Here is a 54,561-nt window from a genome sequence, read left to right as displayed (position 1 = left end):
CACGATAGACGAAGCAATAGGGTTAAATACCTATTTTACCAACAATCCCCCGAGAGAGTCGCAAACTGGAGATAGCGACTCGGTCGCGGTTTGTCTTCAGCTGAAATCGTGCTGTCGCTTTTGACCTATCGAGAGTATCATTTCTCGGCGCACAAGCAGTGTCTTTCGTGGTATCGGCGTCCGTCCCTGTCGAATCGGTGTGGATTTTCGGTCAAACCGACCCCCCGAAACCCCTCCTTTCCCCTCCACCACACACCCCCACACTTACAACGGCAACGTGGGGTCCCCGACAAACGAATCAAACAATCGATGGCAACGCGCGTTTACAACGGCACTCCAGGGTTAAGAGAAAGATAGCCCACAACAAAAATCCAATATTCACGGGAAAGAGCTCGTCTACGCCCCATTTACAACGGCAACGCGGTGTCCGTGCAACTACCATTCAATCGATTTCCCTCCCTCGCATCAGAAACCTCGTGGCACTCGAAGAACAGTCCGATAACTAGACCACCGATGTCGTTCCGATCATCGACCATTCCGACTCCCGATGTCGGTCCGATTCCGGCGTCGTTCTCCCGATGGCATTCTGATCCCGGCGTCGTTCCGAGTCTCGATATCTTTCCGACCACGGAAGCCGCTCCGAAGCATTTCGCTGAATTTATCACGAAAGCTCGCCGAACTTACAGCGGCAACCCGGTCCGATACGGTGACGATCCGTTCCTTTTACCACGACAATCCGTCCTGTTACAGCGGCAATCCGGTCCGTTACAACGGCAATGAGGGGTGTAAAACAGCTTCGATACACCGTCTACCATCCTATCTCGATGATTACAGCGGCAGTATGGAGGTATGTTTAAATACCCTCACTCGACATAGGGTTCATAGATGTCCGAGTCAGTGGACTACTTTGGAGACGACACAGTTATTTTCAACGACAAGGAACTCCTTCAGGTCTCTCATCTCCCCGACGGCGACCGAATTATCGGCCGTGAAGACGAATTGCGACGACTTGGTACCGCGCTCCGGCCCGCACTCACCGGAAACACCCCGAACAACATCTTCCTCTACGGAAAGACCGGCACCGGAAAATCCCTCTGCACGAAGTTCATCAGCCGACAGATGATGCAACGTGCATCGCAAAACGGGGTGAACGCTGGCTTCGCGTACATCGACTGTCTACAGGACTCGACTGAAACCCAAGTCGTCCAATCCGTCGCGGACCAACTCAACGACGAGGACCTCACCGGGACGGCCATCCCCGAGCAGGGAATCAGCACCTCGATGTACTACAACCGGCTGTGGACCGTCCTCGAAAGCATGTACGACGTCGCCATCATCATCCTCGACGAGGTGGATAAACTCGAAGGAATCGGAGACACGAGCGGCGACACCGCCGGTGACAACCTCCTCATGAACCTCTCGCGTGCGAGCGAAGCCGGAAAGATCGACGCGTGCAATCTCGGCGTTATCGGCATCTCGAACAAGATCCGATACAAGGACGAACTGAACGAGCGCGTCAAAAGCAGCCTCTGTGAACGCGATTACGTCTTCCCACCCTACGACGCCACACAGCTGCGAGAAATCCTCGAATCGCGCCGCGACGCGTTCGTGGACGGCGTGCTCGAAACCGACGTCATCCCGAAAGTAGCCGCACTGGCCGCCCGGGAACACGGCGACGCCCGCAAGGCGATCGACGTGCTCCGCTTTGCTGGCGAAGTCGCGGAGGAAGAACGCGAGTCGTTCGTTCGGGACGCCCACGTCGACGTCGCACAGGAACGGGAAGGCGCGAATCGCATCTCGGAACTCATCTCCAAACAGCCGCCCCACGCGCGATACGTCCTGCTCGCGCTCGCATCGCAAGTCCAACAGTCGAACGACGACGAGCCGAAGATTCCGAACAAGGTGGTCCAACACTCCTACCGACAGATCTGTGAACAGATGGATTCGGAGCCCCTGAAGGAGCGACGCGTCAGGGATTTGCTGACCGAACTGGAGTTCCTCGACCTCATCAAACAGGACCAGCGCGGACGCGGACGAGGGAAGGGCAAACACACGGTCAACAGCCTGTACGACGAACCCAAGCTGGTCATTCAAGCGTGCCAAAACGATTTCTGAAACGTCCTCGTCGGCCTCGATACGAGTACCTCCAAAATTCACCACCTCCAAAGCGTCGAGAGAAATCCGGCCTATCGATCCGATTCAGGCATCTCGTCCCCCGAGCGTTCGTGGACCGTCATCAGAACGTCCTCTTTCGGTCGTGACGTGACCGTCGGGATCACCTCCAGGTTCCGATCCGAGGCGAGTTCGAGGTGATGGTTCTGATACAACATCGCCAGGATGAGCCGTGCTTCGAGCATGGCAAATCGGTCGCCGATGCAGCGCCGCGGTCCCGCCGCGAACGGGAAGTACGCGAGCGGCGGAAGGGACCGTTGGAACTCCTTCGTCCAGCGTTCGGGTTGGAACGCGAGCGGGTCGTCGTACCACCGCGAGTCGCGGTGAACGACCCATTGGCTCATGAACACTCTCGCGCCCGCCGGAATCCGGTAGTCGCCGATTTCGTCGGTTGTCTTCGCCTCGCGAGTGATAAACGGCACCGGCGGGAGCAGTCGCATCGACTCCTTGACCACCTGTTCCGTGTACGTGAGTTCGGCGAGGTCGGCCATCGTCGGCCGCTCGCCACCGAGCACCTCGTCGAGTTCCGCGACGAGTTTCTCCTCGACCTCCGGGTGCTGTGCGAGAAGATACGTCGTGTACGTCAACGAGACTGCCGTCGTTTCGTGGCCTGCAAAGAGGAGCGTAATCGCCTCGTCGTGGATCTGTTTCTTCGAGAGCCCACCACCGTCCTCGTCGTTCGCGTTGAGCAGCATCGAGATGACGTCGTGCTCACCGGGGTTGGTGCGTTTCTCCTGGATAATCTCGTCGACGACATCGTCGAGGGTCTCGCGAGCCCTGTCCATTCGCCACCTCGACGGCAGCGGAACGTTCTCCGGGAGCATGATGTTCGGAAGGCTGGAGGTCGCCGGAAGGAAGTCGTTGACCGCCGTCTCGATGTCCCTCACGTAGCGGTCGATATCGACGCCGAACAACGCTTGTGCGACGACGCGCAACGTCAACTCCATCATATCGTCGTGGATCGAACGTGTCTCGCCGTCCCGCCAGTTATCGATCGACGCATCGGTGAGGTCGGTTATCATGTCGGCGTAGACCTCGATGCGGTCGGGGTGGAACGCCGGTTGAATGACACGCCGGTTCCCCCGCCACTCCTCACCCTCACTGTTCAGGATACCGTTTCCGGTCAAGGGACCGAGTACGCGCTGGAACTGATTTCCCTTCACGTAGTTCGTGTTGTTGTAGACGAGGACCTGCTGGATATCGTCGGGGTGGTTGAGCTGATAAACGTGTCCGTGGTGATCCTCCCAATGAACGACGTCGCCGTACTCGCTCGCCATCCGCTCGCGGAAATCGAGACCGCCTAGAATCGCATGTGGTGCCGCGCCCACGACCGGGAGCCCCGACGGTCCTGGTGGGAACTTACCGACAGCTGGTTCGTTACTCATCTATTGAACGGAGGCCCGCGACTCTATTGAGGACTTATTCTAACATGCTAGAACCATTTATAACATCGATACCGTTTCACGCTATGGCCTCCGAAACGTTTCGATATGCCACACTCGTGCTCTCTCGTGAGATATCCATCCCGGTATTCGATCGATTCAACCGCTCATCGGCCATCTCGATCGATTCCATGCGGTACATGAGTCCGGTCGCGGACGGGGAATACTTCGGTCTAACAGACATCAGCGGCGATCTTTCGGTTGCTGAGGAACTGCTGGAGTCGAGCGACGAAGTACTCCAGTACGACATCGCGGGCACCGACGAACGCGGCGTCATCTACGCTCATTACCGGAGCGATGGGCCGATCGACGACCTGCTCAGCATCCTCTACCGCAACAAAATCGTCCTCGATTGGCCGGTCGAACACCGCTTGACGGACCGCGGACCCGAAATCAGGTTCACGGTCATCGGAACGAACGGCAACATTCAGCGTGCGATCGATGACGTCCCGGATTTGGTCGATGCTTCAGTCACTCGAATCGGACATCTCGAATCGAAAAGCGAATCGACAGCCGTGTTGACCGATACGCAAGCCGACTTACTCGATCTAGCAATCCGAGAAGGGTACTACGAGGTACCGAAAGAGACGACCCAGCGCGCCCTCGCGGACCGCCTCGGTGTCACTCCGGGAACGATCGGTGACCGTCTCCAACGTATCGAACGTCGCGTCATGACCGAGTACGCCCAGAACACCGATACGTGAGTTTTGACCGAGTACGCCCAGAACACGGAGATTTGAGATGACCTCCGCGTCCGGTCGTCCCCGCCCAACAAATTTTGTATCGTGATATGCAGTTTATTTCTCGTGAGCGTACCGGATTCCCAGCCACGGTTTGATACTGTCTCGCGTCGAACAGCTATCATGACCCGCGCCCAGGAGTTAGTCGAGTACCTCGCGGGGGTCGACTCGCTCGCGGTCGTCTGCCACGACAACCCCGACCCGGACTGCATCGCAAGCGCGCTCGCGCTTTCGGTCATCGCCGAGTCGAACGGTGTCGAGGACGTGGAACTCTTCTACGGAGGGGCGATTTCGCATCAGCAAAATCGGGCCTTCGTCAACCTGCTCCACGTTCAGTTGGACCACCTCGATACGTTCGACCCCGAGGAGTTCGAGCGCGTCGCATTCGTGGACCATTCCACACCGGCAGGACATACGGAACTCGATGCCGTGAAGCCGGACATCGTCATCGACCACCACGCCACGGAGAATCCGGAAGCCGAATTCGTGGACTTGCGGGAGGATTACGGCGCGACGGCGAGCATCCTCGTCGAATATCTGCGCGACCTCGACATCGAGGCGAACGTTCAACTGGGATCCGCGCTGTTGTTCGCCCTCCACCGCGAGCGAATCGACTTCATTCGCAACCCCACGCCGCACGAGTACGAGGCCGCGCTGTACGTCTGTCGGCACGCCGACCTCGAACTGCTCGAAGAGCTCTACGGTGCGGCGTTCTCTCCGGCAACCGTGGATGCCATCGGCGAAGCAATTCGCAACCGCGTCCAGCGCGGGGCGACCCTCGCCACGTCGGCCGGTCGGACCTCGGAACGGGATGCGCTCGCACAGGCCGCCGACTACCTGCTGAACGTCGAAGGCGTGGATACGGTACTCGTCTTCGGCGTCGTCAACGGATCGGTCGAGATGAGCGCGCGGTCCATCGACCCCCGCGTCCACGCGGGAAACGTCCTCCAACAGGCGTTCGGCGACGTCGGAAGCGCAGGTGGACACGCAGACATGGCCGGGGCACAGATTCCGCTCGGTCTGTTCGCCGACGCGGATGCCGACGACGACGATCTCGTGGAGTTCGCCTCGCGCCGCGTGCTGCATCGATTCTTCGACGCGCTGCATCTCGAACGGGGCGAAGCGTGAGGAGAAACCAGCATCTTAAACTTCGCCAATAACCGATACCGAGTATGAGCCTCGAAATCCAACACGAGTGTCCCGAGTGTGGAAGCGAACAGACGTTCTGGCGCTGTGCGAGCACGAACCTGCACCTCGGCGAGAAAACCAAGTGGCACTGCTCGGAGTGTGACTACGCGCTGGTGCGAATCGACGGCGACATCGATTCGGCGTCGGCGTAAGTAGAAATCTCGATTTTCGTATTTTACAGTGTTTGACGGCGAGTGACGACGTTTCTCTCGACTATCGTTCGATCGTCGATTCGGCTCGGTAAATCCGATATCGCTATAGCAAATATGGATCTCCGAGCGCGAACACCATCTACGACTTTCCGAGCGTGAACACCACCGCCACAATCGTCGTCTGTGGTGGGGGAATTCTGACCGTGGTCGTCTCCGTACGCGATGAGACGGTCTCGTTGCGGATACCGTCGTGGCAGCGGTCGCCTTCTCGCGAGGTGCTCTCGGTGGCACGTCCATCGCGTGACCGTAGTTCCAGCCGAAATACCCGATCCGATACTGGTGAACCTGCTATAGCCGGTCCTGTACTTAATCCACCGACGTGCCGTCCATTCGTATATGCGATTCGAGTTAACGGAAGACCAATGCTCGCTTCGGGCGGACGTTCGTGAGTTCGCGGAAAACGAGATCAAACCGACGGCAAAAGGGTTGGACAGACGTGGGGAATACCCGGCCGAAATACTCGACGAACTCGGTGCTCGACGATTGACCGGGTTGACGCTTCCCGAAGAATACGGAGGGCGTGGCGAAGGGTTCGTCGAACTCGCTTTGGTCGTCGAGGAGCTTTCGGCGGCGCTCATGTCGGTGGCCAGTACCCTCGGGCTTCATCTCGGCGTCGCAACGGTCATCGAGCGGTTCGGGACCGATGAGCAACGCGAAACGTTCCTTCCGGAAATGGCGACGTTCGAAACGGTCGGCGCGCTCGGGCTGAGCGAGGCGAACGCGGGCAGCAACAAGCTGGAGATGGAAACCACGGCCGAACGACGAGGGGACGAGTGGGTCCTCGACGGCCACAAACAGTGGGTGACGAACTTCCTCGACGCCGACTACGTGCTCACGTACGCCAAAACCGGGTCCGACGAGGACGCACCGCACGACATCAGCGCGTTCCTCGTTCCGACCGAGGAGTTCGAGATCGAGACGGTGTGGGAAACGCTCGGTGCGAACAGCGTCAAATCCCCGCGCGTCTCGCTCTCGGATGTCCGCGTTCCTGCCGACCGACTCGTCGGAGCGGAAGGTGACGGGTATGTTCAGCGCGGTCGAATCCGGACCGGCGTGAACGTTCCCGCCCGCGGTGTCGGTATCGCCCGTGCGGCCCTCGAAGACACGGTATCGTACACGAAGTCCAGGGAGCAGTACGGACAGCACATCGGTGATTTTCAGGGAGTACGGTGGGAGGTCGGAAGAATGGCCGAACGCGTCGATACCGCACGGTTGCTCACGCTCCGGGCGGCCGACCGTGCTGACCGCGGCCTCGACGTATCTCGGGAGTTCAGCATGGCGAAAATCAACGCGACACAGGCCGCGGTGGACAACGCGAACGATGCGATCCAACTCCACGGCGGCGTCGGATACACGACCGAACATCACGTCGAGCGGTATCTCCGCGACGCGAAACTCCTCACCATCGCAGGTGGCCCGAACGAAGGCCACAAGAACACGCTTGCCGATGCGGTGTTCGAACGACACGGTGACTGAGACGCTTCGACACGGAGGGATTATTCCGACCGGGGACTATCGATCACGGGAGGAAAACGACGGATGACCGTACCCGAGAACCCTGACGAAGCACTTCGTGTATCGATCGATCTCTGGTATCCCGACTGCTGGGAGATCCAAATCACGGATCGATTCGACGTGGGATTTCTCGGGTACGGAATCTATGCGACCGGGGACGAGGTTTCGACACTCTTTACGATTTACGCGGACGAACGGGAGACGATTACGGACGCACTCGAAGCCATTTCCGGGATGGACCAGATACATTCGATTTCCGAGATGGCCCCGATGTTCCAGCGAACGACTGTTCAACGGCCGGGAAACGCGATACGTGAACTCCTGGTCGTTCACGATGGGAGAAAACAGATCAGTCAACCGTTGACGTCGCGAGGGTTCGTGTGTAGCGGCCCGATAGACATCCGTGACGGGAGGGAGTACTGGACCCTCGTGACGAACCACGACCGACGGACGGTTCAGGTGAAGTTCGACGAAGTTCGTGAGGAGATGGATGCGGAAATCGATATCAGGGGAATGAAGCAGGCGAGTCGGCAGACGACCGTGAATAGCCTCCCGGTGGATCGACTCACGAAACGCCAACTGGAAGTGTTTCAACTCGCCCGCGAACGTGGATACTACGACTATCCGAGGAAAGCGTCGGCCGGAGAGTTAGCGGACGAGTTGGATATCTCCACATCGACGCTCCACGAGCATCTCCATAAAGTCGAAGCCATCCTGCTCGGGCAAAACAACGCCACATAGCTCTCTCGAAGCCGTCCCACGAAATCGAACGGATCAGTCCGCCCTATCGTTCACAGACTACGGACGCGTTGTATCGGCCGACTTGCGTTCCGTTGTCGTACAGTTCGACCCCGAGTTGTCCCGCGAACGGGACGGTCCCAACGTAGCGGCCCCATCCGGTCGCGTTCGGAGCGTCGCGTTCCGGATACGCCCGAAACAGCCGCTTTCCATCCAGCGTCGCATCGAGTTTCGTGACGGTGGCGCTCCTGTTCCACTGGGTCATGAGCATCACTTTGGTGCCGTCCATCGTCGGCTTGACGACCCACGCCGCACCGTCGCTCGATTCGTTCGTGACGGTACAGGGTTTCGTCGTGGGCGTCGTCGTTCGGTCCGTCGTCATCGAGGTCGTTTGGCCTGTCGCCGTCCGAACCGTGGATCCAGTGGCCACGGGGGACGTCGTCGAGGCGGTTTGCGTTCCCGTGGTCGACGTCGAACCGAACGTCGCACCGTTACAACCCGCGAGAAGCAAGAGGAGGACTAAACTGAGGGGTTTCAGGATTCGTTTCACTCATCAGTGAAGGAATAATGAAATCATATATCTTGTGATCTGATAGCAACCACAGTCGTCGGAAACCACGTCCCTCCTTGCGAAAACGGCAAACTACGTCCCGTCGAACCGACCTACTCGTCCAGCGCCTGCCACGAGAGCCGCAGGTTCCGCGCGGCGCTCGCTTGATCGATTCGCTTTGCAGTCGTCTTCCGGGGTGCCGCTGCGAGGACCTCGTCGTCCTCCCGGGCGACGGCGTTGAACGCCTCGGCGAGTTCGTCCAACGTTTCCCGGTTCTCGATTTCCGTCGGTTCGGTCATCAGCGCCTCGGAGACGATTTCGGGCCACTTCGTCGTCGGCGGGTGAACGCCGTAATCGAGCATGCGTTTCGCCACGTCGGCGGCGTCCTGATCGCCCGCACTGGCGACGAACTCGTGGTGGAACGGCGAGAACGGCACCTCGTACTCGATCTGCGACCCGAGATAGTTCGCGTTGAGGACGGCCTTCGCGCTCGCGTCGCTCAATCCTTCGTCGCCGAGTCGGGCGATGTAGGCGTAGGCTTTGACCAGCACGAGCCAGTTACCCGTGAAGCCGTGGACCTTGCCGATGGTGTGTTCGGGGTCGAACCGTTCGTATCCAGATTCAGTTGCTCGCGGCGTCTCGCCGCTCGCTCGTTCCGAGGCGCTTTGCGCCTCGCGCTCCCGCACCCGCGGGGCGGGCAGGAATTCGGCCAACTTCTCGCCGACGCCGATAGGACCGGCACCGGGACCGCCGCCGCCGTGCGGGGTAGCGAACGTCTTGTGGACGTTGTAGTGCATGATGTCGAAACCCATGTCGCCCGGACGGGCACGGCCGAGGAGCGCGTTCAGGTTCGCGCCGTCGTAGTAGAGCAGGCCGCCCGCGCCGTGGACGATTTCGGCGATTTGTTCGATGTCGCGCTCGAACAGGCCGAGCGTGTTCGGGTTGGTGAGCATGAACAGCGCGGTGCTGTCGCCGGTCGCGGCTTCGAGTGCCTCGATATCGACGCGGCCGTCGTCCGCGCTCGGGAGTTCGACCACGTCGTAGCCGCCGAGCGCCGCGCTCGCCGGGTTGGTACCGTGGGCGCTGTCCGGGACGATGATTTCCGTGCGCTGGTCGCCCTCGCCGTTCGCCTCGTGGAAGGCCTTCGCCACGAGAATGCCGGTGAATTCACCCGCCGCACCTGCGGGGGGTTGGAGGCTGACCGCGTCCATCCCACCGATCCGGGCGAGGTAGTCCTGGAGACCGTAGAGCAGTTCGAGGGTTCCCTGCACGCTGTCCTCGGAGCGGTCGGGGTGGACACTCGCGCCGGGGAGCGCCGCCACGTCCTCGGTGAACTTCGGGTTGTACTTCATCGTACAGGAACCGAGCGGGTACGGGCCGCTGTCGATGCCGTAGTTCATCTGGGACAGTCGGGTGTAGTGGCGGGCCAACTCGGGTTCGGACAGTTCGGGCAGGTCGAGGCTATCGCGGGTCAACTCGTCGGGGAGCGAGGATTCGATTTCGACCTCGTTGCCGTCCTTTTCGGACAGGAGCGGTTCGTACAGGTCCTCCTCGTCGTGTTCCCACTTCGCTTGCGTGTAGTTCATTAGTTTGCCACCTCCTCGAACAGCGTGACGAACTCACCGATGGCGTGTTCGTTCACGTCGGTCACACACACCTGAATCTCGTGTTCTCCCACTTCGTGGACCGCGAAGCCGCGTTCCTCCAAATCTGCGACGATCGGGGGTGCGGGTTGGTCGGTGCGGACGACGAACTCGCGGAAGTGGTGGCGGTCGTTGACCGGTGCTTGGACGCCGTTGATGTCGTCCAGTCGTCCGGCGAGGTCGTCGGCCAGCGTGACGCATTTCTCGGCCAGTTCGATCAGTCCGGACGAACCCAGATACGCGATGTGCATAGCGGTTCGCAGCGCGACCCACGCCTGGTTCGTGCAGATGTTGGAGGTCGCACGCTCCCGGCGGATGTGCTGTTCGCGCGTCTGGAGCGTGAGGGTGTAAGCGCGGTTATCATCGCCGTCTTCACTGATGCCGATGAGTCGGCCCGGCACCTGCCGGACGAACTCCTCGCGCGTGGCGAACAGTCCGAGACCCATCCCGTAACTCGTCGGCAGGCCGAGCGTCGCGGCGTCGCCGACGACGACGTCCGCACCGACGGCGGCGGGTTCCTGCAACAGCGCGAGCGCCACTGGGTCGGTGCCGAGACAGAACAGGGCATCGTTCTCGTGTGCGATGTCGCCGATTGCCGTGAGGTTCTCCTCGATGGTCCCGCGCGTCGTCGGGTTCTCCGCGTAGACGAGCACGGTGTCCTCGTCGACGGCCTCGGCGAGCGAATCCACGTCCACGTTCGCGTCGTCGGTCCCGTATTCGTCCACGACGAGGCCCGGCCCGTCGGTGTAGTTTTCGAGGACGCTCCTTCGCTCGGGGAGCAGGGAGTCGGGAACGAGGACGCGGTTGCCGCTCGTCTTCCGGAGACGAGCGGCGAGCAGTGCCGATTCGGCCAACGCCGTCGCGTGGTCGTACATCGAGGCGTTGACGATTCCGAGGCCGGTTAGCTCGACCAGCATCGACTGGTATTCGAACAACGCTTGCAGGAACCCCTGCGTGATTTCCGGTTGGTACTGCGTGTAGGAGGTCAGAAACTCCGACCGATCCGCGAGGTGATCGACCAACGAGGGAACGTAGTGGCTGTAGTGGCCGCGTCCCAAGAACTCCGTCAGGTTTCGGTTCTCGCCGAGGATTCGTTGTAGTTCCCGGCGTGTCGCCTGCTCTGTACGCTGTTGGATGCCGAACTCGCCGTCGAAGCGGACGGGGTCGGGGATGTCGAAAAGTTCCTCCTCGCTTTCGACCCCCACCGCGTCGAGCATCGCTGCGGTCTCCTCGGCCGTGTGCGGTGCGTACGGGCTGCCCGCACTCGCGTTGCCTCCGGTCATTGAGTCGGGCTAGGGAGTCCACCCTTTTAATATGAGAGGAAAGCCGACGCCCACATTGCACGAGCTTGTATACTCATCACGACTGGGAGCGGAAAGAAGCGGAAAAGTATGCACGACAGAGCAAATATCTGCGGTATACGTCCGCATTGCACACTGCAGCACTCATCAGTGCTACTCGTCGTGACCGGTGCCGTCGCTACTGTCGGACGAAAACGGTGAGAACGTGTGGTGCCGTCGTTACTCGATCTGCTCGCGGTACTCGTCCGCGGACAGCAGGTCGTCGAGTTCGCTCTCGTCGTCCAGTTCGACTTCGAGCATCCATCCGTCGCCGAACGGGTCGTCGTTGACGAGTTCGGGCGCGTTCTCCAACTCCTCGTTCACGTCGGTGACGGTACCCGAAACGGGCGAGTAGAGGTCGGAAACCGCTTTGATGCTCTCGACGACGCCGAGGTCGCCCTCCTGTTCGAGTTCGTCACCTTCGGACGGGAGTTCGACGAAGACGACGTCGCCCAGTTCGTCCTGTGCGAAGTCGGTGATGCCGATTCGGCCGGTTCCGTCGGTTGCTGCTACCCATTCGTGCGATTCGAGATATTTGCGGTCTTCTGGTACTTCGAAGCTCATTATTTGTCTTTCAGAAACGGTGTGCTCTCAATCTTTGCTTTCTTCGACTGTCCACGCACCATCACCCGGATGACGGTTCCGGGGTCGGCGTAGTCGGTCGGAACGTAACCCAATCCGATCGGTTCCCCGAGCGTCGGGCTCATCGTCCCGCTCGTGACCGTCCCGATGATGGTGTCCTCGGTGCTGGTGATGTCGTAACCGTGCCGGGGGACGCCTCTATCCACGAGTCGGAAGCCGACGAACGTCTCCTCGACCCCTTCCTCCTTCACTCGTTCGAGCGCGTCACGTCCCACGAACTCGGTATCGAGTTTCACCGTGAAACTTACTTTGGCTTCGTACGGGTTTCGGGGGTCGTTCTCGTAATCGAAGTCCTGCCCGGAGAGGAGGAATCCCATCTCGGTTCGGAGCGTGTCGCGCGCGCCGAGCCCACAGGGCTGACAGTCGAACGCGTCCCAGACCGTCTCGGCCTCGTCCGACGGAAGGATCAGTTCGAAGCCATCCTCGCCCGTGTAACCGGTGCGGGCTATCCAGCACCGAACGCCCTCGACGGTGGCGTAGGTCGCCTCGAACTTCGAGAGGTCGGCCACGGATTCGGCGGTGTCGTCGTCGACGGCACCGATGACCGCATCGGCCGCATCCGGCCCTTGGACCGCGTACATCGCGTAATCGTCGGTCGCGTTACGGATTTCCGCGTCGAAGTCCCACTCGTTGCGGAACCGTTTCCAGCGGTCGTGCATCTGCTCGTCGTGACCGGCGTTCGGGATGAACAGGAACTCCGCATCGTCGTCCTCCGGGAGGCGATAGACGACGGTGTCGTCCATGATGATACCGTCCTCGTCGGTTATCATCGCATACTGGGAGTCACCCGGCGACAACAGGGTCACGTCGTTGGTCGTCAAGCGTTGCATGAGGCGCTCGGCATCGGGTCCACTGACCTCTATCTCACCCATGTGAGAGACGTCGAAGATGCCGACGGATTGCCGGACGCTTTCATGTTCTTTCGTTATCGAATCGAACTCGACAGGCATGTCCCAGCCGCCAAATTCGGTAAACGTCGCGCCCCGCTCGTCGTGTCGGTCGCGCAACGGCGGTTTCCGAAGGGGCATACCCGAACCCTCGAAGCGAAGGAAGTAATGTTTTGGTTTCTCCCCCGGGGCTGCCGGTGGGTGTTAGAACAGTTCGGTGACGGTTTTCACGCTGGTTCGACGACAATCTGCCCGTCGCGTTTCTTGAACACGAGTCGGTCACCCTCCTCTACCTCCACACCTGCTTCCTCGAACTCCTCACGAACCGCCTTGATGAGACTGATTCGCCACCGCTGTGTCACCGTCGTCGTGCCGAGTATCTGCTCAGTCATCTACTCCCCCTAAGGCAATCGGTATTGTTATGGATTCTTAGCTATTTCGACTAGATAGTCACAAATGACTATTTCGACACTGGCGATGGTCCGCCGAGTACACGATTCCGATGCCGTGAGCGTTCTCGTCCGCGGTCGGCGCGCGCCGCTCGATGACTTCGATTCCGTCGCAACGTTCGATGCGGGCGCTATCGCCATGCACGAATGGAAACACACCTACCTGCCGTTGTACGTAACGACTCCGACGAGCAGCGGGCGAGTACGAACACGATTCGACACGCGAACCGTTCCGGACGCCATCGAACACGTGAAGCAGTTGCTCTCCAAGCGGGACTTCGAGGGGTTTTGGCTGCGCTATCACTCGGGGCTCGTCAACTGCTGGCACGAGCGTCGTGTCGCCCACCTCGAAGCTCGATTCGCGACCATCGCGGCGGAAACCGGCACGACGTTCGTCACGTGGACCGACGAGACGACGAGCGCAAACGAGGCTATTTACGACGAAATTTACGAGGGAGTCATCGAGTCCTAAAGCCGGGTGAACAGTCGCGTCGGATCACCCTCGACGTCCGTACTCCCGCATTCGGGACACTGGACACAGAACGACCAGTCGAGCGGCGTGTTTTCCGCGCCCGTTACGCGGGCGGCGAGGTCGAACAGCAAAACGAACGAATCGGAGTGTCCACAGTTCTGGCAATTCATGGTGGCAAGGCCGACGGGTACGTTCACGATGTCGGCCATCACGGAATGGGTCCGTTTCCGTATTTGAACGTTCGGGGGTCGGGGAGCCCTGTTCCGAGGACCTCACCGATCGCGTCTCGCCGCTCGTCCCAATTCGGTTTCGACGGCATCGACTTTTTCCTGTGCGCGTTGCTCCCGCGTCCGCTTGTCGTCGATTTTGAGGACTGTGCTGACACGGTCGCCGTCGACGGCCTCGTGAGCGGCCCGCGCCGCGTCGAAAAGCTCGGCGGCCGAATCGGCCTCGATGACGGTTCCCATGGGGTTCGTTTCGTAGGACACGTCGAAATCGTCCAAGGCTTCGACCGCCTTCGCGACTTCGCTCGCCATACTTCCCTCGATAACCGGTGCGACCGACAGCAGAGCAATCACTGTCATAGCTGGATCATCGGAAGCGAGTCCCCTGAACGTATGGGTCGACTGATCAGATTCGGAACGACCGCGAAAAACGAGAAAAAACGACGAGCGCGGCTATCGTGTCGGCGTCGAACCCTGTTCGTAACGGCGCGGTTCGTGATGCGGCGTTTCCGAGTTCGGCGCTTCGGGCCTTCGTGGTGGTGCGCTCTCTCGCTCTCCGTTCCCCGGCACGGACTGGATCGGTTCCCGTTGCAGGTGCGCTTCGAGGAACCAGAGGTACTGGTCCACTTCGCGGGACTGCTCGGTGAACAGGTCGGCCGTGTCCTTGTCGGAGAGGGATTCCGCGGTATCGATGCCGCTCCGGAGGTTCGAGGCGTGAAGCGCGAGGTTGTTCGCCAGCGCTTCGACGTACTCCAAGCCGGTGACGGCGTCCGTTCGTATCTCCGGGATATGGGAGTTCGTCGCCGCCATTCGAACCGTCCCTCGGGCCTCACCGCCGAGGGCGGTCGTCCGCTCCGCGATACCGTCCTCGTGTTCGAACAACACGTCGGCCAACTCGTCGAACAGCAGGTGTAGCTGATAGAAGTTCGGCCCCTTGACGTTCCAGTGGGCGTACTTCGTCTGGGTCAACAAGTCGGTCGTATTCGCGAGCGTCTCGTTCAGCAGTTCGACGAGCGCCTCGCGTTCGTCGTCCGGAATATCGTTCTGTGTGAAAAACATCCTCGCTGTCGGTTTGTCTTGTGTGTCACTCATACTCCCCACCTCGCTACTCAGAAGGACGGATTCGACCAAGAGTATTTCGGGCAGTTTCGTGACCGTTGGACCGTGTCACTCCTGCGAACCGACTTCCTTCCGCCCCGTCAACCGGTCGGGGTCGAGATGGAAGTGACGGAACGTCACATCGTCGGGCGGTTGTTCGAAGACGTCAACCAGCGGAATATCCACCTCCCACATGCGTTGGGCGACGGCCGAATCGTACGGCAGGTCGTCCACCTCCTCCAGATGGCCACTCGCGACGACGCTCCGATACCCCTCGTCCGTCTTCTCGTACGTGACGAACGAAATCGGGTCGTCGAGCAACGCCTCCTTGCCGCTGTCCGGCGGAAACGCGAATCGGAAGTAGAGACTCCCCGTGTCCGCGTAGTACCCGTACGAAATCGGCAACGAGAACGGCGGTTCAGAGGGGGATGTCGAAAACGAGATGACACCCGTTCCGCCGTTGCCGAGGAATTCGTTTCGCTCTTCGTCCGTCATCTGCACCCACCGTAGCCCCTGCATGCGAGTCCGTACAACTCGATGGTAGAAAACGGTTGGTGGGAGATGTGACCGGTTCGGATAAAGTGACGCTATCTACGATTTCATCGTTCGCACTGTGGCGAGCACACGCTACGCAGTGCTCGTCGTCGTGAGTTCGAAAAATGCGCTGGCTGGGATTTGAACCCAGGTTGTGACCATGGCAAGGTCACGTGATACCACTACACTACCAGCGCGTTTCGTTCGTCGCGTGTTGCGACATTATAACCTTGCCACGCGTGGGTATAAATGCATTACGCAAGCGAGGTGAGACGGTCAACATCACTACAGGATACACGACTGATCCGTACTGTGTGATGATCCGTACTGTGTGATGGCGCTTCGCGCGCCCACGCGCGAAACAAGACTAAAATCGTGAAGTCCGGAACTGAGACTGAAATCTGGAACGAGAACATGAACGACGACCGAACGCAGTCGCTCGCGGATTTGGGTTCGAAGAGAAGTGCGCTGGCTGGGATTTGAACCAGAGCAAGACGGTCCGGGATGCTCACTTCCCTTCGGTCGTTGCGCTTCCGGGCTTGCGACTCGCAGGATTCAAATCACCAGCTACGATTTCATCGCTCACGCCATGGCGAGCACGCGCTACACGCGGTGCTCGACGGTTTGCTCCCGATAGAAATGCGCTGGCTGGGATTTGAACCCAGGTTGTGACCATGGCAAGGTCACGTGATACCACTACACTACCAGCGCAGTGCTGCTTGCACTCTTTCGTATTCCCGACTACAGTATAAGACTTGCGAGTTCGGACTCTCCCCGTGAACTATTCACTCACTCTTTTTCTCGTAATTTCGAGGATACCGGGCGTGTGAATACGTCACGCGGCTGAATCCGAAGCGGCACTCTTTTAACCGTCAGTACGAAAACTTCGCTACAGTCTAGTGATGAGGCGTCGAAGCGTAACGGTATGAGCGTCAACCTACTCGTACCATCGTCCCTCGTCCGGGAAGCCGAAGACAAACGCGAGGCAACTCGTAAGATCGGCTACGTCGCCCGCGCGGCGACCGTATTCCGGGCGGACCGCTTGACCGTCTTCCACGACGTGGAAGGCGAGAACAAGTGGGGAGGTGGATTCGTCGAAACCGTGCTCAAGTACGCCGCCACACCGCCCTACCTCCGAAAGGAGGCATTCGGGAGGCGGGACGAATTGGAGTACGTGGGCGTCCTACCGCCGCTCCGCGCCCCATCACAGACCGGCTCCGAATCGGAGGGTTCGGGGTCGTTAAGACAGGGAATCGTGACCGAGGTCGGACCTGAAGGGCGCGTTCGGGTCAATTGCGGACTGCAACACCCGATCTCACTCGTCGTACCGTCTTCCATGACGGTCGCCGAGGGGGAACGCGTTACCGTCAGGATCTCTTCGAGAAGACCGGTCCGTGCGAAGCTCGTGGATGACCCCATTCCGGGTCTCACAGTGACGCGCACGGACCTCTCGGCGGCCCTCGACCGCGACGACGCCGGTGTCACAATCGGCACGTCGCGTCACGGAGAACCACTCTCCGTTCGACGACTCGACGAAGTCGTCAGACGAACCAACCGCGACGGAATGACCGTCGCCTTTGGTTCGCCGGGTCGAGGACTGCCGGAGATGTTCGGGGTAGAACCCGAAGGAATCTCCACGGTCGAATCCGGCGTCCTAGCCCGGTTCGACCTCTGGCTAAATACGGTTCCAAACCAAGGCAGCGGGGTCGTGCGAACTGAAGAAGCGATGTTCGCCTCCCTCGGCTGCCTTACCCTCAACATCGAGTGATACGATGCCAGAAACAAGCAGACCACGCAAAGGTTCGCTGGGCTTCGGCCCCCGAAAGCGCGCGACGAGCGAAGTTCCGCGCTTCAACTCGTGGCCCGACAGTGACGGTCAGCCGTCGCTGCAGGGATTCGCGGGTTACAAGGCTGGAATGACCCATGTGGTGATGGTCAACGACGAGGCAAACTCCCCCCGCGAAGGGATGGAGGAGACCGTACCGGTCACCATCGTCGAGACGCCCCCAATGCGCGCCGTCGCTCTTCGAGCCTACGAAGACACGCCGTATGGGAAGAAACCACTGACGGAAGTGTGGGGTACCGAGTTCCACGACGAACTCGGCCGCACGCTCAACGTTCCGGAGAACCACGACGCCGACGCCGCGGAGGAGGACCTCCGCGCGGCCATCGAGGCAGGCGACGTGGCTGACCTCCGGGTCATCACACACACCGTTCCCAGCGACCTCAAGAACGTACCGAAGAAACGACCGGACGTCATGGAAACGCGGATCGGCGGCGGCTCCCTCGACGAGCGCGCCGATTTCGCCCTCGAACTACTCGAAGACGGCGGGGAACACGACATCACTGACGTGTTCCGCGCAGGCGAGTACCTCGACACCAGCGGCGTCACGAAAGGAAAAGGAACGCAGGGTCCCGTCAAGCGATGGGGCGTCCAGAAGCGGAAGGGCAAACACGCCCGCCAAGGCTGGAGACGCCGCATCGGTAACCTCGGCCCGTGGAATCCGTCGCGCGTTCGCTCGACGGTTCCGCAGCTGGGTCAGATGGGCTACCACCAGCGTACCGAACTCAACAAGCGTCTCATCTCCCTCGGCGACGACGATGAAGCCTCCGTCGACGGTGGCTTCGTCAACTACGGCGAGGTCGATGGTCCGTACGCGCTCATCAAGGGTTCGGTGCCGGGCCCGAACAAGCGCCTCGTGCGCTTCCGCCCTGCCGTTCGACCGACCGACCAACCGCGCCTCGACCCCGAGGTGCGCTACGTAAGTACGGAGTCCAACCAGGGATAACCCATGCAGGCAACAGTACGTAACCTGAATGGCGAGGACGCTGATACGGTCGACCTGCCGGACGTGTTCGAAACGACCGTCCGCACCGACCTCATCAAGCGAGCAGTGCTCGCCGCACAGGCAAACCGGAAACAGGACTACGGTACCGACCCCCACGCCGGGATGCGTACCTCCGCCGAGTCGCCGGGCAGTGGCCGCGGTATGGCCCACGTCCCGCAGACGAACGGACGAGGTGCTCGCGTTCCATTCACCGTGGGCGGTCGTGTCGCACACCCGCCGAAAGCGGAGAAGGACCGCTCCCGCTCGATCAACAAGAAGGAGCGTAAATTGGCCGTCCGAAGCGCCATCGCGGCGACGACGGACGCCGAACGCGTCTCGGAGCGCGGACACCGCTTCGACGAGGACACGGAACTCCCCCTCGTCGTGAGCGACGACTTCGAAGACCTCGTGAAGACTCAGGAGGTCGTTTCCTTCCTCGAAGCCGTCGGCATCGACGCCGACATCGCACGCGCGGAGGACAACAAGAAGGTTCGCGCCGGCCGTGGGACGACCCGTGGCCGCAAGTACAAGACGCCCAAGTCGATCCTCTTCGTCACCAGTGAGGAGCCGTCGCGCGCAGCGCGAAACCTCGCCGGTGCCGACGTTGCGACGGCGCGCGAGGTCAACACGGAAGACCTCGCCCCCGGTACGCAGGCAGGACGACTGACCGTCTGGACCGAAAGCGCACTTGAAGAGGTGGCTGACCGATGAGCATCGTCGAATACCCGTGGGTTACGGAGAAAGCGATGAACGAGATGGACTTCGAGAACAAGCTCCAGTTCATCGTGTCGCTCGACGCGACAAAACCCGAAATCCGCGACGAAATCGAGGACCGCTACGATGTCACCATCGAGAAGATCAACACCCAAGTCACCATGAAAGGGAAGAAGAAGGCGACCGTCTCGTTGTCGGACGACGACGACGCACAGGACGTCGCCTCCCGAATCGGGGTGTTCTGATAATGGGACGAAGGATTCAGGGACAGCGACGTGGACGTGGTGGACCGACCTTCCGCGCACCGTCGCACCGATACAAAGCAGAACTGAGCCACAAGAACGCCGAAGACGGCGACTTGGTCACCGGAACGGTGGTCGGTATCGAACACGACCCCGCCCGTAGTGCACCCGTCGCGGCCATCGAGTTCGAGGACGGCGACCAGCGACTCGTCCTCGCACCCGAAGGCGTCGGCGTTGGCGAAGAGATTCAGGTCGGCGTTTCCGCCGAAATCAAGCCGGGCAACACGCTCCCGCTCGCCGAAATCCCGGAAGGGGTTCCGGTGTGCAACGTCGAGCGTCAGCCCGGTGACGGCGGCAAGTTCGCCCGCGCATCCGGCGTCGGGGCGAACCTCATCACGCACGACCGAGAGGCTGCTGTCGTGGAACTCCCGAGCGGCGAAGTCCGACGACTCTCGCCCCAGTGCCGTGCCACCATCGGCGTCGTCGCCGGTGGCGGACGGACGGAGAAACCGATGGTCAAAGCCGGTAACAAATATCACAAAATGAAGGCTCGCGGTACGAAGTGGCCGAACGTGCGTGGTGTGGCGATGAACGCCGTCGACCACCCGTTCGGTGGCGGTGGCCGCCAGCACCCCGGACGCCCGAAGAGTGTCTCCCGAGACGCTCCGCCGGGACGAAAGGTCGGGGACATCGCGTCCAAGCGAACTGGACGTGGAGGTAACAAATGAGCGGAAACGAATACCGAACAGGACGCGAGGGTGAGTTCACCTATCGCGGCTACGACCTCGACGAACTGCAGGACATGAGTCTTGAGGAAGTCGCGGAACTGTTGCCCGCACGAATGCGGCGAAGCATCCTTCGCGGGTTGACCGTCGAACAGGAGAAACTGCTCGACAAGGCCCAGGACAAAACCGAGGAAGAATCGGCGAACAGCCCGATTCGGACGCACCTGCGCGACATGCCCGTGCTCCCATCGTTCGTGAACAAGACGTTCGCCGTCTACAACGGCAGCGACTTCGAGCGCGTGCGAATCGAGCCGGAAATGTTGGGCCACTATCTCGGCGAGTTCCAGCTGACCCGCACATCGGTCGAACACGGACAGGCGGGAATCGGTGCGACCCGTTCCTCGAAGTTCGTACCACTCAAATAAACCATGGGAATCAGCTACAGCATCGATGCCGACCCGGACACCACCGCCAAGGGGATGCTTCGGGATCAGCACATGAGCCACAAGCACAGCAAGGCGATTGCCCGAGAGATCAAGGGCAAAACCGCCAGGGACGCGAAAGCGTACCTCCAGCAGGTCGTGAACGAAGAGCGATCGGTGCCGTTTAAGCAGCACAACAGCGGCGTCGGTCACCGTTCGGACATCGACGGCTGGGACGCAGGTCGCTACCCGGAGAAGGCGAGCAAGGCGTTCATCACGCTGCTCGACAACGTCGTGAGCAATGCGGACGCCCAAGGATTCGACGGCGAATCGATGAAGATCAAGCACGTCGCCGCCCACAAGGTCGGCGAAGTGCAGGGTCGAAAACCCCGTGCGTTCGGCCGCGCAAGCGCGTGGAACACGCCCGAGGTCGACGTCGAACTCATCCTTGAGGAGGTCGACAACTAATGGCAGACGAACATCAGTTCATTCAGGACGGCCTACAGCGGTCACAGATAGACGAGTTCTTCGCGGAAGAACTCGGCCGCGCAGGGTACGGCGGCATGGATGTCGCCAAGACGCCGATGGGGACCCAGATCGTCCTCAAGGCGGAAAAACCCGGTATGGTCATCGGAAAGGGCGGGAAGAACATCCGGAAGATCACCCGAGAGCTCGGTGAGCGGTTCAACCTCGACGACCCGCAGATCGACGTTCAAGAGGTCGACGAACCGGATCTGAACGCTCGTATCGTCGCCGATCGGCTCGCCAACGCGCTCGAACGCGGTTGGTACTTCCGGAAGGCGGGTCACACGACCATCGACCGAATCATGGACTCCGGTGCACTCGGCGCCGAGATCGTCCTGTCCGGCAAGGTTACTGGCGCACGCTCGCGCGTGGAGAAGTTCAACCGAGGCTACATCAAGCACAACGGTGAACCCGCACAGACCATCGTCGATCACGGTCAAGGCGTCGCGGTGATGAAACTCGGCACCATCGGTGTCGACGTGAAGATCATCCCGCCGGGAGCGGACCTCCCCGACGACTTCCAGATCGAGGAGGGCGCAAGCCCCGAGGAACTCGTTCCGGAAGCGGTCGAGGCCAACGAGGCCGCGGACCTCATCGAAGAGCCGAGCGACGAGGAGCTCGAAGAGCTTCGCGCCGACGAGGACGAGGAATCGCCGGAACCCGGCGAGACCGAAGTCGAAGAGGAAGTCGTCGAGGAAGTCATCGACGACGAGTCCGAAGCGGAAGCTGACGAGTCCGAAACCGAGTCCGTCGAGGAGGAACTCGACGAACTCGAAGAGGAAGTCGAAGCCGAAGCCGAGGAACTCCTCGAAGAGATGGAAGGCGAGGAGCAAGGCTCCTCGGAAAGTTCGAGTGACGAATCGCAAGAAGACGACGAGGCCGAGGAGGAGGCTGAGGAATAATGGCCATCCTTCACACCGAAGAGATCCGCGACATGACGCCCGCAGAGCGCGGTTCCGAACTCGAAGAGCTCGAGACGGAACTGCTCAACGCGAAGGCAGTCAAAGCGGCCGGTGGTGCCCCGGAGAATCCGGGTCGCATCAAGGAACTCCGTCGAACCATCGCTCGAATCAAGACGATTCAGCAAGAGGAAGGCGACGCGTCGGACGACGACGAATAATCGCACACACCTCATAACCATGCCACTAACACCCGAGACGATAACGAAACACGAACTCGCCGGTCTCCGCGTGCGAGTCGCCTCGGCGACGAACCCACCCCTCGAATCGATCGAGGGACGGGTCGTTTCCGAGACGATGAACACGCTTACGGTCGAGTCCGCGTCTCGGTCGTGGCAGGTACCAAAACAGGGCACGACGTTCGAATTCGAACTCACAGATGAAGCCGCCGCTTCCGTCAAGGAAGCGGGGACCGCGTCCAAACGGAGGTCGGAAACTGCTGGAGTCCGCTCCGGTCAGTCTGGTCTTTTCTCCGAGTCTTGCTCGGAGACACGTCGGAACACTTCCGACGGTGGCGAGGGCGTGGCTTACGTTACGGTGGATGGCACGAATTTGCTCTCACGACCCGCATTGCGTACCGAAATTGGAGGAAATTCGAAATGGCGTTAGGATTGAATGTACCAGAACCGGAGGAGACCTGCTCCCACGATGACTGCCCGTTCCACGGAACGCTTTCCGTGCGCGGACAGATCATCGAGGGCGAAGTCGCCTCCACTGACATGGATAAAACCGTTGTCGTCGAGCGAGAGTACGACGTTGCAGTGCCGAAATACGATCGGCAGATGAAGCGTCGCTCCCGCGTTCCGGCCCACGCGCCGGAATGCATGTCGCTCGCAGTTGGCGACACGGTTCGTATCGCAGAGACCCGACCGCTCTCGAAGACGAAATCACACGTCGTCGTCGAGAACCTGACCGAGGAGGGTGACGAATAATGGAAGCACTGAAGGCTGACGTGACACAGGGCGTCGAGAAAGGCTCCCTGCTCAACTGTGCCGACAACACCGGCGCACGCGAGCTCAAGGTCATCAGCGTTTCCGGCTACCACGGCACGAAGAGCCGCCATCCCAAGGCAGGCATCGGTGACAAGATCACCGTGTCCGTCACGAAGGGGACGCCGGAGATGCGCCGTCAGGTGCTCGAAGCCGTCATCATCCGACAGCGAAAGTCCATCCGTCGTCCCGACGGCACGCGTGTCAAATTCGAAGACAACGCGGCCGTCGTCATCGACGACGTGGAAGAACCGCGAGGGACCGAGATCAAGGGTCCCATCGCGCAGGAAGTCGCAGAGCGGTTCGGAAGTATCGCAAGCACAGCTACGATGATAGTATGACTCGACAACCACGCAAACAGCGAAACCGGACCGAACGCGCACCGCTCCACGAGCGGCACGAACAGGTCAAAGCGCCGTTGTCCGACGACCTCCGAGAGGAGTTCGGCCAGCGTAGCGTCCGCGTCAACGCGGGCGACACGGTCGAAGTCATGCGCGGCGATTTCGCCGGCGAAGAAGGCGAAGTCGTGGACGTCGACCTGAAGTCGGCGACCATTCGCGTCGAGGACGTCGTCCTCGAAAAGGCCGACGGTGAGGATGTCGCGCGACCGCTCGAGGCGAGCAACGTCCGCGTGACAGACCTCGACCTGTCCGACGACCGCCGTGAGGCACGTCTGGAAGGTGATTCCGAATGAGCAACCATCAGAAACGACTCTCCGTTCCGAACTCTTGGCCGGTCGAGCGAAAGACCGCCACGTTCACCGTGAAGGCCGGCGCCGGCCCGCACGGTCGTGACGGTGTCCCGCTCCTCATCATCCTGCGGGACGTGCTGGGCTACACTGCTTCGAAGAAGGAAGCCCGCTACGCGCTCAACCAAGATTCCGTACTCGTGAACGGACAATCAGTGAGTGACGAACAGCGACCCATCGGCATGTTCGATATCCTCGCGTTCCCAGAACGCGACGAGTACTACCGCGTCTTCCCCGACGAGGGTGGTCGCCTCGCGCTGACCCCCATCGACGAGGATGCGGCGAACGGCCGACTGGCGAAAATCGAGGACAAGACGAACGTCCCCGGTGGCGAAACGCAACTCAATCTCCACGACGGCAGCAACCTCCGTGTCGAGTCCGATTCGGACTACAACACGAAGGACTCCATCGTCGTCGGGACGGAGGACAAGGAAATCCTTGCCCACTTCCCGTACGAGGAAGGTAGTCTCGTTACCGCCGTTCGCGGGCAGCACGCTGGCGAGATCGGCGAAGTCACCGACATCACGGTGACGCCCGGCAGCGGTTCGAACACCGTCGCCGTTTCCGGCGACGAGAACGAGTTCGAGACCGTCGAGGAGTACCTCGTCGTCATCGACGAGAACTTCACGGGAGGGGATGACGAATGAGCGAAGCCGAATTCCACGAGATGCGAGAGCCGAAAGTGGAGAAAGTCGTCGTCCACATGGGCGTCGGTGAAGGTGGTCGCGAACTCGCCAACGCCGAGGAGATCCTCGAAAACGTGACGGACCAACAGAGCGTCCGCACGTTGGCGAAGTCCACTTTGCCGGATTTCGGTATCCGTCAGGGCGACCCGATCGGTGCGAAGGTGACGCTCCGTGGCGAGGAAGCACACGACTTCCTCGAAACGGCGCTCCCACTCGTGAGCCTCTCGTCGAAGCAGTTCGACGAGACCGGGAACTTCAGCTTCGGTATCAACGAGCACACCGAGTTCCCGAGCCAGGAGTACGACCCGAACGTCGGAATCTACGGGCTTGACGTGACCGTCAACCTCGTTCGGCCGGGCTACCGCGTCGCAAAGCGCGACAAGGTCACCCGCCAGATTCCGTCGAACCACCGACTGACGGCCGAGGACGCGCTAGCGTTCCTCCAGGCCAGCTTCGACGTTGAGGTGGATGAATGAGCGAAAGTGAAAACGATGCGACCGGCGAGCATTCGACCAAGCGCACTGGCCAAATGGAAACGTGCCAACGATGTGGTCGAAAGCAAGGTCTGGTCGGCAAGTACGACATCAATCTGTGTCGACAGTGCTTCCGTGAGATCGCACGCGACATGGGATTCAGGAAGTACCGATAACAATGGCAGGAAACGACCCCCTTAGCAACGCACTCTCCGGCGTGGACAACGCCGAAGGTGTCGGTCATCTGTCCCACACGGTACAGCCCGCTTCGAACGAGATCGGCAGCGTGCTCGAGGTCTTCTACGACCACGGGTACATCGACGGCTTCGACTTCGTCGATGACGGTAAAGCCGGTCGGTTCGAGGTCGAACTAAAAGGCGCTATCAACGAATGTGGCGCGGTCAAGCCCCGCTATTCGGTGGGCAAGGACGACTTCGAGAAGTGGGAGAAACGGTTCCTCCCCGCCCGTGACTACGGGGCACTCGTCGTCACGACCAGCCACGGCGTCATGAGCCACTACGAAGCCCGTGAGGAGGGCATCGGTGGCCAGGTCATCGCATACGTCTACTAACAATGCCACGAGTAGAAATCGAAATTCCGGACGAGGTGTCCGCCGACGTAGACCACCTCGACGTGACCATCGAAGGGCCGGAGGGATCCGTCACGCGACGGCTCTGGTACCCGAACATCAGTGTCACGGTCGAAGACGACGCAGTGGTCATCGAGAGCGACGTCACCGACGCGAAAACGAACGCGACGGTGGGAACGTTCGAGAGCCACGTGCGAAACATGGTCCACGGCGTGAGCGAGGAGTGGGAGTACAAGATGGAAGTCTTCTACTCTCACTTCCCGATGCAGGTCCGTTCCGAGGGCGACGAAGTCGTCATCGAGAACTTCCTCGGAGAGAAAGCGCCACGACGAACGAACGTCCACGGGGACACCGTCGTCGAGGTCAGCGACGAGGAACTGAGCCTGCGCGGCCCAAGTATCGAAGACGTCGGTCAGACCGCCGCAGACATCGAACAACTCACCCGCGTGTCGGGTAAAGACACGCGCGTGTTCCAGGACGGCGTCTACATTACCGAGAAGCCGTCCACGGGAGGTGCCTGATAGATGGCAGACGAACCAGAACAGATCGAAGACATCAGCGGTGTTGGCGAGAGCAAGGCCGAATCGCTCCGTGAGGAAGGCTTCGAGTCCGTCGAGGACATCAAAGCCGCCGAGCAATCGGACCTCGCGGAAGTCGACGGAATCGGCAACGCACTCGCTGCCCGTATCAAGGCGGACGTCGGAAGCCTCGAAGTCGAAGAGGAGACCGAAGCCGAGATCGAAGAAGAGGAATCGGAGGCCGAGGAGGAAGAACCGGCCGAAGACGTCGAAACCGAACTGCAACCCCGCGGGCTGACCGAGAAGACGCCCGACCTCGAAGACGAGGAGGCACGACTGCTCAAGCAGCGAGAGCGTGTCGGGACCCCGCAGTTCAATCGACAGGACTACCACAAGAAAAAGCGCACGCCCTCGTCGTGGCGCAAGCCGCGCGGAAACCTCAGCAAGCAGCGCCGGGGAATCAAGGGCAAAGGCGACATGGTCGAGGCGGGCTACCGCACGCCGAAAGCGGTTCGGGGCAAGCACCCGAGCGGCTTCGACGAGGTTCGCGTTCACAACGTCGATGATCTCGACGGCGTGGACGGCGACACCGAAGCGGTTCGCATCGCCTCGAAAGTCGGCGCTCGCAAACGCGAGCGTATCGAGGAAGTCGCCGAGGACGACGGCATTCGCGTGCTCAACCCAACCTACGTCGAAGTGGAGGTAGACAATGAGTGACTTGAGTGCACAGAAGAAACTCGCATCGGACGTCCTCGACGTCGGTAAGAACCGCGTTTGGTTCGACCCCGACGCACAGGGTGCCATCGCTGACGCGATTACCCGAGAGGACATCCGCGAACTGGTCGACGACGGGTCGATCCAGTCGAAGGATGCAAAGAGCAACTCCCGCGGCCGTGCCCGTGAGCGCAACGCGAAACGCGCTTACGGACATCGAACCGGACCCGGAACCCGCAAAGGGAAGAAGGGCGGCCGTAAGAACTCGAAAGAGGAATGGACGAACCAAATCCGCGCACAGCGACGCAAGCTCCGCGAACTCCGTGCTGACGGCGAAATCACGCAGACGCAGTACCGCGCTCTGTACGACAAGGCCAAAGGCGGGGAGTTCCGTAGCGTGCAATACCTGCTGAACTACATAGAGAACAACTACTAACAATGGCAACTGGACCACGATACAAGGTGCCGATGCGCCGCCGCCGTGAGGTCCGGACTGACTACCATCAAAGGTTGCGCCTGCTGAAATCGGGTAAGCCACGTCTGGTCGCTCGGAAGAGCAACCAGCATGTCAGGGCACAGCTGGTCACGATGGGTCCCGACGGCGACAACACAGTTGCGAGTGCTTACTCCGGCGATCTGGCGGAGTACGGCTGGGAGGCCCCGACGGGCAACATCCCCAGCGCGTACCTCACTGGATATCTGCTCGGCAAACGCGCACTCGACACTGATTACGATGAGGCAGTGCTCGACATCGGTCTCAACACGGCGACGCCCGGCAGTAAGGCGTTCGCAGTACAGGAAGGTGCAATCGACGCTGGTCTCGACATCCCCCACAACGAAAGCGTGATGGCTGACTGGTCGCGTAACCGCGGCGAGCACATCGCCGAGTACGCTGAACAGCTGGACGACCCGCTGTACAGCGGGGATTTCGACGCCACAGAACTACCCGAGCACTTCGACGAAGTGCTCTCGAAGCTCCAGGAGGACGAATAATATGAGTAACAGAAACGGCTGGCAACCCCAGACTCGTCTCGGCCGAAAGGTCGCCGATGGCGACATCGAGACGATGGAGGAGGCGCTGAACTCCGGCCTTCCGCTCAAGGAGCCGGAGCTCGTCGATCAGCTCCTTCCCGGTCTCGAAGACGAAGTGCTGGACATCAACATGGTCCAGCGCATGACCGACTCCGGTCGGCGGGTGAAGTTCCGCTGCGTCTGTGCTATCGGCAACCGCGACGGCTTCGTCGGCTACGCGGAAGGTCGAGACGATCAGGTCGGTGGTGCCATCCAGAAGGCTATCGAGATTGCAAAGCTGAACATCATCGACGTTCCCCGCGGCGCAGGGTCGTGGGAAGACCGAAGCGACCGACCGCACTCGCTCACCCACCGAACGAAGGGGAAGGCGGGCAGTGTCGAGGTCGAACTCATCCCGGCACCGGCCGGATTGGGTCTCGCAGCGACCGACACCGTTCGCAAAATCCTCGAACTCGCGGGAGTCGAGAACGCCTGGACGAAGAGCCACGGCAACACGCGAACGACGCTCAACCTCGCCAAGGCGACGTACAACGCGCTGGAGAACGCCTCCCAAGCGCGTGGGCCGCGCGCCCGTCCCGACGAGGAACCGGAGGTGGCTGACTGATGGAAGCAGTCGTCCAAGTTCGCGGTGAGGTCAACATGAACCAGGACATTCGTGACACCCTGTCGATGCTCAACATCCACAAGGTCAATCACTGCGCGCTGGTTCCGGAATCGGAGACCTACCGCGGCATGATCACGAAGGTCAACGACTTCGTCGCCCACGGGGAACCCGACCAGGAGGTCTTGGAGACGGTTCTCGCCAAGCGAGCACAGCCGCTCGAAGGCAGCGACGAGGTCGACGACGAGTGGATCGCAGAGAACACCGACTACGACGACGTTGCCGACCTCACGAGCGCGCTCCTCGACGACGAGACGACGCTCCGTGAGCAGGGCCTGACGCCCGTCCTCCGCCTTCACCCACCGCGTGGTGGACACGAGGGTATCAAGCACCCGACGAAGGAAGGAGGCCAGCTCGGCAAACACACGACAGAGGAAATCAGCACGCTCCTCAAGGCGATGCGATAACCATGACGAGCAAGAAACGACGCCAGCGTGGCTCGCGGACGCACGGGGGCGGAACCCACAAGAACCGCCGCGGTGCCGGACACCGTGGTGGTCGCGGACGCGCCGGTCGCGCAAAACACGAGTTCCACAACTACGAACCGCTCGGAAAGCACGGGTTCTCCCGACCCGAAGACTCGAAGGAAACGGTGCTCACCGTTTCCGTGCAGAAACTCGACGAAGACGCCGCGCTGTACGCGGCCGAGGGAGTCGCCGAGGAGACCGACGACGGCTACCAGCTCGACGCACGCGATGTCGTCGACGACGGCTGGGACGCTGACGCCGTCAAGGTGCTCGGCAGCGGTCAGGTTCGCAACAGCCTCGACATCACTGCGGACGCCTTCTCGGCATCCGCGGTCGAACTCATCGAGGAAGCGGACGGCGACGCCGTCCTGAGCGACCGGGCCCAGGAAGAGGAGTTCGGCGAAAGCGAAGACGAAGACGACGCGGAATAACTCCGTTCGTTGACCGTTTTTTGATGCAGTTCCCTGTCGAGTAGCAACGCTGATCGAGACATAATTGCGTTTTTCTGAGTTGAGAATGAAGTGTGGCTTCGAGCTTAAAACTTTGTGGCCGTTTCTTGGATTACCCTAAACCGCCCGAGACCGTATTCTGTGGCCCCCTCGCTACATTATACTATCTATTTTTGTCTGTGATGCGAGTCGAAGGAGATACATGTAGGGAGGTGCGAATTGATGTTGAACATGGGTTGGAAAGAGACTGCTGAACCAGTCCTCACACGAATGCCCGCCGTCCAGCGCCCGGAGGGACACATACCCTTCAAGCGCAAGCTGATGTGGACGGGGGGAGTGTTACTGCTGTACTTCTTCCTGACAAACGTCTACCTATACGGGGCGAACCAAGGTGCCGATATCTTCGGTAACTTCCGTTCGATACTCGGCGGTGGACGAGGAACTGTCCTGCACCTCGGTATCGGACCGATCGTCACCGCGAGCATCGTCCTCCAGTTGCTCGGCGGTGCGGACCTGTTGGGACTGGACACTGACGACCCACGCGACCAAGTGCTCTATCAGGGCCTACAAAAGCTGCTGGTCGTCGTGATGGTCTGTCTCGAAGGGCTGCCGATGGTGTTCATCGGCGGGTTCCTGCCGGTGAACGACCAGGTCGCTGCCAGCCTCGGCATCGGCGACTTCGGCGTCCAGTGGCTCATCTTCGCCCAGATCTTCATCGGCGCGATCCTCATCCTGTTCATGGACGAGATCGTCAGCAAGTGGGGTGTCGGGAGCGGTATCGGGCTGTTCATCGTCGCCAACGTCAGCCAGAGCCTCGTCGGCGGTCTCATCTCGCCGAAGGGCCTCGGTACCTACACCGGCCTCATCCCGCAGTGGATCGACATCATCACCGGGAACGCGGAGAACATCTCGCTGCTCACGGCGGGAGGTATCCAGTACCTCCTGTTCGGCGGTGGGCAAATCATCGCGCTCACCACGACGATACTCATCTTCATCGTCGTCGTGTACGCGGAGAGCGTGCGCGTCGAGATACCGTTGAGCCACGCACGAGTGAAGGGTGCGCGCGGTCGCTTCCCCGTGAAGCTCATCTACGCGAGCGTCCTGCCGATGATCCTCGTCCGCGCCCTGCAGGCGAACATCCAGTTCCTCGGGCGCATCCTGAACAGTCAGCTCGGGGACAGTATGCCAACATGGCTCGGTGTCTACAATCAGGGGTATCCCACCGGCGGGATATTCTACTACCTCGCACCCATCCAGAGTCCGAATCAGTGGATGTGGTGGGCCAACTCCCTCCCCCAAGCATGGTGGCAGGTCCTGGTCCGCGTCGGTCTTGATCTCGGGTTCATGGTCGTCGGCGGTGCCATCTTCGCGGTCTTCTGGGTGGAGACGGCGGACATGGGTCCCGAATCGACCGCGAAACAGATCCAGAACTCCGGGATGCAGATTCCCGGTTTCCGTCAGAACACGGGCGTCATCGAGAAGGTGATGGAGCGGTACATCCCGCAGGTCACCGTCCTCGGCGGCGCGCTGGTCGGCCTGCTGGCCGTCCTGGCGAACATGCTCGGTACCATCGGTGGCACCTCCGGTACCTCGCTGCTGCTCGCGGTGTCCATCACGTACAAGTTGTACGAGGAGATCGCTGAAGAGCAGCTAATGGAGATGCATCCGATGATGCGCGAGATGTTCGGCGGATAAGGTCGTCACAGACTTCCGATTTTCACTGCGGTTCCGTTTTTTCACCACCAGTTTGGCAAAGCGTATCAGCCGAACCCGGGGAAACTTCTTGAATCACGCCGATGATTCACGGACCATGGACTCGGCGTTCGTGTTTCGTTCCCGTCTCCGTTCCGCGATGGCGACGTACGTTTCGGCACACGAGACGCCGTTCGAGGTTCCCGACGACGAACCTCGTGCGGACGGCGACAGCGCGAGCGTTCTCGTTCCGTCGTCCCGTCGTGACGCCGTCGTACTCGAAGCGGTACCGTCCGATGTGGACCCGCACTCGGACGACGTGATCGAGCGAGGGATACGGAACGCCCGTGAGAACGGAACCCGCGTCTTTGCGACGGTCAACGAAAACGACGCATTCCTCTTTCGTCGTCCGAACTCCGAGAGCGCATCCCCGACGACCGACGTCTCGGAGTTCACCCGGCGAGGGTACAACTTGCGAACCCGGTCGATGGCCGAATTCTGCGGGGAACTCCTTCGGGACGCGGTGGCGCTACAGGAGGGCACGGAATCGCCGATTCGGTTCGGCGATTTCTTCGTCGGTCGGCTTCGAAGCTTTCACGCCACCCTCGTGCCGCGATACGAGTCGCTCATCGCCGACGCGTTCGAGGACGACGACGGCTTTCACGACTCGTTGGCGACGTGGGCGGACGAGAACGGCTATCCCCTCGATTCGGACTTCGACCGAACGGTTCGGATCGCCGCCCAACAGTACGGCTGTCTACTGGTGGCACGCATCGTGTTCGATGGACGCCTTCGAGATGTCGACCATGAATCGAACGAAGCGGGAGCGGAATCTGCAACCGAGGCGTGGAAGGATTCGAGCGACGGGTTTTGGAGCAAGATACCGAACGACGGTGGGACGCTGGAACGATTGGAAGGGTTCGCGAGGAGCGTCGAGCGCGAACCGTTGGACGACATCGAAACCGACGTTCTCGGGCGTGTGTACCAGAAGCTCATCCCGGCCGAGGAACGGGCGGAACTCGGCCAGTTCTACACGCCGGACGAAATCGGGCGACTGCTCGCCCGCTGGGCGGTTCGGTCACCGAGCGACAGGGTACTCGACCCGGCGAGCGGGTCCGGGTCGCTTCTCGTGGAGGCCTATAGGCGACTGGATACGTTGGGGTCAGGGGACCGTTCGCATCGGGATCTGCTTCGGCAACTCACGGCCGTGGACATCGACGAGTTCCCGCTTCTGCTGACCGAGGTGAACCTGGCGGCGCGAAACAGCCACGAACAGGCGGACGAACGCTTCGTTCATCACCGTGACTTCTTCGACCTCGACCCGGAAGCCGTCGGAACGTTCGACGCGACGGTTGCGAACCCACCCTACGTTCGACAGGAGTCCATCGCCACGGATCGGGAGCATTTCCGCGAGCATCTCGAAGCGCTGGATTCGGGGGAAGCGCTCGACGGACGGAGCGATCTGTACTGTTACTTTCTGACGCACGTCACGGGCTTTCTTCGGGAGGGCGCACGGGTGGCGTGGATCGTGCCGACGAAGTGGATGACCGCGGATTACGGTCCGTCGCTGCAGCGATTCCTCTACGACCACTACAAGGTCGAAGCGGTGGTCGGGTTTCGAAACCGCCTGTTCGAGGATGCGCTCGTGGACACGGTGTTGTTGCTATTGGAACGGACCGACGACGCGACGGCACGACGGAACACGCGGACGAACTTCGTCCGTCTCAACGAGCGGATGGACCCGGACGACGTCATCGACGTGATCGGCCGTGACGCGACGGGTTCCGGGAACCTTCGAATCAGAAGCGAACGGAGCCATCGGACCATTACCGTCGCTCAGTCGCATTTGATGGCACGTCTCGGCGGGAAATTGCATCACTACGTCACGGCTCCGGCACTCTACACCGTGGTTCTCGAACACCCCGAGACGGTTTCGCTGTCCGAGATTGCCACCGTCACGCGGGGGAAGAAAACCGGAGCGAACCCCGTCTTCATCCTCGATACGGACGGAGACTGGGTCCGCCGAATCGAAGACGGATTCCTCCGCCCGGCGATAAAGAGCGTGAAGGAAGTCGATGGGTACGAGCACTCGGTGGACGACGCGGAGAAGTGGATGCTGGACGTTGCCAAATACGCGGAGACGGTGCTCTCCTCGTCCGAATCCGCCGATGGGGACTGCGACGATGTCGCCACGGTCTCCAACGAAACTCGCGTCATCTCGGCGCTCGAATGGGATGGCCACGACGGCGTGGCCGCCTATCTTCGATGGGCCGACGATCACCCATCGAGCACGAACGACTCCGTGCGGATCAACGACCCGTGGTTCGCGATGGGTGGATTGGACGACAAAACGGCACCCATCGTCTGCCCGCAGGCGATGGACACGCGTCGGTTCTTCTTCCGAACTGATGGGGAAGTCGTTGCCAGCAACCGGTTCCTGCTCGTCCACCCTCGACAGGGGGACGTGACGCTCCTGCTCGGGTTGTTGAACGCCAGCCTCTCGAAAATCGTGATCGAGAGCCACGGGAGGGTGACGGGTGGGGGAGCGATCAACCTCTCCAGTTCCGACCTTCGAACCCTTCGGGTCGTCGACCCGGAAGCGTTGACGGACGAGCAGAAAGCGACGGTTCGGGAGGGGTTCGAGCGATTAGCCGCTGGCGACGACAGTGGACAAACCGCCATCGACGATGTGATCATCGACGTGCTCGACCTCGACGTGAGTGCCGAGCGAATACGCACGATCGCACGGACGATGAAATCGGCCCGCCGAACGAAAGGCTGTGAGGTCGAATCGGCGGTTCGGACGTTGGACGCGTTGGAGGACGACATCGAGATCGAGTTCGACGATTGAACGCTTCGGTACCGCGGACTCCATTCGATGTCCTTCGTGCTGATTTATACGCCCTCCCGTCGTTTCTCCGGCATGAATCGGGAACGCGGATTCCTACTGTTTCTCATCGCCGTGTTCGGCCTCCTCTCAATTCTGCTCGTCAAACCGTTTCTCCAGTACGTGTTGGCCGCAATCCTGTTGGGATACGTCCTGTTCCCCGTTCAACGCCGGTTGAAACACCGCGTCGGCACTCGGGTATCCGCACTCTCGCTCCTCGTCCTCACCACGCTCGTCGTCCTCGTTCCCGTCACGGCGCTCCTGGCAATCGCCGCCCGGCAGGCGCTCACGCTCCTCCGAGTGATCGCTCGTGGCGACCAGCAGGTCGCCGAACTCATCGCGTTGGTCGAACGATACACCGGCATCACCATCCACGGTCGAACGTTACAGGAACTCCTGCCAGCGGGAAGTTCCTCACGTCTGGTGGACAACGCGCTCGGTATCTTCGGCGGCGTCTCGAACGCCCTCATCGGTCTCACCGTGATGGTGTTCGTGCTCTACTACCTGCTCACCGGCGGGGAGGAGTTCGTCGCCTGGATTCGCCGGTGTACGCCCCTCCACGACGACGTACAGGACGAACTGTACTCCGAGATGGACCGGGTGATGTGGGGCGTGTTGGTCGGCAACGTCCTCGTCGCAATCGTACAGGGCATCCTGACCGGCATCGGATTCGTCATCGCGGGAGTCCCGGGCGTGGTGTTCTGGACGGTCGTGACGACGCTGCTCTCCCTGCTTCCGCTCGTCGGAGCCTCCGTCGTCTGGCTCCCGGCGTCCGCCTACCTCCTCCTCGTAAATCGGCCGGTTGCGGCAGGGTTCCTGTTCCTCTACGGCACCTTCGTCATCAGCCTCTCGGACAACTACCTTCGACCGATAGTCAGCGGGCGGGAGGCGAAGCTGAATCCGGGCATCCTCGTGGTCGGCATCTTCGGCGGCGTCTACGTGTTCGGCTTCATGGGGCTGTTCTTCGGCCCCATCGTCCTCGGGATGCTCCGCATACTGCTCACGGTGTTCGCCCGCGAGTACGCCGACGTGTGAACGTTCGACGAAACTACTCCACGGAGTTGTTCGACCGCGTGTTTCCGTCGGACGACGACGAAACGGCGATTCCCCGTCGATTTCCGGTTCCTCGGTTTCCGACGAGGCGATTTCGGTCGCTCGAAATGAGGAGGATTCCGGCGTCTCGGCTGTTCACGAGCCGATTGTCGAGAATGGCGTTGCGGTCGCTCGACCGCAACCGGATGCCGACGGAGTTCTCACGGGCGACGTTCGATTCGATCGTGTTGTTCCGGGCACCGTCGGCGAGGTAGATGCCGTAGAATCGGTTCGAAACGCGGTTGTTGCGGATTCGGTTGTCGCTCGCCGCGGAGAGCCACAGTCCAGCGATGTGGTTTCCGGTCGCCACGCTCCCACGGACCGTGTTTCGGTTGGCACCAAGCAGGGCGACGCCGAACTCGTTTCCGCGCGCGACGGTGCCAACGACGGTGTTTCGAGTGGCTTCCACGAGTTGGATGCCGATCAAGGCGTTGTCGTTCACCGTGGTGTTTCGGAGGGTGTTGTTCGAACTGCTGCCGACGAGGAAGACGCCAGCCACGGCGTTCGAGCGGGCGACGTTGTCCACGACCTCGCTATCCCGAAACGAAACGAGGGACAGTCCGACGCGGTTGCGGGCGGTGGTCGTTTCGGCCACCCTCGCGTTCCGGGTTCCGACGAACCGGATTCCATCGTCCCAGTCGGTCGCCCCAACGTTCCGGACCGTGACGTTCGATCCGCCGGTCACGAGGACGCCGGAGGTACCGAACGCACGGACGCCGTCGACTCGGTGCCCGCGTCCGTCGAGCGTCACGTCGTTCGCCGTGATTCGAAGGCACGTACCGACCGTCACGTTTCGGATATCGCCGGTGAGCGTGTAGCGTCCCGGCGACGAAATCGTCGTACAGCTATCGATCCCCGTGCCGTCAGCGGCGTTTTCCTGCCCCGCAGCGGGGCGGACTCCAGCACCTGCGGTGAGGGAGACGACGACCAGCGAAACGATGAGTAGCGTCGTGAGTAGCCTCGGAACGTCGCGGCGCATGTCAACACACTCGCCGTGCTCACGGTTCGTTATTTGCTCATCTCCCTCGTATAACCGTCCGTTGTCTTCGGGTTGCGGTGACAACCGGATTCGAAATCACGGCTGTAATCGCTGGAGAAGCGGAATCTCCTCGATCTTTTCCTCCGGAAGTACCTCCCAGTCGATACCGTCCGGTCGCTCGACCGTCGTCTCCGTCCGGACGACGCGCTCGGGCGTCACCACGACGTCCATCGGCACGTCGTGGGGTTCCGGCGCTGGCGCGTCGTCGACCAGTTGTACTTCGTGGACCGTCGTCGCTATCGTCGTATCGTCGTCCGCCGCCCCCAACGCGTGCAGGACGGCGAATTCGAGGTCGCTGTATCCCTCGCCCTTTCCGATCCGGGTTCCCGCCTCCGTCACCGCGACGCTCCCGGAGACGATGAAATCCACGTGGGGAACGTCGTCCGGTGCGACGGGTTCGGCGTAGCCGTCCATCTTCGACACCGTCGCCGCGGCGTCCGTGTCCTCGATTTCCGCCGGGTCGAGTTTCATGAACGGCTTTTCGTCCCGAAGGCGTGGTTGGGCCATGTAGACGACCTTCCCCTCCCGGAGCGCCCGCCGTCGAACCGGCAACTGTGGCGCGTCTGGATTCGCCTTGATGACCGACGCCTCCTGCCACTCCGGAAGTTCGGCGAGTCGGTCGGCTGCCTCCTTCGCGCCTGCGAAGTTCGGAATCCGACCGTGTGGAGGGAACGGAAACCGAGCGATTCCCTCGTCCTCCAACTGCGTCCAGATTCTGTCGCGGAGGTCGGCTTTGTCCATAGGGAGAGTGGTTCGTCACGACGACTTCAACGCAACGCTTGACTGGCCATGCGGGATCGACAGGCCCACAATAGTCGAATGGTTGTCACCTACTCGACTATCCTCGCAGATTCCAAGTGAAACCGTCTGAATCACGAAACCGTCTCGGCGAGTTCAAATCCCAGCCAGCGCACTTTTCACTGACGCAACTCCGTAAGCGACGCCGCTAGGTGGCGCTGACGACTCGTGTCAGTGAAACTGTCCACTGGGATTTGAGCAGACGAGTCGCACGCCCGCGCAGTCGAACGGACGTGAGATGAGCAGGACCGTCTCGGCGGGTTCAAATCCATCGCGTCCCAACTTCGACCGTGATTCGACTGCGGGACGGCATCCACATCGAGACGGACCGGACCATCGTCGCGGACGCCCGCAGCGCCGTGGGTGACGTGAACGTCGTGAGCCACGCCCACGCCGACCACACGTTTCGGACGACGCCGGAGACGGTGCTCTGTTCGGCCGAAACCGCCGCGCTCGTTCGAGCGCGGACGGGCGCGGAGTTCGAGTACACCGACACCGTTCCGGGCATCGAACTCCTCCCGGCGGGACACGTCGTCGGGTCGCGGGCGACGCTCGTCGAGGGCGAGGACGACCGCCGGTATCTGTACACCGGGGACTTCTCGACTCGGGACAGACAGTACCTCGACGGGTTCGACCCGGTCCCCGCCGACGTGCTGGTGATGGAGACGACATACGGCGACCCGCAGTATCGCTTTCCGCCCCAGGAGGAGTTGGAGGGCGAAATCTGCGATTGGCTCGCCGACCACGACGAACCGCTGTTCCTGTTCGGCTACTCGCTCGGACGGGCGGGGAAACTCCAGCATCTCGCTCGGCGGGCGACGAACCGCCCCATCGTCGTCAGCGACGCGATTCGGAACGTGAACGAGGCCATCGAGGCGACGACGGACATCACCTTCGACGCGGGACCGTTCGAGGCGAACGGGCTCGCGGGCGACGAAATCGTCGTGCTCCCGTCCAACCGCTCCCGAACGGACTGGGTTCGGGACCTCGTTGAGCGGGTCGGCGGGTCGATGGTCGGCTTCTCCGGTTGGGCCGTCACGAGTTCCTATCGCTACCGCGGGGGCTACGACGTGACGTTTCCGCTCTCCGATCACTGCGATTTCGACGAACTCGTTTCGACCGTGGAAGCGGTGGACCCCGAAATCGTCTACACGCAACACGGATTCGCCGACGAGTTCGCGGGGCACCTCCAGAAGCTCGGATACGACGCTCGTCCGTTGATGCGCCACCAGCGGTCGCTTCTCGACTTCGGAAGCGAGTGACTACGACGGGTAGCGTTCGATTTCCGGGGGATGGGTCCCGCCTTTCGGTTCCTGTCGCGCACGATACTTATCGGCAGTATAGTCGTCACTGTCCGGCAGTATCGCCGTCACTGCCCGGCAGTATCGCTGTCACTGTCACTCGCTAGCTCGGCGGAAAGGACTACGTTCCGTTTTGCAGGTGGACGATAACAAAGCTCGTAGTTCGCGTCCCACCGTGTCGTGTTCAGCCTCCGTCGATTGATTGCCAGCGTGGTCGCCGTCGTTCTCGTCGTGAGTATTCTCTTCGTGGTGACGCTGGGCGTCTGGCCGCCCGCGTACACCGTCATCAGCGGGAGCATGTCGCCGCACGTCAACCGGACGGACGTGGTCGTGGTGATGGACAAACACCGCGTCACGCCGCCGGACAGTCGGGATGGCGTCGTTTCGGCACAGAGCGGGAAGGAGGACGGTTTCGAGACGCTCGGTGGTCCCGGCAACGTCCTCGTCTACCATCCGTACGGAAACGACTCGGCGATTCCCGTCCTCCATCGAGCGCGGTTCTGGGTCACGAAGGGCGAAAACTGGTACGACAAAGCGAATGCATCGTACGTCGCGGGTGCGGATAGCTGTGCCCAACTTCGGAACTGTCCGGCACCGCATTCGGGATTCATCACCAAAGGGGACGCGAACGGGTATTACGACCAAGCGGTCGGCATCTCCTCGCCGGTTCGTCCCGACTGGATCATCGGCGTTGCTATCGTTCGCGTCCCGAAAATCGGGGAACTGTCACCGGCGCTCTCTCATTCCTCGAAGAACAGCGTGACGTTCACGGGGTCCCGTTCTTCACGAACTGGCTCGGGGATGGAACGGAACGGTACGGCGCTCTCACTCCTCGCGGAGGAGCGCCACACTCAACAGCTTGCCGCCCCCGCATACGGTCGATTCGCGGGTTAGCGCGTAGAGGATTCCGTCGCGGTCGGTTTCTACTTCTTGTCGAACCTCGTACGTCGCCGGGTCGTACAGGGTCCCGATGCGCTCTCCTGCCTCGACTTCGTCGCCGATTTCGTGGTTCGACTCCACGACGAACAATCCGGAATCGTCGGCATCGACGCGACCGAGATGATTTCGGGCAAGTATTTTCTCCCCGTTCTCCAGCGGCGATGCGGGGAGCATTCCGAGCTGTCGGCAGACGTTCGTGAGTCCGGTAAGCCCGGTTTCGACCGCGTTTTCGACGACTTCCTTGTTGTGTGCGAGCTCCGGCGTGATGGACGGGATTCCTTCGCGCGTGGCCGCGACGCGGAACTTGCCGCCGAAGTTGCGCTCGGACCACTCCACGTCGGCGTCGTCGCCCGCCTCTTCAGAGAGCAGGAGGTTGGTGCCGAAGGCTTCCGCCAACGCCCGTGACTCCTCGTCGCCTTCCATGAAGACGACGTGGGTCATCATGTTCGGGCTGCCGGTGTGGAGGTCCACGATGGCGTCCGCCTCGCTGGCGTACTCCCAGAGCGTCGCCGCCATGCGCTCGTGAATCGTGCCGTCGGGGTCGCCGGGCCAGACCCGGTTCATGTTCGGGTTGATGCTGTCCAACTGCTCGGGCGTGGTGTACGACACCCGGTCGAACGTGAGCGGGTCGGCGACCGGTACCGCCACGATTCGGCCCGCGAGGGTCTCCGTCTCGATCTCCTCGTGGAACCGTCGGAGCACTTCGCTTCCGTTGATTTCGCGGCCGTGCTGGGCCGCCTGCACGTAGAGGGTCGGGCCGTCTTCGGCACCTTCGTAAGTGTGTATCGTCGTTTCGAGTTCGACGCCCGACGGCAGTCGGGCGAGCGGGATTCGCTCCGCGCTGTGTCCTCCCATTGAATGCAGTACTGCGGGAGAGACACCTTGAACGTAGCGAAGTTCGTTTTCCGGTACCGTGGTTCGTATTCACACGGGAGAACTATAGTATAAATATATTCACCATCTAGTGAAAGTGATAAGGAAGATGTGACGAACGCCATCTTTTAGCCCGGAGACGATGTCGATTCGCCTGATCAATGTACTCGCGGGAACACTTCGCCATCGGTGCCGTGGTTTCGGCGCTTCTCCTCGTTCCGCTTTCGGGTCGATTCGGTACGCCACTGCTCGCCGCCCTGTTCGTCTACGGGGTGCTGTTGAGCGTCTTCATCGATCTGGATCACTTCGTTCTCACGCGTTTCGAAACGGGCAGTTGGCGGCATCTCCGTGCATGTCTGGCGAACCCTCGGGACGCGTTCGGTGATCAGGATTGGGTGTTCGAGGACGTGGACAATGCGGAACTGGAACACCTGCGTATCCTCTCACACGTCGCCATCGGCGGCGTTCTCGTCGGCGTGTTGATCGTCCTCTGGCCGCCTGTCGCCGTCTTCACCGCCATCGTACTGTACTTTCACGTGCTGGCTGACCTGCTCCGGGACAACGGCGTTGCGTGAACCGAAATTCCGACCGTCGGATTCCGCAGAAAGGACTCTCGTCTAATAATATTTCCTTCCGTTGGCAACAAATCTTTTGAGTGATCCCGATGTCGAAATCGATGGAATGACATCCATTTACCAACGGCTGGAAGACGGCCTTCAGGAGAAGGGTGAGATAATGGTCAAGCTCGGGGATGGGGAGGAGCTCGAACTCCACACTCACAATGTCGAGTTCGAGGAGGAGCCGTTCATCCGCATCGACGCCGACGACCAGGTCCACTGGGTGGATGCCTCCCAAATCTCCCATTATTGGATTCACGAAGAGCTCTAAAGCGAAGGTACCATCGGAACTATTTTCGCGCCAGGGATGGACTCCCAGAAACATCCTTATAAATAGAATACGGAAACAGTATTATACCTCCAACTATATTGGGGAATACGAAATAATGGTGCCGATAACAAACGACCACGGCAGAGCTTTACTCGGTGGGGAGCGAGGTGAGGAAGATGGACCGTAGTTCGACCGAGTCGGACGCGGCGAGTGGGGGCGTCGAGGACGGTTCCGTCGAGACCGAACTCTCGCGCGACATGAGCCTGTTCGATATCACGTTCATCGGTGTCGGCGCGATGATCGGGGCGGGCGTCTTCGCCCTGACCGGATTCGCGGCGGGTATCGCCGGTCCGGCGCTCACCGTCGCGTTCATCCTCAACGGGTTCGTGGCGATGTTCACCGCCATCTCCTACGCGGAACTCGGCGCGGCGTTCCCGGAGGCCGGTGGGGGCTACCTCTGGGTAAAGGAGGCGCTCGTGGACCCCAACGGGTTCTACGCCGGATGGATGAGTTGGTTCGCACACGCCGTCGCGTGTGCCCTGTACGCCGTCACCTTCGGGACGTTCTTCGTCGAGTTCGTCATCTACGGAACCGGCCTCACGCACGACTTCGCGTTGTTCGGCTTTGTGACGCCCATCGTGGCCGAGAAGGGGATGGCCGTGCTGGTCGTCCTCCTCTTCGCCTACATCAACTTCCGCGGTGCGGAGGAGACCGGCACTGCCGGGATTATCGTCACCGGTCTCAAACTGATAATCCTCGGCGTCTTCGTCGTCTTTGGCATCAAAGCGACGCTGACCACGCCCGATTGGACCGCGAAGTTCGTCAGTAATCCGTCGTTCGCACCGAACGGCTTCGTCGGCATCCTCGGCGCGATGGGGTTCACCTACATCGCCTTCGAGGGGTACGAGATCATCGTTCAGTCGGGAGAGGAAGTCGTCAGCCCTGGGAAAAACATCCCGAAAGCAATCTTCTACTCGATGATCATCGTCGTCCCCATCTACGTCCTCGTCTCGTTCGCCGCCATCGGCGGTATCGACGTGACCCAGCACCTGCTCAACATCGCAGGCATAAGCGGGTCGCCCGCGAACGTCCCGACGTGGAATCTCCTCGGCGACCTCGGAGAACTCGGTATCATCCAAGCGGCGGGGTCGTTCGTCCCGTACGGTATCCCGCTCCTGTTGATCGCAGGATTGGCGGCGACGCTCTCGGCGCTCAACGCGACCATCTTCTCGTCCAGTCGAGTGTCGTTCGCGATGGGTCGTGATCGAGTGCTTCCGGCGATGTTCGACAACATCCACCCGGAAAAGCGCACGCCGCACATCGCACTCGCGCTTTCTTCGGTCCTTATCATCGCCATGGCCGTCACGCTCCCCATCGAGAGCGTCGCGGCCTCGGCCGACCTCATGTTCATCCTGCTGTTCGTGCAGGTGAACTGGACGGTCATTCGGATGCGCCAGACGCATCCCGACTTGCCCCGGACGTACAGGATTCCATACATGCCGTGGCCGCCGCTCATCGGCCTCGTCCTCCAGTTCCTCCTGACGCCGTTCCTCCTGCTCGAACTGGGACTCGAACCCGGAATCGGAGCGAATTCGGAGGGGTTCGTCGCGCTCGTCACGACCGTCATCTGGATGGGGCTTGGTCTCGCCATCTACTACGGCTACTCCCGCAACAAGGAAGTCGAGAAGTTGGAGAAGGAGACGCCGACCATCGTCACCGAACGCGTCCCGTCGGAGACCGACAACCAGATCGTCGTCCCCATCGCCAACCCCGAGAGCGTACCGCAATTGATGCGTACCGCGATCAGCATCGCGCGTGATCGGAACGCCGAGATTCTCGTCATGAGCATCGTCACGGTACCACAGCAGACGCCGATCGAGGAAGGTCGGAAGTTCGTGGACCCCAAGCGTGCGGTGTTGCGGGAGGCGATGGAAGTCGCCAAGGACAGCGACGTTCCCGTCAGCGGGACGATCCGGATCGGCCACGACATCTCGAAGGCCATCCTCAACACCGTCGAACAGTACGACAGCGACACCGTGCTGATGGGGTGGAAGGGCCAGCGCACGAGCGCCCGACGCGATATCGTCCTCGGAAGCAACGTGGACGAAGTCGTCCAAAATGCCCCTTGTGACGTGTTGGTCGAACGAATCGGACCGGATGAAAAGCGGGTCGAATCCATCCTCGTCCCGACCGCCGGTGGCCCACACGCCGAACTCGCCGTCGAGGTGGCCGAACACGTCGCACGTTCGAACGACGCGACCGTCGAAGTCGTACACGTCGTCCGTCCGGACGCGAGCGAGAGCGAGCGGTCGGACGCGGAGGAGATTCTCGAAGACGCGAAGGCGTCGTTCGACGAGGGGACGACCGTCACGACCGAACTGCTCACCGGCAACGACGTCGTCGACACCATCGTCGAACGAACCGGCCAGCACGACCTGACCATCATCGGCGCGACGCGGGAAGGACTGCTCCAACAGTTCGTCTTCGGCGCGCTGCCGGAGCAGGTCGGTTGGCGCTCGAAGAGCACCATCATCATGGCGAAGCGCCACCTCGGTATCACCTCTTGGCTCTCGCGTTTGCTGCGCTGACGCCCCCCTTTCGGTTTTACGGCGTCCCGACGACCTGTTCGAAGAACCGCTCGGTGAGCACCTCGCTCACGAGTTCCACGAGTGCATCGTCGCGGTCGTCGAGCGCGCCGAACAGGCCGAGCGGAATCGCGCCGCCCGCCATCGCTCGATGACCGCCGACGCTTCCGATATCGCCGAACGCCTCGGTCATGAGGTTGCCCGCATGAACGCGGGGGTTTCGCGTCCGTGCGCTCAGGTGGATCATCTCGTCGATGATGCCGAAAACGAGCGTGGTGGAAACCCCCTCAAGGTTGAGTAAGTAGTCCGCCGCCTGGGGGAGCGTATCCCGTTCGGTCGTCCGTCCGGCGTGTGAGACGAGATGCGACCCTTTGACGACGCGATTCTGAATCGCATCGGCGATGGAGTCGAGGGTTTCGTGGGTGAACAACGAATCCGAGAGGCGGCGGAGCAGGTCCACGTCCGCGTGCGGATGGAGATACCGGGCGTTCGTGTACTCCGCTTCCGTGGCATCGCGCGTGAATTCGAGCGTCTCGCGTCGAATGCCGAACAACAGCGCGGTCGCCAGTCGGGCGTCGAGTTCCATATCGAGTTCGACCAGGTACTCGGTCAGGATTGACGCCGTCGCGCCGATTTCCTCCCGGTGGTCCACGTGGACCCCCTCGACCGACTCGTTCGGATGGTGGTCGATGACGATGTCGGGGACGTAGCCGTCGGGCACGCGGTTGTTCTGACCGGGGACGGCGTGATCGACGAACCCCATGAGATCCGTCGAATCGAGACACTCCTCGGAGAAGGGGCACAGGTCCACGTCCAACAGGTTGACCATCGCCCGATTTTGCTGGTGCGTTATCTTCCCGCTGTAGTACAGGTCCACGTCGGCGACGCTCGCCGACTCCGCGATTGCGGCCAGTGCGAGCGCGCTGCTGATGCTATCCGGGTCGGGATTGTTGTGACACACGACGGATAAGGATTCGGCACCGTCAAGTACGGAAAGCAGCGAATCGCACCGATCTGTGGGTTTGCGGAGGCTCGTATCGAGGGACATTCGTTGAGACCGTCCGGCCGGATGAGGCCGAACGACGTGTTAATCAGTCGTCAACACCGAGGATTGTAACTGTTACCCCGGTAGGCCCAGATTACCCGGCATCTCGAACGCGATTCGCCGACGAATCCCGGCCGCAGGCGAAAAACGGTTTAACGTCCTTGGGACTACTGTTCCGTATGGGATATCGGCTCGACGAAATCGACCGGCGGATAATTTACTATCTGATGCGGAACGCGCGTGACACCTCCGCCCCGCAGATTGCGAGCGAAGTCAACGTCTCGTCGGGGACGATACGCAACCGGATTCAACAACTCGAAGACCACGGTATCCTCACGGGGTTCCACGCGAACGTCGATTTCGAACGCGTCGATGGACGACTGACGAACCTGTTCACGTGTACCGCGCCGGTCCCGAACCGCGAGACGCTCGCGCAGCGAATCCTCGAAATACCCGGCGTGGTCAACGTCCGGGAACTCATGACCGGTCGCGGGAACATCCAGGTCAAAGCGGTCGGGAAGGACACCAGCGACCTCTCGCGTATCGCCCGCGAACTGTCGAACCGCGGGCTGGAAATCGAGGGCGAAGACCTCATCCAGAACGAGCGATCCCAGCCGTACCACCCGTTCGGCCCCGATAAGGAAGGGAGCCACATCTCGATGACCGACTTCGTCAGCCTCTCCGGGGAAGCCGACGTTGCGGAATTGGCCATCAACGAGGACTCACCCATCGCCGACAAGACGCTCAAGGAGGCCGGTGCCGAGGGACTCATCGGCGACGACATCCTCGTCATCGCCATCGAACGCGACGATTCGATGCTGACGCCGCGGGGGGACACCCGAATCCGCCCCGACGACGTCGTTACCGTGTTCTCACGCGAAGGAGTGTCGGACGACGCCTTGGAGGGCTTTTCCGGGACCGCGACCGTCTGATCTCCGCGACGAATTTCACACTTCGACGGCCCACAGCGTCACCGACTCCGAACAGCCATACACCTCGCGGAACGCGCGTTCGACGAACTGCGCGATACGGTTGGCGTCGGCCTTCGCGCTGATACGGACGTTCGTTCCATCGGCGTCCTCCGGACTCTCCAACTGCTCGATTTTGAAGGCCGGGAACTCCCGGAGCAGGTCCTTGAGTCGCTCCAGTTCTTCCTCGGTACAGTCCAGGTTGAGCGTGCGGTCGCCGAACTGGATCCACGGCGGTAACTCCAGTTCCTCCTCGGAATCGTCTTCCTCCCGCGCTTCGCTTTCCACGTCGGCTTGGAGCGTGCAGAACGCGCTCGTACGCTCGCGGTGTGCGGTGATGGCGTCCACGACGAGTTTCCGGCGTTCCGTCGGTGTGTCCGCGCTGAATCGAGTCATACTGAAAGGTTCGTCCCGTGCCGACAAAAACCGGGTGCCCTGCTCCCTTTCCGTAAGCCTTTATGCGAGGACATCGCAGGTGATTGCATGAACCCGAACATCCTGATTTTGGGTGCGCCCGGTGCTGGGAAAGGGACACAGAGTGCGCGAATCGCCGACGAATTCGACGTAGAACACGTCACGACCGGCGACGCGCTTCGGGCGAACAAGCACATGGAGACCGAACACGGAACGCCCGCGAGTTTCATGGACGAGGGCGAACTCGTTCCCGACCCGGTCGTGAACGAAATCGTGAACGCCGCGCTGTCCGAGGCAGACGGCTACGTCCTCGACGGCTACCCGCGAAACCTCTCGCAGGCGGAGTATCTGGCCGACATCACCGACCTCGACATCGTCCTGTACCTCGACGTGAGCGAGGACGAACTCGTCGGCCGACTGACCGGCCGTCGTCTCGACCCCGAAACGGGCGACATCTACCACGTCGAATACAACCCCGCAGAGGACGAAGCGGTCAAGGAACGACTCGTCCAGCGTGACGACGACACCGAGGAAACGGTTCGGGAACGCCTCCGCGTCTACCACGAGAACACGGAACCCGTCATCGACCACTTCGACGAGTCCGGCGAACTCATCCGCATCGACGGAGAGCAGACGCCCGACGAGGTGTGGGACGATATCCGTGAAACGATAGAAGAAGAAGCGTAGAGACGCGTTCAGCGGTATTCAAACGAGCGTTCTTTTTCGTGTGGCTTCGTTGATTCCGTTTCGGGGAGCGTATCGAGTCGGTGTCCGAACGCCGCTTGTCTACGTACCGTTTCGGTATCTCGTCTTCCCGACGTTCCCGTCGGTTGCCGTAACGCCCGTGTCGATGGCGAAGGTTGATTAACGCCGAATTCTAATCGTGCTGTAATGGCACGGACAGCGAAGAAGGTAGAAACGCTCATCGCCGAGGACCCGGCGATGGCCGACGCCCTCTCGGTCATCTACGAGCGGACCGACGAGGGGTCGGACGAAGTCCAATGGCAGGACGTAAACGACGACCTCACGAGCGGTCAGTGGGGTCGCTTGATAGAGAAGGGGATTCTCGAGGATGGAATTCACGGATTCGAACTGTCGGACCCCGACGAAGTCGCCGACGCGCTCGATGATTCCGGAACGGCGGCGACGACGACTACTTCCTCTTCGTCGAGTGACTTGGACGACATGGAATCGACCTCGTGGTCGATGTGGGACAAACTCGCGGCGGTGGCGAGCATCGGGTTGTTCTTGGGTTACTCCAACAACACCATCAAAGCCGCCGTCGGGAGCGTCGTCAACGTCGTCCTCGGCCCGATAGATCACGCGCTCCCGTTCTACATCGTCATCATGATCGTCTCCATGCTGACGGGACTGTACACCACGCTCCTGCAGGACAACCTGATGGACATGGAGAAGATGAGCATGTATCAGGAGCGCATGAAGGACATCCAGGAGCGTCAGAAGGAAGCGAAGGAACGCGGCAACGAGCAGGAGATGGAAGCCATCCGCCAGGAGCAGATGGAAGCCATGGGCGACCAGACGGGGATGTTCAAAGAGCAGTTCCGCCCGATGGTCTGGTCGATGTTCATCACCATCCCGGCGTTCCTCTGGATGTACTGGCGCATCGGCGGCAATCCGACGCCCGTAACGCCGGATCATATCATCCTCCCGATGATCGGCCTCACGAAGTGGAAAGGGCCAGTCATCGGCCCGATGATGGCGTGGATCGTCTGGTACTTCCTTTGCTCGATGGCGTTCACGCAACTCATCCGGAAGGCGCTGAACATCCAGACGACGCCGACCTAAGTTCAAAACCTCTTTCTTGGTGCCCGTGCGAGGGCACATATGTTATTGACCGTCTCAGGCCCACCGGGGAGTGGGAAGAGCACGACTGCGGAGGGACTCGCAAACGCGTTCGATCTGGACCACGTCAGCGGCGGCGACATCTTCCGCGAACTCGCCGCGGAACGCGATCTGACGCCGCTCGAATTCAACAAACTGGCCGAGGAGGACGAGGAAATCGACCGCGATTTGGATCGACGACTGCGGGAAATCGCCACGCAGGAGAACGACCTCGTCCTCGAATCCCGACTCGCCGGATGGCTCGCCGGGGACTACGCCGATTTCAGAATCTGGCTCAACGCACCGCTCGACGTTCGTGCGGCCCGTATCTCCGACCGCGAGGACAAGTCCGTGAAGCAGGCGGCGACCGAAACCCGCGCCCGTGCGGGCAGCGAGGCACAGCGCTACGAGGAATATTACGGTATCGACATCAACGACCTCACTATCTACGACCTAAGCATCAACACCGCCCGTTGGAACCCCGACGACGTTCTCGCCATGCTCACGACCGCCATCGAGAACTACGAGGTAGAGTCCGACGAAGGAAAGTACCCCACCGAAGGCATCTCGTACGATTTCTGATGACGCTTCGCGGCCCACCAACCGAACGTTCGCCACGCGAACTCCTCGAATTCGGCGTCGTCAACCTCGACAAACCGCCCGGCCCGTCGGCCCACCAGGTCGCGGCGTGGGTGCGGGACCTCTGTGACGTCGAGCAAGCCGCACACTCGGGCACGCTCGACCCGAAGGTCACGGGGTGTCTGCCGACGCTGACCGGCGATGCGACCCGCCTCTCGCAGGTCTTTCTGGAGGGTTCGAAGGAGTACGTCTCCGTCCTCGAACTGCACGACACCGCGCCAGCCGACCTCGAAGCCATCGTCTCGGAGTTCGAGGCACCGCTGTATCAGAAACCGCCGCGAAAGAGCGCCGTCTCGCGACGACTCCGCGTGCGCGAAATCTACGAGTTGGACACCCTGGAAGTGCAGGACCGACAGGCGCTTCTCCGAATTCGCTGCGAGAGCGGGACCTATATCAGAAAACTCTGTCACGACATCGGCCTCGCGCTCGGGACGGGCGCACACATGGGTCACCTCCGTCGAACCGCCACCGGCCCGTTCGACGACACCGACCTCGAGACGCTCCACGACCTCTCGGACGCGCTGGCGCGCTGGCGGGAGGAGGGCGAGGACGACTGGCTACGTGAGGTCGTCCGCCCCGCCGAGGACGCGCTGACCCACCTGCCAAGCGTGACCATCGCCCCCAACGCGGCCGAGCAGGTCGCACAGGGTGCACAGGTGTACGCGCCGGGCGTCATCGACGCCGAAGAAGCGGACGAAGGCCAACTCGTCGCCTGCTACACGCCGAACGGCGCGGCCGTCTGTCTCGGTCACATGGTCGGCGATGCGGATGCGGAGGAGGGGACGGTCGTGGAACTGGAGCGCGTGTTGGTGTAGCGATTTCCGGAATTCTCGCTTCCCCTGCCGGTTGGGGCGTCTTTTTGTCGCGTGCGAGTCACCACCCGGTATGCAAGTCGGCACCGCGGAATCGAAACCCGGCGAACTCGTCACCGGGTGGTTGGACGTCACCGACCTCCCCACGGGAACGCCCGAACGGCTCCCCGTGCTCATCGCGGAGGGTGAGGAAGACGGCCCGACGCTCTGGATCACGGCGTCGATTCACGGCAACGAGGTGACCGCCCTCGCCACCGCACAGGACGTGATGAAGGAGGGATTGGAATCGAAGGTTCGCGGCACCGTCGTCTGTCTCCCTAACTTGAATCCCGCAGGACTTCGCCAAACAACCCGCACTTCGTACTACCACGGCGACGACCCGAACCGCTACTTCCCCGACCCGGATGCGGACGGGTCGCGCCCGCCGCGCGTGCAGGAACTCATCGACGAGCGCATTTTCGAAGCCTTCGCCGAGTCGGCGGACGCGCTCGTGGACCTTCACACCGCGCAGGTCGGATCGATTCCGTTCGTGATTCGGGACAGAGTCTTATTTGGAACCGAACGGACCGAAGACGAAGCCCACGAACTGGCCGACGAACTCGAACGCCTCGTGGACGCGTACGACTTCCCGGTCATCAACGAGTACGCCGCCGAGGAGTACGTCGAGCAGGACCTCCAGCGTTCGACGGCGGGTGCGGCGCTGAACAACGCCGGAATTCCGTCGTTCACGGTCGAACTCGGCGGCTTCGAGGTCGTGGAGGAGGACACCCGCGAGAAGGGTGTCGTCGGGCTTCTGAACGTCATGCGCGAACTCGACATGCTCCCCGGCGACCCCGAACCGACGGGACTCGACACACCGGTCGATTTCCCGGTCAAGCGCGCCGTCCATCCGCACACCGACACGGCGGGAATCGTCCGCCATCGCGTCGAACCGGGGGACGCGTTCGAGGAGAGCGACGTGATAGCCGACATCGTGACACCCCACGGCGAGTCGAAGGCGACGGTGAAAACCGACCACGACGGCTACGTCGTCGGGCGCTATCACGGCGTCGCGGCCTACGAGAACGACCCTGTCACCAGTTTGGCGGTCCGGGACGACGGCGACCTCGTCGTCCCGCGGTCTCGGGAGTGAAACGAAGGGCTTAACAGGGCAACCCACCATTTCAGGAATGTAGCGGGACCGTGGGGTAGTGGTATCCTCTGCGGATGGGGTCCGTAGGACCCGAGTTCGACTCTCGGCGGTCCCATGATTTTACGACGAACGTACGTGAGGAGGAAAATCAGTCGACCGCCGAGCGTCGCATCGCGCAACGCGCGATGTCGGACGAACGAAGTGAGTCCGAAGCTCGTCGTGGAGCGAAGCGGAACGACGGTGTTCGACTCTTGGCGGTCCCACTCTTTGATGGGAGCAGGAAAGGCGAGCTTTGCTCGCCTTTCCGTGGTCCCATGATTTTACGACGGACATTCTCGTGAGCGGCGAGTGTACTCGCCGTTCGTTCTTTTCCCGTGACGAGAGCTACGGCGTCGGAATTCGTTCGATTCCATTCGAGTTCCAGCGCGACGCGACCGAAATTCTCGTAATCGACCCCGTCCGACTCCTTTTTCCGTTCAAACTGAAAATCCAAATTTACTTCCCACGGCAGGGTAGACAGTTTCCCATGAGCCGGACCGTTGCTGTCGCACATTATCCGGAAGGCGCGGGACACGCGACCCGGATGCTGGCGGTGGCACAGGCATTGGAAGGGCCGGAAACGGATGTCGTCCTCGCGGGTGGTGGTCCGGGGTCGCAGTTCATCGAGCACAACGGTTACGAGGTGTATCGGCCCGCAACGGTCGACTACATCGGTGATTATCAGGGTGGGTCGATATTCAACGTGTTGACCCGAAGCGTTCCGAACAGTGCACGCCGCGTCTTCGACTTCGTTCGATGGCTTCGCCGCGAAGACCCGGCCGCACTCGTCACCGACGACATGTTCGCCGCGATGGCGGCCCACTGCACCGACACGCCGCTGTACGTTCTCACTCACAACGCCGCCTCCTACTACGACGCCGCCGTCGAAGAGGTGTTCACGTGGATTCTCAACCGCTATCAAATCTCGATCTCCCATGCGTTCCTCTACCCCTCGGTGTGGCCACCGGACCGCGGCGACCCGGCGGGAGTCGTCCATATCCCTCCTATCGCGCTCGAACCGAACGGGGAAGAGCCACCCGAGAACGTGGACGTGCTCCTCGTTCCGAGTACCTACACGACGAACTTCAAGGAACTCACGCGTGCGTTGGAAGCGGAAGGTAACGACGTAACGCTCGTCGGCGACGACGACTGGGAATCGGTGCCATCGCTTCTCCCGTGGATTCAAGCGGCGAACGTCGTCGTCTGTTCCGGCTACTCGACCGTAATGGAGGCCGCCGTGGCCGGGACGCCGTGTATCATTCACCCGTTCACCGACGAACAACACGGCGTCTCGCGGGTCATCGAACGCACGGGGCTTCGGGGTTTCCAGGTCGAACATTCGATCCCGCACGTCGTGCGGGCGGTGCGCCATCCGCCCGAGTCCCCCGAATACGAGAACGGCGCGACACGGGCCGCGGAGTACGTTCTCGACCATATGGGGTAGTTTCCGGCCTCTCCGCGACGGGATAGCACGGTAATTTGCCACTGTCGAAATCGCCATTTTTCCATCCACTGACGGGTAGGTATGACACGGGTAACGGTCGGCGGCCGACTCCATTTCGGCTTTCAGAACCTCTCGCTCGCTCACGAGCGACTGTACGGTGGGCTGGGAGTCGCGCTCGAATCGCCGACCGTTGTCGTCGAGGCAACCCCGGCCGACGAGGTGTACTGTGACGACCGATGTGCTCGAGAGTACGCACGTCGAACCGTCGATCTGCTCGGCGTTTCCGGTGCGGACGTTCGTGTTCTTCACACGCTCCCGAGACACGTCGGACTCGGGAGCGGGACACAACTCGCGTTAGCCGTATTCGCCGCTATCGCACGCGCACATGGACGCGAGCCATCCGTCCGCGAGCATGCTCCCGCGCTCGACAGGGCCGGAAGGAGCGGTATCGGTGTTTCGACGTTCGAACGCGGTGGGTTCGTCGTGGACGCGGGGCATCCGACCGAGCGGTTCACGACTGACCGACCGCCCCGTGGTGACTGGTCGGTTCCACCGGTCCTCGCGCGCCACGACGTTCCCGCCGATTGGCGGTTCGTCCTCGCCCTTCCCGACGCCGAACCCGGTCGGAGCGGCGACGATGAGGACTCGAGCATGCGCTCGGCCGTCGAGCGGGCGGATCCGACCATCGCGGACGACATCGCGTCGATACTGGTCAGGCGAACCCTTCCGTCGATCGCGGAGGACGATCCGGAGCGGTTCGGGTGTTCGGTCGCCGAGATCGGCCTCCGAAACGGGGCGTGGTACGCCGACGAGCAGGGTGGAGTGTACCGACCACCCGTCGGCGAACTCGTAACGGAGATGGAAACGTCACCCGCCGTTTTCGGCGCGGGTCAGTCGTCGTGGGGACCTGCCGTGTACGGCGTGACGACGCGACAACTGGCCGACGAGGCGGTTGACGCGGCCCGGACTGCCCTCGATTCGACGGCCGTCGGTGGCGACGTCCTGGTCGTATCGCCGCGGAACCGAGGTGCGGACATGGACGGGGACGAGCGTAAACGGTAAACGTCAGGAATGAGAGGGGAGTGCATGGATCGAATCCCGTTCGGTGTCTCTCAGTTCGACTCGCTCATCGGTGGGGGGTCCCCGCCGGGAAGCGTCGTATTGCTGGCTGGTGACGCCGGTGCTGGCGCGCGCGAGTTCGCGTACACCAGCGCGACGATAAACGCCCTCGGTCATGCGGATACGGACCAGTTCGGTCTCCATTACGGGTCGGTCGATCCCCGCGCCGCGCTTCCCGACGAGATTCACTACGTCTCGTTTACCGCCAACGCGTCCGAGATATACGACGAAGTGACTCACACACTCGACGAGACGCTGATCTCCCCGGCGTTGGAAGCCATGTCGTTCGAGGATCTCTCGTCCGAATATTTCCAACTGAGTCCCATCCCTCACGATTGGTACGTCGAAAAGCGCCGTACCATCACCGACCTCGGCAACAGCCACGACCGGCGCGACGTCCTCGAAGCGCTCGGGGAGTACCTCACCGAAAACGCGCCCGGCAACCTCGTCGTCATCGACTCGCTGACCGACCTCTGTTCGCTCCCCGACGATCAAGTGAACTGGAATCAGATGGTCATGCTCGTCAAGGGGATGAAGAAGGCATCACAGGCGTGGGACGGCCTGATCCTCATCCACGTCGCACAGGAAAGCCTGACGGACAGACAGATGGGTGCTTTGATGAACGCAACCGACGGCACCATCTGTTTCGAGTGGGAACGCGGCGGTAACGAACGAGCGCGGACGATGTTCGTCCGGGAGTTCCGTGGCGTCCTCTCGCGCATCGAAGAGGAGAACATCGTCCGTTTCGAAACCGAGACACAGAGCGACGGGTTCGACATCAGCAACGTCCGGAAGATCAGGTAACCCGATCCTATTCAATCAAATTTCATTCACTTTCTGGAGCGTCTCGATCACTACGAGGCGAAACGTTAAGTCAGTTCTGTGAGAAGTAGTCATTCATCCGAATGGAGAGCGAAGACGTGGGTCACGTACCGGCGGTCGAACTGCCCGAACCGATTTCCCAGTGGCTAGACGAGACGGCCGACGAACTCGGTTGTTCCCGCCAACGCCTCCGCTCCGAACTGTTTACGACACACCGTACCCTCCACGAGGAGGACGTTTCCGACGAGCGACTCGACGAACTCCACGACGAGTTCATGGAGAAACTGACCGACGTCCGCGAACGCGTCGTACAGATAAAGCGCGAAACCGACGGAAAGGCACCCGCTGACCACGAACACGACGACCTTCGGAACGAATTGGACGGCTTCCGGACCGAACTGTTCGAACTCCGGAAGGCAGTGAATGCAGAGGACGGCAGCGACGTCGCCATCGACGAACTCGTGGACGAACTCGACGCACTTTCCGAGCGCGTCGCGGACAACCGCGAACGGTTGGATTCCGGGTTCGAGAACTACGAGGAGGTGCTCGAATATCTCACGGACACGACCGACGAGTTGGACGAGCGCCTGGACGTTCTCGCGCG

General features: G+C 61.2%; 65 protein-coding genes and 3 tRNA genes (1 of these 68 running past the window's edge). 50 read left to right on the top strand and 18 right to left on the bottom strand.

From position 1 onward, the window contains the following. Positions 1 to 885: 885 nt before the first annotated feature. Complete coding sequence (locus NKF26_RS04770) at positions 886 to 2,115, top strand: Cdc6/Cdc18 family protein (RefSeq protein WP_253227095.1); 1,230 nt, start codon at positions 886 to 888, stop codon at positions 2,113 to 2,115. 71 nt (positions 2,116 to 2,186) lie between these two features. On the opposite strand, the gene NKF26_RS04765 is transcribed toward NKF26_RS04770, so the two are convergent. Beyond that, entirely contained in the window at positions 2,187 to 3,557 is a 1,371-nt protein-coding gene (locus NKF26_RS04765; protein WP_253227094.1) for a cytochrome P450, read from the bottom strand. A 197-nt stretch (positions 3,558 to 3,754) separates the two neighbouring features. Between NKF26_RS04765 and NKF26_RS04760 the strand changes: the two genes are divergently transcribed. The 5 genes from NKF26_RS04760 (at position 3,755) to NKF26_RS04740 (ending at position 8,010) form a co-directional block, all read left to right on the top strand. Further along, positions 3,755 to 4,318, top strand: a complete 564-nt coding sequence (locus NKF26_RS04760; RefSeq protein ID WP_253227093.1) for a helix-turn-helix domain-containing protein — start codon at positions 3,755 to 3,757, stop codon at positions 4,316 to 4,318. 159 nt (positions 4,319 to 4,477) lie between these two features. Beyond that, positions 4,478 to 5,482 (top strand): bifunctional oligoribonuclease/PAP phosphatase NrnA, encoded by a 1,005-nt coding sequence (locus tag NKF26_RS04755; protein ID WP_253227092.1) that lies wholly within the window; start codon positions 4,478 to 4,480, stop codon positions 5,480 to 5,482. A gap of 44 nt (positions 5,483 to 5,526) precedes the next feature. Then, complete coding sequence (locus NKF26_RS04750; protein WP_190303724.1) at positions 5,527 to 5,694, top strand: hypothetical protein; 168 nt, start codon at positions 5,527 to 5,529, stop codon at positions 5,692 to 5,694. 396 nt (positions 5,695 to 6,090) lie between these two features. Beyond that, positions 6,091 to 7,230 (top strand): acyl-CoA dehydrogenase family protein, encoded by a 1,140-nt coding sequence (locus NKF26_RS04745; protein ID WP_253227091.1) that lies wholly within the window; start codon positions 6,091 to 6,093, stop codon positions 7,228 to 7,230. Between the two features lie 63 nt (positions 7,231 to 7,293). Further along, positions 7,294 to 8,010 carry a helix-turn-helix domain-containing protein gene (locus NKF26_RS04740; RefSeq protein ID WP_253227090.1) on the top strand — a complete coding sequence of 239 codons (717 nt, stop codon included), beginning with the start codon at positions 7,294 to 7,296 and terminating at the stop codon, positions 8,008 to 8,010. Between the two features lie 43 nt (positions 8,011 to 8,053). On the opposite strand, the gene NKF26_RS04735 is transcribed toward NKF26_RS04740, so the two are convergent. From NKF26_RS04735 to NKF26_RS04710, 6 genes are all read right to left on the bottom strand, one after another. Then, on the bottom strand, positions 8,054 to 8,557 hold the full coding sequence (locus NKF26_RS04735) for a hypothetical protein (protein ID WP_253227089.1): 504 nt from the start codon (positions 8,555 to 8,557) through the stop codon (positions 8,054 to 8,056). A 113-nt stretch (positions 8,558 to 8,670) separates the two neighbouring features. After that, a complete protein-coding gene (gene gcvPB, locus NKF26_RS04730; RefSeq protein WP_253227088.1) occupies positions 8,671 to 10,143 on the bottom strand; it encodes an aminomethyl-transferring glycine dehydrogenase subunit GcvPB in 1,473 nt (490 codons plus the stop codon). Beyond that, positions 10,143 to 11,483, bottom strand: coding sequence for an aminomethyl-transferring glycine dehydrogenase subunit GcvPA (gene gcvPA, locus NKF26_RS04725; protein WP_253227087.1), 1,341 nt, complete (start codon positions 11,481 to 11,483; stop codon positions 10,143 to 10,145). Before gcvPA ends, gcvPB begins: the two co-directional genes overlap by 1 nt. A gap of 237 nt (positions 11,484 to 11,720) precedes the next feature. After that, complete coding sequence (gene gcvH, locus NKF26_RS04720) at positions 11,721 to 12,104, bottom strand: glycine cleavage system protein GcvH (RefSeq protein ID WP_253227086.1); 384 nt, start codon at positions 12,102 to 12,104, stop codon at positions 11,721 to 11,723. Beyond that, positions 12,104 to 13,210, bottom strand: coding sequence for a glycine cleavage system aminomethyltransferase GcvT (gene gcvT / locus NKF26_RS04715; RefSeq protein ID WP_253227085.1), 1,107 nt, complete (start codon positions 13,208 to 13,210; stop codon positions 12,104 to 12,106). The genes gcvH and gcvT overlap by 1 nt, the downstream gene beginning before the upstream one ends. A gap of 86 nt (positions 13,211 to 13,296) precedes the next feature. After that, on the bottom strand, positions 13,297 to 13,461 hold the full coding sequence (locus NKF26_RS04710) for a hypothetical protein (RefSeq protein WP_190303723.1): 165 nt from the start codon (positions 13,459 to 13,461) through the stop codon (positions 13,297 to 13,299). A gap of 64 nt (positions 13,462 to 13,525) precedes the next feature. Between NKF26_RS04710 and NKF26_RS04705 the strand changes: the two genes are divergently transcribed. Further along, positions 13,526 to 13,990 carry a hypothetical protein gene (locus NKF26_RS04705; RefSeq protein WP_253227084.1) on the top strand — a complete coding sequence of 155 codons (465 nt, stop codon included), beginning with the start codon at positions 13,526 to 13,528 and terminating at the stop codon, positions 13,988 to 13,990. Here the strand turns inward: NKF26_RS04705 and NKF26_RS04700 are convergent. The 6 genes from NKF26_RS04700 to NKF26_RS04675 form a co-directional block, all read right to left on the bottom strand. After that, on the bottom strand, positions 13,987 to 14,199 hold the full coding sequence (locus tag NKF26_RS04700; protein WP_253227083.1) for a hypothetical protein: 213 nt from the start codon (positions 14,197 to 14,199) through the stop codon (positions 13,987 to 13,989). The two genes, NKF26_RS04705 and NKF26_RS04700, sit on opposite strands and share 4 nt — an antisense overlap. 63 nt (positions 14,200 to 14,262) lie before the next feature. Next, positions 14,263 to 14,574: an MTH1187 family thiamine-binding protein gene (locus NKF26_RS04695; RefSeq protein ID WP_253227082.1), complete on the bottom strand. Its 312-nt coding sequence runs from the start codon at positions 14,572 to 14,574 to the stop codon at positions 14,263 to 14,265. A gap of 93 nt (positions 14,575 to 14,667) precedes the next feature. Continuing rightward, positions 14,668 to 15,306, bottom strand: coding sequence for a DNA starvation/stationary phase protection protein Dps (gene dps, locus NKF26_RS04690; RefSeq protein ID WP_253227081.1), 639 nt, complete (start codon positions 15,304 to 15,306; stop codon positions 14,668 to 14,670). Positions 15,307 to 15,381: 75 nt separating this feature from the next. Then, the gene (locus NKF26_RS04685; RefSeq protein ID WP_253227080.1) at positions 15,382 to 15,831 is read right to left on the bottom strand and encodes a pyridoxamine 5'-phosphate oxidase family protein; all 450 of its coding nucleotides are present in this window, start codon (positions 15,829 to 15,831) and stop codon (positions 15,382 to 15,384) included. 141 nt (positions 15,832 to 15,972) lie between these two features. Further along, a tRNA-Gly gene (locus tag NKF26_RS04680) sits at positions 15,973 to 16,043 on the bottom strand. Positions 16,044 to 16,486: 443 nt separating this feature from the next. Next, a tRNA-Gly gene (locus NKF26_RS04675) sits at positions 16,487 to 16,557 on the bottom strand. A 214-nt stretch (positions 16,558 to 16,771) separates the two neighbouring features. Between NKF26_RS04675 and NKF26_RS04670 the strand changes: the two genes are divergently transcribed. From NKF26_RS04670 to NKF26_RS04540, 27 genes are all read left to right on the top strand, one after another. Further along, positions 16,772 to 17,614, top strand: a complete 843-nt coding sequence (locus tag NKF26_RS04670; RefSeq protein ID WP_253225570.1) for an RNA methyltransferase — start codon at positions 16,772 to 16,774, stop codon at positions 17,612 to 17,614. A gap of 4 nt (positions 17,615 to 17,618) precedes the next feature. Continuing rightward, a complete protein-coding gene (locus NKF26_RS04665) occupies positions 17,619 to 18,635 on the top strand; it encodes a 50S ribosomal protein L3 (protein WP_253225569.1) in 1,017 nt (338 codons plus the stop codon). 3 nt (positions 18,636 to 18,638) lie between these two features. Further along, entirely contained in the window at positions 18,639 to 19,385 is a 747-nt protein-coding gene (gene rpl4p, locus NKF26_RS04660; protein WP_253225568.1) for a 50S ribosomal protein L4, read from the top strand. Then, entirely contained in the window at positions 19,382 to 19,633 is a 252-nt protein-coding gene (locus tag NKF26_RS04655; protein ID WP_253225567.1) for a 50S ribosomal protein L23, read from the top strand. The genes rpl4p and NKF26_RS04655 overlap by 4 nt, the downstream gene beginning before the upstream one ends. Positions 19,634 to 19,635: 2 nt before the next feature. Then, a complete protein-coding gene (locus NKF26_RS04650) occupies positions 19,636 to 20,358 on the top strand; it encodes a 50S ribosomal protein L2 (RefSeq protein ID WP_253225566.1) in 723 nt (240 codons plus the stop codon). After that, on the top strand, positions 20,355 to 20,780 hold the full coding sequence (locus NKF26_RS04645) for a 30S ribosomal protein S19 (RefSeq protein WP_066141882.1): 426 nt from the start codon (positions 20,355 to 20,357) through the stop codon (positions 20,778 to 20,780). The genes NKF26_RS04650 and NKF26_RS04645 overlap by 4 nt, the downstream gene beginning before the upstream one ends. Before the next feature lie 3 nt (positions 20,781 to 20,783). Next, entirely contained in the window at positions 20,784 to 21,245 is a 462-nt protein-coding gene (locus NKF26_RS04640) for a 50S ribosomal protein L22 (RefSeq protein WP_253225565.1), read from the top strand. Continuing rightward, a complete protein-coding gene (locus tag NKF26_RS04635; RefSeq protein ID WP_253225564.1) occupies positions 21,245 to 22,204 on the top strand; it encodes a 30S ribosomal protein S3 in 960 nt (319 codons plus the stop codon). The genes NKF26_RS04640 and NKF26_RS04635 overlap by 1 nt, the downstream gene beginning before the upstream one ends. After that, positions 22,204 to 22,422 carry a 50S ribosomal protein L29 gene (gene rpmC, locus NKF26_RS04630; RefSeq protein ID WP_253225563.1) on the top strand — a complete coding sequence of 73 codons (219 nt, stop codon included), beginning with the start codon at positions 22,204 to 22,206 and terminating at the stop codon, positions 22,420 to 22,422. Before NKF26_RS04635 ends, rpmC begins: the two co-directional genes overlap by 1 nt. A 19-nt stretch (positions 22,423 to 22,441) precedes the next feature. Further along, entirely contained in the window at positions 22,442 to 22,870 is a 429-nt protein-coding gene (locus tag NKF26_RS04625) for a ribonuclease P protein component 1 (protein WP_253234036.1), read from the top strand. After that, a complete protein-coding gene (locus NKF26_RS04620) occupies positions 22,861 to 23,193 on the top strand; it encodes a 30S ribosomal protein S17 (protein ID WP_253225562.1) in 333 nt (110 codons plus the stop codon). Before NKF26_RS04625 ends, NKF26_RS04620 begins: the two co-directional genes overlap by 10 nt. Next, a complete protein-coding gene (locus NKF26_RS04615; RefSeq protein ID WP_049969849.1) occupies positions 23,193 to 23,591 on the top strand; it encodes a 50S ribosomal protein L14 in 399 nt (132 codons plus the stop codon). The genes NKF26_RS04620 and NKF26_RS04615 overlap by 1 nt, the downstream gene beginning before the upstream one ends. Next, positions 23,588 to 23,944, top strand: a complete 357-nt coding sequence (gene rplX, locus NKF26_RS04610) for a 50S ribosomal protein L24 (RefSeq protein ID WP_253225561.1) — start codon at positions 23,588 to 23,590, stop codon at positions 23,942 to 23,944. The genes NKF26_RS04615 and rplX overlap by 4 nt, the downstream gene beginning before the upstream one ends. Continuing rightward, positions 23,941 to 24,645, top strand: a complete 705-nt coding sequence (locus tag NKF26_RS04605; protein ID WP_253225560.1) for a 30S ribosomal protein S4e — start codon at positions 23,941 to 23,943, stop codon at positions 24,643 to 24,645. Before rplX ends, NKF26_RS04605 begins: the two co-directional genes overlap by 4 nt. Next, positions 24,642 to 25,160, top strand: a complete 519-nt coding sequence (locus NKF26_RS04600; protein WP_253225559.1) for a 50S ribosomal protein L5 — start codon at positions 24,642 to 24,644, stop codon at positions 25,158 to 25,160. Before NKF26_RS04605 ends, NKF26_RS04600 begins: the two co-directional genes overlap by 4 nt. Then, complete coding sequence (locus NKF26_RS04595) at positions 25,157 to 25,333, top strand: 30S ribosomal protein S14 (RefSeq protein ID WP_066141855.1); 177 nt, start codon at positions 25,157 to 25,159, stop codon at positions 25,331 to 25,333. Before NKF26_RS04600 ends, NKF26_RS04595 begins: the two co-directional genes overlap by 4 nt. 2 nt (positions 25,334 to 25,335) lie before the next feature. Continuing rightward, positions 25,336 to 25,728: a 30S ribosomal protein S8 gene (locus NKF26_RS04590; RefSeq protein ID WP_066141852.1), complete on the top strand. Its 393-nt coding sequence runs from the start codon at positions 25,336 to 25,338 to the stop codon at positions 25,726 to 25,728. Positions 25,729 to 25,730: 2 nt separating this feature from the next. Further along, positions 25,731 to 26,267: a 50S ribosomal protein L6 gene (locus NKF26_RS04585; protein WP_066141849.1), complete on the top strand. Its 537-nt coding sequence runs from the start codon at positions 25,731 to 25,733 to the stop codon at positions 26,265 to 26,267. 3 nt (positions 26,268 to 26,270) lie between these two features. Next, a complete protein-coding gene (locus NKF26_RS04580; RefSeq protein WP_253225558.1) occupies positions 26,271 to 26,981 on the top strand; it encodes a 50S ribosomal protein L32e in 711 nt (236 codons plus the stop codon). Beyond that, complete coding sequence (locus NKF26_RS04575; protein WP_253225557.1) at positions 26,974 to 27,414, top strand: 50S ribosomal protein L19e; 441 nt, start codon at positions 26,974 to 26,976, stop codon at positions 27,412 to 27,414. The genes NKF26_RS04580 and NKF26_RS04575 overlap by 8 nt, the downstream gene beginning before the upstream one ends. 2 nt (positions 27,415 to 27,416) lie before the next feature. Continuing rightward, entirely contained in the window at positions 27,417 to 27,971 is a 555-nt protein-coding gene (locus NKF26_RS04570) for a 50S ribosomal protein L18 (RefSeq protein WP_253225556.1), read from the top strand. 1 nt (position 27,972) lies between these two features. Beyond that, the gene (locus NKF26_RS04565; protein WP_066141837.1) at positions 27,973 to 28,614 is read left to right on the top strand and encodes a 30S ribosomal protein S5; all 642 of its coding nucleotides are present in this window, start codon (positions 27,973 to 27,975) and stop codon (positions 28,612 to 28,614) included. Beyond that, a complete protein-coding gene (rpmD, locus tag NKF26_RS04560; protein WP_066141834.1) occupies positions 28,614 to 29,078 on the top strand; it encodes a 50S ribosomal protein L30 in 465 nt (154 codons plus the stop codon). Before NKF26_RS04565 ends, rpmD begins: the two co-directional genes overlap by 1 nt. Before the next feature lie 2 nt (positions 29,079 to 29,080). After that, complete coding sequence (locus NKF26_RS04555; protein ID WP_066141831.1) at positions 29,081 to 29,569, top strand: uL15m family ribosomal protein; 489 nt, start codon at positions 29,081 to 29,083, stop codon at positions 29,567 to 29,569. Between the two features lie 249 nt (positions 29,570 to 29,818). Next, complete coding sequence (gene secY, locus NKF26_RS04550) at positions 29,819 to 31,282, top strand: preprotein translocase subunit SecY (protein ID WP_253234117.1); 1,464 nt, start codon at positions 29,819 to 29,821, stop codon at positions 31,280 to 31,282. A gap of 115 nt (positions 31,283 to 31,397) precedes the next feature. Then, positions 31,398 to 34,130, top strand: coding sequence for a class I SAM-dependent DNA methyltransferase (locus tag NKF26_RS04545; protein WP_253234035.1), 2,733 nt, complete (start codon positions 31,398 to 31,400; stop codon positions 34,128 to 34,130). A gap of 72 nt (positions 34,131 to 34,202) precedes the next feature. Beyond that, complete coding sequence (locus NKF26_RS04540; RefSeq protein WP_253225552.1) at positions 34,203 to 35,201, top strand: AI-2E family transporter; 999 nt, start codon at positions 34,203 to 34,205, stop codon at positions 35,199 to 35,201. A 13-nt stretch (positions 35,202 to 35,214) separates the two neighbouring features. On the opposite strand, the gene NKF26_RS04535 is transcribed toward NKF26_RS04540, so the two are convergent. Both NKF26_RS04535 and NKF26_RS04530 read right to left on the bottom strand, forming a co-directional pair. Then, positions 35,215 to 36,237, bottom strand: coding sequence for a nitrous oxide reductase family maturation protein NosD (locus NKF26_RS04535; RefSeq protein WP_253234034.1), 1,023 nt, complete (start codon positions 36,235 to 36,237; stop codon positions 35,215 to 35,217). A 96-nt stretch (positions 36,238 to 36,333) separates the two neighbouring features. Beyond that, entirely contained in the window at positions 36,334 to 37,038 is a 705-nt protein-coding gene (locus NKF26_RS04530; RefSeq protein WP_253234033.1) for a 5-formyltetrahydrofolate cyclo-ligase, read from the bottom strand. A 347-nt stretch (positions 37,039 to 37,385) separates the two neighbouring features. Here NKF26_RS04530 and NKF26_RS04525 point away from each other — a divergent pair, with 347 nt between their 5' ends. Then, positions 37,386 to 38,357, top strand: a complete 972-nt coding sequence (locus tag NKF26_RS04525; protein ID WP_253225549.1) for an mRNA 3'-end processing factor — start codon at positions 37,386 to 37,388, stop codon at positions 38,355 to 38,357. Positions 38,358 to 38,606: 249 nt separating this feature from the next. Continuing rightward, positions 38,607 to 39,290, top strand: coding sequence for a S26 family signal peptidase (locus NKF26_RS04520; protein ID WP_253225548.1), 684 nt, complete (start codon positions 38,607 to 38,609; stop codon positions 39,288 to 39,290). Here the strand turns inward: NKF26_RS04520 and NKF26_RS04515 are convergent. Continuing rightward, positions 39,222 to 40,190, bottom strand: a complete 969-nt coding sequence (locus NKF26_RS04515; RefSeq protein ID WP_253225547.1) for a succinylglutamate desuccinylase/aspartoacylase family protein — start codon at positions 40,188 to 40,190, stop codon at positions 39,222 to 39,224. The genes NKF26_RS04520 and NKF26_RS04515 overlap by 69 nt on opposite strands. A gap of 179 nt (positions 40,191 to 40,369) precedes the next feature. Between NKF26_RS04515 and NKF26_RS04510 the strand changes: the two genes are divergently transcribed. The 3 genes from NKF26_RS04510 to NKF26_RS04500 all read left to right on the top strand — a co-directional run bounded on the left by NKF26_RS04510 (position 40,370) and on the right by NKF26_RS04500 (position 43,684). Then, complete coding sequence (locus tag NKF26_RS04510; RefSeq protein WP_253225546.1) at positions 40,370 to 40,783, top strand: hypothetical protein; 414 nt, start codon at positions 40,370 to 40,372, stop codon at positions 40,781 to 40,783. Positions 40,784 to 40,889: 106 nt separating this feature from the next. Next, entirely contained in the window at positions 40,890 to 41,096 is a 207-nt protein-coding gene (locus NKF26_RS04505; protein WP_066141815.1) for a hypothetical protein, read from the top strand. Between the two features lie 176 nt (positions 41,097 to 41,272). Further along, a complete protein-coding gene (locus tag NKF26_RS04500) occupies positions 41,273 to 43,684 on the top strand; it encodes an amino acid permease (protein WP_253225545.1) in 2,412 nt (803 codons plus the stop codon). 16 nt (positions 43,685 to 43,700) lie between these two features. Here NKF26_RS04500 and NKF26_RS04495 read toward each other — a convergent pair whose 3' ends face one another. After that, on the bottom strand, positions 43,701 to 44,729 hold the full coding sequence (locus tag NKF26_RS04495) for a bifunctional oligoribonuclease/PAP phosphatase NrnA (RefSeq protein ID WP_253225544.1): 1,029 nt from the start codon (positions 44,727 to 44,729) through the stop codon (positions 43,701 to 43,703). Between the two features lie 176 nt (positions 44,730 to 44,905). On the opposite strand from NKF26_RS04495, the gene NKF26_RS04490 reads away from it, so the two are divergent. Then, entirely contained in the window at positions 44,906 to 45,658 is a 753-nt protein-coding gene (locus NKF26_RS04490) for a TrkA C-terminal domain-containing protein (RefSeq protein ID WP_253234032.1), read from the top strand. Positions 45,659 to 45,673: 15 nt separating this feature from the next. Here NKF26_RS04490 and NKF26_RS04485 read toward each other — a convergent pair whose 3' ends face one another. Continuing rightward, complete coding sequence (locus NKF26_RS04485; RefSeq protein ID WP_253225543.1) at positions 45,674 to 46,090, bottom strand: hypothetical protein; 417 nt, start codon at positions 46,088 to 46,090, stop codon at positions 45,674 to 45,676. An 87-nt stretch (positions 46,091 to 46,177) separates the two neighbouring features. Between NKF26_RS04485 and NKF26_RS04480 the strand changes: the two genes are divergently transcribed. The 10 genes from NKF26_RS04480 to NKF26_RS04435 form a co-directional block, all read left to right on the top strand. Beyond that, a complete protein-coding gene (locus NKF26_RS04480) occupies positions 46,178 to 46,795 on the top strand; it encodes an adenylate kinase (protein WP_253225542.1) in 618 nt (205 codons plus the stop codon). A gap of 204 nt (positions 46,796 to 46,999) precedes the next feature. Continuing rightward, on the top strand, positions 47,000 to 47,914 hold the full coding sequence (locus NKF26_RS04475) for a DUF106 domain-containing protein (protein ID WP_253225541.1): 915 nt from the start codon (positions 47,000 to 47,002) through the stop codon (positions 47,912 to 47,914). A gap of 39 nt (positions 47,915 to 47,953) precedes the next feature. Beyond that, positions 47,954 to 48,532, top strand: a complete 579-nt coding sequence (gene cmk, locus NKF26_RS04470) for a (d)CMP kinase (protein WP_253234031.1) — start codon at positions 47,954 to 47,956, stop codon at positions 48,530 to 48,532. After that, positions 48,532 to 49,404 carry an RNA-guided pseudouridylation complex pseudouridine synthase subunit Cbf5 gene (locus NKF26_RS04465; protein ID WP_253234030.1) on the top strand — a complete coding sequence of 291 codons (873 nt, stop codon included), beginning with the start codon at positions 48,532 to 48,534 and terminating at the stop codon, positions 49,402 to 49,404. The genes cmk and NKF26_RS04465 overlap by 1 nt, the downstream gene beginning before the upstream one ends. 70 nt (positions 49,405 to 49,474) lie before the next feature. After that, positions 49,475 to 50,533: a succinylglutamate desuccinylase/aspartoacylase family protein gene (locus NKF26_RS04460; RefSeq protein WP_253225538.1), complete on the top strand. Its 1,059-nt coding sequence runs from the start codon at positions 49,475 to 49,477 to the stop codon at positions 50,531 to 50,533. Positions 50,534 to 50,577: 44 nt separating this feature from the next. Further along, a tRNA-Pro gene (locus tag NKF26_RS04455) sits at positions 50,578 to 50,648 on the top strand. 411 nt (positions 50,649 to 51,059) lie between these two features. After that, on the top strand, positions 51,060 to 52,016 hold the full coding sequence (locus NKF26_RS04450) for a glycosyltransferase (RefSeq protein WP_253225537.1): 957 nt from the start codon (positions 51,060 to 51,062) through the stop codon (positions 52,014 to 52,016). Between the two features lie 81 nt (positions 52,017 to 52,097). After that, positions 52,098 to 53,078, top strand: a complete 981-nt coding sequence (locus tag NKF26_RS04445; protein WP_253234029.1) for a beta-ribofuranosylaminobenzene 5'-phosphate synthase family protein — start codon at positions 52,098 to 52,100, stop codon at positions 53,076 to 53,078. Positions 53,079 to 53,102: 24 nt separating this feature from the next. Further along, a complete protein-coding gene (locus NKF26_RS04440; RefSeq protein WP_253225535.1) occupies positions 53,103 to 53,939 on the top strand; it encodes an HTR-like protein in 837 nt (278 codons plus the stop codon). 101 nt (positions 53,940 to 54,040) lie between these two features. Then, positions 54,041 to 54,561, top strand: the 5' portion of a protein-coding gene (locus NKF26_RS04435) for a hypothetical protein (protein WP_253225534.1). 352 nt of this gene lie beyond the right edge of the window; the window shows 521 of its 873 coding nt (coding positions 1-521); the start codon lies at positions 54,041 to 54,043; the stop codon falls past the right edge of the window.

Source organism: Haladaptatus sp. AB618 (assembly GCF_024136965.1).
Classification (GTDB): Archaea; Halobacteriota; Halobacteria; order Halobacteriales; family Haladaptataceae; genus Haladaptatus.
Note: the sequence above shows the minus strand (reverse complement) of the source record. Positions and strands in the feature narration are given on the sequence as shown.

Bases quoted from the DNA above. Each gene is read 5' to 3' on its own strand.
- NKF26_RS04770 (WP_253227095.1), top strand. From the start codon at position 886: ATGTCCGAGTCAGTGGACTACTTTGGAGACGACACAGTTATTTTCAAC.
- NKF26_RS04765 (WP_253227094.1), bottom strand. From the start codon at position 3,557: ATGAGTAACGAACCAGCTGTCGGTAAGTTCCCACCAGGACCGTCGGGG.
- NKF26_RS04760 (WP_253227093.1), top strand. From the start codon at position 3,755: ATGAGTCCGGTCGCGGACGGGGAATACTTCGGTCTAACAGACATCAGC.
- NKF26_RS04755 (WP_253227092.1), top strand. From the start codon at position 4,478: ATGACCCGCGCCCAGGAGTTAGTCGAGTACCTCGCGGGGGTCGACTCG.
- NKF26_RS04750 (WP_190303724.1), top strand. From the start codon at position 5,527: ATGAGCCTCGAAATCCAACACGAGTGTCCCGAGTGTGGAAGCGAACAG.
- NKF26_RS04745 (WP_253227091.1), top strand. From the start codon at position 6,091: ATGCGATTCGAGTTAACGGAAGACCAATGCTCGCTTCGGGCGGACGTT.
- NKF26_RS04740 (WP_253227090.1), top strand. From the start codon at position 7,294: ATGACCGTACCCGAGAACCCTGACGAAGCACTTCGTGTATCGATCGAT.
- gcvPB (WP_253227088.1), bottom strand. From the start codon at position 10,143: ATGAACTACACGCAAGCGAAGTGGGAACACGACGAGGAGGACCTGTAC.
- gcvPA (WP_253227087.1), bottom strand. From the start codon at position 11,483: ATGACCGGAGGCAACGCGAGTGCGGGCAGCCCGTACGCACCGCACACG.
- gcvH (WP_253227086.1), bottom strand. From the start codon at position 12,104: ATGAGCTTCGAAGTACCAGAAGACCGCAAATATCTCGAATCGCACGAA.
- gcvT (WP_253227085.1), bottom strand. From the start codon at position 13,210: ATGCCCCTTCGGAAACCGCCGTTGCGCGACCGACACGACGAGCGGGGC.
- NKF26_RS04710 (WP_190303723.1), bottom strand. From the start codon at position 13,461: ATGACTGAGCAGATACTCGGCACGACGACGGTGACACAGCGGTGGCGA.
- NKF26_RS04705 (WP_253227084.1), top strand. From the start codon at position 13,526: ATGACTATTTCGACACTGGCGATGGTCCGCCGAGTACACGATTCCGAT.
- NKF26_RS04700 (WP_253227083.1), bottom strand. From the start codon at position 14,199: ATGGCCGACATCGTGAACGTACCCGTCGGCCTTGCCACCATGAATTGC.
- NKF26_RS04695 (WP_253227082.1), bottom strand. From the start codon at position 14,574: ATGACAGTGATTGCTCTGCTGTCGGTCGCACCGGTTATCGAGGGAAGT.
- dps (WP_253227081.1), bottom strand. From the start codon at position 15,306: ATGAGTGACACACAAGACAAACCGACAGCGAGGATGTTTTTCACACAG.
- NKF26_RS04685 (WP_253227080.1), bottom strand. From the start codon at position 15,831: ATGCAGGGGCTACGGTGGGTGCAGATGACGGACGAAGAGCGAAACGAA.
- NKF26_RS04670 (WP_253225570.1), top strand. From the start codon at position 16,772: ATGAGCGTCAACCTACTCGTACCATCGTCCCTCGTCCGGGAAGCCGAA.
- NKF26_RS04665 (WP_253225569.1), top strand. From the start codon at position 17,619: ATGCCAGAAACAAGCAGACCACGCAAAGGTTCGCTGGGCTTCGGCCCC.
- rpl4p (WP_253225568.1), top strand. From the start codon at position 18,639: ATGCAGGCAACAGTACGTAACCTGAATGGCGAGGACGCTGATACGGTC.
- NKF26_RS04655 (WP_253225567.1), top strand. From the start codon at position 19,382: ATGAGCATCGTCGAATACCCGTGGGTTACGGAGAAAGCGATGAACGAG.
- NKF26_RS04650 (WP_253225566.1), top strand. From the start codon at position 19,636: ATGGGACGAAGGATTCAGGGACAGCGACGTGGACGTGGTGGACCGACC.
- NKF26_RS04645 (WP_066141882.1), top strand. From the start codon at position 20,355: ATGAGCGGAAACGAATACCGAACAGGACGCGAGGGTGAGTTCACCTAT.
- NKF26_RS04640 (WP_253225565.1), top strand. From the start codon at position 20,784: ATGGGAATCAGCTACAGCATCGATGCCGACCCGGACACCACCGCCAAG.
- NKF26_RS04635 (WP_253225564.1), top strand. From the start codon at position 21,245: ATGGCAGACGAACATCAGTTCATTCAGGACGGCCTACAGCGGTCACAG.
- rpmC (WP_253225563.1), top strand. From the start codon at position 22,204: ATGGCCATCCTTCACACCGAAGAGATCCGCGACATGACGCCCGCAGAG.
- NKF26_RS04625 (WP_253234036.1), top strand. From the start codon at position 22,442: ATGCCACTAACACCCGAGACGATAACGAAACACGAACTCGCCGGTCTC.
- NKF26_RS04620 (WP_253225562.1), top strand. From the start codon at position 22,861: ATGGCGTTAGGATTGAATGTACCAGAACCGGAGGAGACCTGCTCCCAC.
- NKF26_RS04615 (WP_049969849.1), top strand. From the start codon at position 23,193: ATGGAAGCACTGAAGGCTGACGTGACACAGGGCGTCGAGAAAGGCTCC.
- rplX (WP_253225561.1), top strand. From the start codon at position 23,588: ATGACTCGACAACCACGCAAACAGCGAAACCGGACCGAACGCGCACCG.
- NKF26_RS04605 (WP_253225560.1), top strand. From the start codon at position 23,941: ATGAGCAACCATCAGAAACGACTCTCCGTTCCGAACTCTTGGCCGGTC.
- NKF26_RS04600 (WP_253225559.1), top strand. From the start codon at position 24,642: ATGAGCGAAGCCGAATTCCACGAGATGCGAGAGCCGAAAGTGGAGAAA.
- NKF26_RS04595 (WP_066141855.1), top strand. From the start codon at position 25,157: ATGAGCGAAAGTGAAAACGATGCGACCGGCGAGCATTCGACCAAGCGC.
- NKF26_RS04590 (WP_066141852.1), top strand. From the start codon at position 25,336: ATGGCAGGAAACGACCCCCTTAGCAACGCACTCTCCGGCGTGGACAAC.
- NKF26_RS04585 (WP_066141849.1), top strand. From the start codon at position 25,731: ATGCCACGAGTAGAAATCGAAATTCCGGACGAGGTGTCCGCCGACGTA.
- NKF26_RS04580 (WP_253225558.1), top strand. From the start codon at position 26,271: ATGGCAGACGAACCAGAACAGATCGAAGACATCAGCGGTGTTGGCGAG.
- NKF26_RS04575 (WP_253225557.1), top strand. From the start codon at position 26,974: ATGAGTGACTTGAGTGCACAGAAGAAACTCGCATCGGACGTCCTCGAC.
- NKF26_RS04570 (WP_253225556.1), top strand. From the start codon at position 27,417: ATGGCAACTGGACCACGATACAAGGTGCCGATGCGCCGCCGCCGTGAG.
- NKF26_RS04565 (WP_066141837.1), top strand. From the start codon at position 27,973: ATGAGTAACAGAAACGGCTGGCAACCCCAGACTCGTCTCGGCCGAAAG.
- rpmD (WP_066141834.1), top strand. From the start codon at position 28,614: ATGGAAGCAGTCGTCCAAGTTCGCGGTGAGGTCAACATGAACCAGGAC.
- NKF26_RS04555 (WP_066141831.1), top strand. From the start codon at position 29,081: ATGACGAGCAAGAAACGACGCCAGCGTGGCTCGCGGACGCACGGGGGC.
- secY (WP_253234117.1), top strand. From the start codon at position 29,819: ATGGGTTGGAAAGAGACTGCTGAACCAGTCCTCACACGAATGCCCGCC.
- NKF26_RS04545 (WP_253234035.1), top strand. From the start codon at position 31,398: ATGGACTCGGCGTTCGTGTTTCGTTCCCGTCTCCGTTCCGCGATGGCG.
- NKF26_RS04540 (WP_253225552.1), top strand. From the start codon at position 34,203: ATGAATCGGGAACGCGGATTCCTACTGTTTCTCATCGCCGTGTTCGGC.
- NKF26_RS04535 (WP_253234034.1), bottom strand. From the start codon at position 36,237: ATGCGCCGCGACGTTCCGAGGCTACTCACGACGCTACTCATCGTTTCG.
- NKF26_RS04530 (WP_253234033.1), bottom strand. From the start codon at position 37,038: ATGGACAAAGCCGACCTCCGCGACAGAATCTGGACGCAGTTGGAGGAC.
- NKF26_RS04515 (WP_253225547.1), bottom strand. From the start codon at position 40,190: ATGGGAGGACACAGCGCGGAGCGAATCCCGCTCGCCCGACTGCCGTCG.
- NKF26_RS04510 (WP_253225546.1), top strand. From the start codon at position 40,370: ATGTACTCGCGGGAACACTTCGCCATCGGTGCCGTGGTTTCGGCGCTT.
- NKF26_RS04505 (WP_066141815.1), top strand. From the start codon at position 40,890: ATGACATCCATTTACCAACGGCTGGAAGACGGCCTTCAGGAGAAGGGT.
- NKF26_RS04500 (WP_253225545.1), top strand. From the start codon at position 41,273: ATGGACCGTAGTTCGACCGAGTCGGACGCGGCGAGTGGGGGCGTCGAG.
- NKF26_RS04495 (WP_253225544.1), bottom strand. From the start codon at position 44,729: ATGTCCCTCGATACGAGCCTCCGCAAACCCACAGATCGGTGCGATTCG.
- NKF26_RS04490 (WP_253234032.1), top strand. From the start codon at position 44,906: ATGGGATATCGGCTCGACGAAATCGACCGGCGGATAATTTACTATCTG.
- NKF26_RS04485 (WP_253225543.1), bottom strand. From the start codon at position 46,090: ATGACTCGATTCAGCGCGGACACACCGACGGAACGCCGGAAACTCGTC.
- NKF26_RS04480 (WP_253225542.1), top strand. From the start codon at position 46,178: ATGAACCCGAACATCCTGATTTTGGGTGCGCCCGGTGCTGGGAAAGGG.
- NKF26_RS04475 (WP_253225541.1), top strand. From the start codon at position 47,000: ATGGCACGGACAGCGAAGAAGGTAGAAACGCTCATCGCCGAGGACCCG.
- cmk (WP_253234031.1), top strand. From the start codon at position 47,954: ATGTTATTGACCGTCTCAGGCCCACCGGGGAGTGGGAAGAGCACGACT.
- NKF26_RS04465 (WP_253234030.1), top strand. From the start codon at position 48,532: ATGACGCTTCGCGGCCCACCAACCGAACGTTCGCCACGCGAACTCCTC.
- NKF26_RS04460 (WP_253225538.1), top strand. From the start codon at position 49,475: ATGCAAGTCGGCACCGCGGAATCGAAACCCGGCGAACTCGTCACCGGG.
- NKF26_RS04450 (WP_253225537.1), top strand. From the start codon at position 51,060: ATGAGCCGGACCGTTGCTGTCGCACATTATCCGGAAGGCGCGGGACAC.
- NKF26_RS04445 (WP_253234029.1), top strand. From the start codon at position 52,098: ATGACACGGGTAACGGTCGGCGGCCGACTCCATTTCGGCTTTCAGAAC.
- NKF26_RS04440 (WP_253225535.1), top strand. From the start codon at position 53,103: ATGGATCGAATCCCGTTCGGTGTCTCTCAGTTCGACTCGCTCATCGGT.